The organism is Streptomyces sp. NPDC086023, assembly GCF_044540325.1.
GTDB lineage: Bacteria > Actinomycetota > Actinomycetes > Streptomycetales > Streptomycetaceae > Streptomyces.
On the sequence record NZ_JBITRX010000002.1, the window covers coordinates 567565 to 623439 of the forward strand.

Consider the following 55875-nt stretch of genomic DNA (forward strand, 5'->3'; position numbering starts at 1 on the left):
CCGTCAGGCCGGCGCATCAGCCTTCCGGTCGCCGCCCGGACCGCGTGGGTGCCGGCGCCTCCGCAGCCGGGCGAGCAGTGCCGCGGCGGTCGCGCACCCCGCCACGACCGCCAGCACCAGCAGCAGGTTGCGCGCGTACGGCAGCGGCAGCGCCGACGGGTTCGGCGGCGCCCCCGGCCGCAGCAGCAGCGGGAGGGTGACCAGCACCAGCGCCCCGGCCGTGACCAGCGCCGCGCGCACCACGGGACGCGCCGGCAGGGCGGCCACCAGCAGCCCGACGGCCAGCACCAGCGGCGCCACCACCCCGTCGTGCAGCACCAACGCCCCGCCCAGCCACACCAGTACGGCGTACGGATCGGGCAGGGAGGAGAGGTGCCGCCCCCCGATCCCGATCAGCAGCACCCCGAGCAGACCGAGCCCCCAGCGCGCGAGCGACACGGGGGAGGAGGAACCGGCGCCCCCGGGCACGTCGCCGGCTCCCGGCACCGATCCGTCTGCGGTCGCGGGCACGTCCCCGGCCCCGGGCACCGGTGCGTGCCCGGTCTCCTCCAGCCCGTCTTCCGTATCCGCCGCGTCCGGGCCTCCCGCCGCGTCCGAGCCTCCCGGCGCAGGACCGGCACCCCGCCCCGGCACGTTCTCCGCCTCACGGCTGCCCTCTGCCGCCCGGCGGCCCTCCGCCTCCCCGCTCTCCTCCGGCTCCGCCATCACACAACCTCCAGCCGCGTGACCCACTTCGTCTGCAGCACGCCGGGACGGTTCGGCGCGATGATGCGGGCCGGATGTCCGTGGTCGGCCGACAGCACCTCCCCGTTGAGCCGCAGCGCGAGCAGCGTCAGCGGGTCGTCCGCGTACTCCCGGCCCATGTCCATGACCTGGTACGCGCCCGCCACCTCCAGCGACACCACCCGCAGCCCCGACCCGGGCGGCGCCCCGGCGCGGGCCAGCAGGTCCCGGATCCGTACGCCGGTCCAGTTCGCGTCCTTGCTCCAGCCCTCCACGCAGGCGATCGGCAGCCGGACCCGGTGCTGCGGCAGTGCCGCGAGCTCCGCGAGCGTCAGGGCGTACGGCTCGGGGCCCAGCACCTCCAGCCGCCACCCCCGTACGGCGGCCGCCGTCACGCCCGCCGCCCTGGCCGTACGGTTCACCGGCAGCCCCTGCTGCCCGTACCCGGGATGCCGCGGGGCCAGCAGGTCCAGCGCCCCCAGCGGGGTGAAGGACTGTCCGACCGTCGTGACCGTGACGGCCCCCACCGCCGCCCCCACGCCGAGCAGCAGGGCCCGACGGTCCGGCCCGTCCCGCTCCTCGTCCGGCAGGGCGAGCGTGCCGGGGGACCGCCTGCTCCAATGGGCCCGGATCTCGGGCGCCTTGACCGCGACGTGCAGCAGTACGGCCCCGGCAACCACCCACGCCACCGCGTAGTGGACCGGCACGAACGAGAACGGCCACGGGTACCACTCGGCGATGTTCAGCAGCCCGGCCAGCACCTCGAACACCCCCGCCGCCACCAGCACCGCCACGGACAGCCGCTCCAGCGCATGGCGCACCGAACGCAACGGGGGCCAGACGAAGAGCCGCGGGTAGACCGCCCACAGCTTGGCGAACAGCAGCACGATCGCGGCCAGGCCGACGGCGACGTGCAGCCCCTGCGTCAGCCGGTAGCCCCAGGAGGGGCGCGACGGGAGGTGGGGCAGCAGCCAGGGGGGCGGCTGCTGGAGGAAGTGGCTGACCAGCCCCGTCAGGAAGCACACGGCCAGCGCGACGCCCAGCCAGCGCCCGAGCGCGGTCGCCGTACGCGCGTCGTGCAACCGCCCGGCGAAGGCCGGCGGCCGGAGGGCGGACAGACCTCGCGAGGCCGGCACCCGGAAGGCCGGACGCCCCCCGGCCGAGCCGCCACCGTCGGTCCGGCTCGCAACGTCCCCGGTTGCGCGCGGCCGACGCCCATCCGTCCCGCGCCCACACGGCTCGTGCGCCCCGGGACCGAGCTTCGCCGGCTCGTGCGCCCCGGCACCGCGGTTCGCCGGCTCGTGCGCCCCGGGACCGCGCACCGTCAGCTCACGCGCGTCCGCCCCGGGCCGGTGCGGCTCGGGCGCGTGGGAACCGTGCTGGTGCGGCTCGCGGGCATCCGCCCCGCGCTCGCTGGGCGCGACCCCGTCGGGACCGCGTTCGCACGGCTCGCGGGCGTCGGGACCCCGCTCGCAGGGCCCGTGCGCAACCGCCCCGGGCGCGTACGGCAAGCCCCCATCGGGACCGCGTTGGTCGGGGCGGCGCAGGTCGGGCCGGCGGAAGGGTGGACGGGCGGGGCGCCATCGGCCGATCGGTGTGTCCATCCCCCCATGCAACCGCCGGGTGCCGCCCCGCAGCGGGTTCCGACACCTTACGGAACGCGAACGGCCCGCCGCGCCCATGCCCCCGGCGGCACCCCCGCTGCCAGGGTGGTCGAGTGACCCGCCCCCGCCCGCCCCACCCCGTCCGGCAGCCGCCCGTGCCCCCGAGCACACCAGTCGGCACCCCCCAGCCCGACGCCCCCACAGCAGTCGCGGCCGCCACGAGGACCGCGAGTCCCGTGGCCGCCACGGCCGCCACCGCCCTCCTCCTGGCCGCCCTGACCGCCGGACTCGTCCTCACCCTCCGCCTGGGCGCGCCCTCGCCGGACCCGTCCTTCCCCGACGCCGCCGGACTCGCCTGGCGTTACGCAGCCTGCTGGGCGCTGTTCGGCGCGGCCGCCTGGACCCTGCGCCGGGTGCCGACCCGGCACGTCACCGCCCTCGTCCTCGCAGGCGGCATCGCCGTCGCCGTGGCCGGCCTGGTCGCCCCACCCCGGACCAGCACCGATTCCTTCCGCTACGCATGGGACGGCCGGGTGCAGGCCGCCGGCATCTCCCCGTACGACCACGCCCCCGCCGACCGCGCCCTCACGGGACTCCGCGACACCTGGCTCTTCCCGCCGCGCGCGGCCTGCCGCGGCGCGGCGGTGCCTGCGCCCGGTCCGGCATCGGGCCCCCCGCCCGAACCCGCGCCCGGTCGAGCGCCCGCCCCCGGTTCCGTGTCCGGCCCTCCACCCGCGCCCGCTCCCACCCCCGCTCCCACCCCCGCCCCCGCTCCCACCCCCGCCCCCGGCCTCGCGCCCCTCCCGGACGGCGGCTGCACCCGCATCAACCGCCCCACCGTGCACACGATCTACCCACCGGCCGGTGAGGCGTACTTCCTCCTCGTCGACGCGGTCTCCCCGGCCGGCGCACGCCACAAGCCGCTCCAGGCCGCCGGCGCGCTCCTCGCCTCCGTCACCACCCTCGTGCTCCTCCGCATCCTGCGGCGCCGCGGCGACCCGCGTGACGCCGCCTGGTGGGCCTGGTGCCCAGCCGTGGCCGTCGAGGCGGTCAACAACGCGCACGCCGACGTGCTCGCCGTACTCCTCTCCGTCACCGCACTCGCCCTGACGGTCCGTCACCGCGTCGCCGGGGGCGCGGTGCTGGGCCTGGCCACCGCCGTGAAACTGCTGCCCGCGGTCCTGCTCCCCGGCGCCCTCTCGGGCGTCAGGCACCCCCGGGAAGTGCTCGCCACCCTGCTCCCCGCCGTCGCCGTGCCGGCCGCGCTCTACCTCCCGTACGTCCTGCTCTCCGACTCGTCCGTCCTGGGCTACCTCGGCGGCTACGCCCGGGAAGAGGGCTACCAGGACGCCTCCTCCGGCGGTCGCTACGCACTCCTGCGCCTCCTGCTCCCCGACTCCTGGGCCGTACCCGCCGTACTCGCCGGCACCGCCGCGGTCAGCCTGTACGTCATCCTCCGCGGCGACCCGGACCGCCCCTGGTCCGGCGCACTCCTCGTCACCGGAACCGCCTTCCTCCTGACCACCCCGGGCTACTCCTGGTACGCGCTGCTCCTGGTCGCCCTCGTGGCCCTGGACGGCCGCTGGGAGTGGCTCGGTGTGGCCTTCGCGGGCGCGGCCGCCTACCTGGTCACCCCGCTGCACCCCGCCGCCGGCACCGTGGCCTACGGCGCCGCCCTGCTCCTCGTCCTGGCCGGGCACGCGCTCCGCGCCCGCCGCCACCGCACGCGCCCGTCCTACTCCGCCCGCAGCTTCGACACGGCGTAGGCGACGAGGGCGGCGACGAGCAGCGCCCACACCAGCCCCTCGGCACCGGCCCGCAGCCACCCCACGACCGCCAGCGGAACCGCCACGAACGCACCGGTACGCAGGGTCCGCGCGTCCCGCAGCAGGGACCACCGCACCACCGCACTGCCCGGGTGCCGCATCTCGACGACGGCAGCCCGCACGACGAAGACCGCGACGACGACGGCCGCGGTGAGCAGAACCGGTCCCATGGCCGCTCCGATCGCCACCCGAAGAGCGAAGCCGGGGCACGCACACCCCCGCCCACCCACGGTAGACCGCCCCCGACCCCCCTGCCAGGACGAGCCTGCCCAGCCCCCCGTGCGGCCGGGTTCGGGCACGGGCGGGCTCCTCGGAGGGATGGCCGGTCGCGGACTACGGGAGGTGGTGGGCGGTGTGGAGGCGGCGCAGGGTGCGGTGGCCGCGTTCGGCGACCTCCGGGTCGCCGTGGCCGGTGCCGTACGCGATGCCGGAGACGGCGTCGAAGGCCGCCTCGCAGTCCAGGCGGAGTTCCTCGGCGGGGGTGAGCGGCCTGCCGTAGCCGTCGAGGAACGCGTCCCGCAGGTCCGGCCGCCCCGTCCAGGTGTCGCACAGCCGGACCATGTCCCGGGTGGCGGTGCCGTACTCCGACCGCTCGAAGTCCAACAGCCGCGGCTCGCCGCCGTCGGCGAGCAGGACGTTGCGGTACTGCAGGTCCCCGTGGGTGGGGACGAGGACGGGCCGCGGCAGGTCCGCGTGGGCCCGCGCCAGGGCGAGGACCAGGTCCTCGTCGCCGTCGGCCAGGTGCGGGCGGGCCGCCTCCAGGTGGCGCCCGACCTTGCCGGCGGCCGTCGGCGTCCCGGAGTCCCGTTCGGGGGCGCTGCCGTGGAGGGTTCGGGCGAGCCGGCCCAGGCCGTGCTGGACGCGCGCCTCGGCGGCGGGGCCGAGGACCATGCCGTGCAGCGGACGCCCCGCCAGCGCGGTGACGACCACGGCCCGCGCCGCGGTGTCGGCCGCGACGAGGCGGGGCGCACCCGGCCCGAGCACCGGCACCCACGACCGGTACGCGGCCACCTCCCGGTCGTGGAACCGCGCCCCGCGGTGCCGCTTCAGGAACCACGTGCCGCCCCCGGGCCCGGTGAGCCGCCACACCCGGCTGCCGGTGCGGACCCAGGACACCTCCGCCGCCCACCCGATCCTGCCCACGGCCTGTTCGGCGAACTCCCGGAGCGCGTACGGGAGTTCCGCCGCGCGGTCCGACGAGCCGGCCAGCAGCCGCGTACGGCCCGGCCCCTCCGGCATGTGCCCGACTGCGTCGCCGGGCCGCTGGAAGTGCACCGCGCCCGGCACACCGGCGCGATAGGCGTCCAGCCCGGCCCGGCAGTACGCCACCATCGGCTCCGGAAGGGCGTCCAGCGCGTACCAGCCCATGCCGTCACACCGGTCCGGCTCCCTGATCCCGGGCCGCCCCGACCACCGCCGCACCTCGAAGAAGACGCCGATCCGGGAGCGGGAGCCCGTCGGGGGACGGTGGTGGACGGTCACGGCCAGAGTGACGTCCTCCGGCGCGAACAGCACACCCGTCTCCTCGCGGGCCTCCCGGACCACCGCCTCCACCATGTCCTCACCCGGGTCGAGGTGCCCGGACGGCAGGTGCCACATCCCCGCCGCGTAGACGGGCCCCGCCCGCCGCGACAGCAGCACCTCCGCCCCGCCGTCCTCGCCGTCCCGCCGCAGTACGAGGTGCACGTCGACCGGCACCGCGTACCGCACCGGCCCGCTCGTACCGGCCCCCGTCCCCGCCCCGCCGCTCATCGCCGGCCACCGAACCGCAGAGCCACCCTCACCACCCCATCTCCGTGTACAGGCGGCCCGCCCGGATGCCCTCGATCGCGGCGCGGGCGTACGGGACGACCCTGTCGGGGAGGGCCTCGGCAGGCCACCAGTCCCACGACACGCAGCGGTCCGGCTCGCGCACCTCGGGCGTGCCGGTCCACTGCCGGGCGCGGAAGACCAGCTGCATGCGGGGCCGGTCGCCGGGACCGTCCACCACGTGCACGACGTGCACCAGTTCCACGTCGGCCGGGTCGACGGCGATCCCGGCCTCCTCCTCCGCCTCGCGCACCACGCAGGCGACGGCAGACTCCTGCTCGCAGTGCCCGGCGAGGAAGTGGTGGGTGGCCCCCGCGTACGCCGAGTCCGGGTGCCGGAGCCCGAGCAGCACCCGGCCCTCCCGCTCCAGATAGAGGTGCGCGCCCACCACGTTCAGCCGGGCCCGGCCCCCGGAGGAGGCCTGCGCCGGCCCCGGCACGGGGGCTCCCCTGGCCTGGTGGAGGTCGATGACCTCCTTCACCCACGGGCACATCGTCAGGTACGGGACGGTGCCGACGTCGAAGTGGCGGAACATGATGCCCTCCGGGCACGGCAGGTCGTCGGCATCCCCGTCCCAGGCGCCCAGGTAGACCCGGGCCCGCCCCCTGACCCCCTCGGGGCCCACGGTGTCCACCACCGTGAACTCCTCCAGGGGGACCGCCAGGCCGGTCTCCTCCAGCAGTTCCCGTTCCACCGCCTCCCGCGAGGTTTCCGCTCCCTCGCGGTCGCCGCCGGGGATGCTCCAGGTCCCCGGATCGCAGATCCGCTTGTTGGCGTCCCGGAGGTGCAGCAGGTAGCGGCCCCGGGAGTCCACCAGCAGCGCGGCGGCGCCGCGGGGGTCGTCGTCGGGTGCGGCCTGTTCGATTGCGGCGGGTTCCGCAGGGCTGAACGGCTGGGCGTCCACGGGTCCTCCGAATGGGTGCGCGGTGGGTACTGGTGCTCCGGGAACGGCTCCCGTTCGGGCGCGTCACGGCCGGAACGGGGGCGAAACGGTGAACGGATGTTCCCATCGGTCCTGTTGGTCCTGGCGGGCCTGCGCCGGCGCCGTTGAAACTCGCTCGAACAGGGACGTGTCCCCCGACGGGGGGATTGTCGGCCACGGCCCGGCCGCCGTGCCAGAGCGCCTCCGACTGCCCCTGCGGTACGACCCGCGGGACGCACTGCGGTACGACCCGCGGCGGATGACGGGCGCCCCCGCGGGGCGCCGTAAGGGTTTCGTCACCGGGCCCGGCCTCCCGGACCGGACTCCGACCCCGTTGAATGGCGGCGGAGGAAGAAGCGACACGTGAGGAGGGCCGTCGTGAGGCGCGCCGGGAGCAGGAGCAGGCAGTGGTGGGCCGCGGCCGTCGTGGCGGGGCTGGCGGTCCTGGCGGCCGGGCTGGTGTGGTTCAAGCCCTGGGCGCTGTGGGTCGACGAGTCGGTGCACGAGGCCCTGCCCTCCGCGAAGGCGGCACCGCCCGGTACGCGGGGAACCGCGTCGGCGGCTCCCCCCTCGGGACCGGTCACCGTCGCGCAGGGCGCCTTCATCAGCCACGAGCACGCCACCACCGGCACCGTGAAGATCATCCGGCTGGAGGACGGCACCCACACGCTCCGCCTCGAAGGCCTGGACACCAGCAGCGGCCCCGACGTGCGCGTCTGGCTGAGCGATGCGCCGGTCAAGGAGGGCAAGGCCGGCTGGCGCGTCTTCGACGACGGGCGGTACGTGAACCTCGCCCCCCTGAAGGGCAACAAGGGAGACCAGAACTATCCGCTGCCCGCGAACGTCGACTGGGCGGCGTACCCCAGCGTCAGCATCTGGTGCGACCGCTTCGACGTCTCCTTCGGCGCCGCGGCCCTCGCCCGCACCTGACCCCGGGCAACCGCCCCACCCCACGAGGCCCCACCCCACGGGGCCCCGGCCCGCCCACCCCCGTCACGCCGGCCGTCGGCCCCCCGTACCCCGGTGCCCGGAGGAGCCCGCCAGGAGCGCGAGTTCGGCCGGGGTGAACGGAGGACGGTCGAGCTGCGGGCGGGACGGACCCCGCAGGGCGGTCAGCAGTACGCCGGGCCTGACGAGGGACGCGGGCGGCGCCTGGAGGGCCAGTACGTCGGTCAGGGCCGTGGCCGCGCGGAAGGATCCCGTCGCCGTACGGGACAGGCGGCCGACGTACCGGTGCAGCAGGCGGTCGGCCGGGTTCGGGCGCCTGCCCTCGGTGGTGGGGAAGTGCATGTCCTGCCCGACGGCGAGGGCCCAGGCGGCGTCGATGGGCCGGCCGACGGCGCGCTGCGCACGACGCGACCGGCCCCGTGCGGGGCCCGCGGAGAACGCGTCGCGCAGGGCGAGGGCGCCCAGCGCGGCCACCGACATCCCCTGTGCGTACACGGGGTTGAAGGTGGCGACCGAATCCCCGAGCGCCACCAGGCCCTCGGGCCACGCGCGCAGCCGCTCGTAGTGGTTGCGCCGGTTCGCGGTGCTGCGGGCGACGCTGACCCCGGTCAGGGGTTCGGCGTACTCGAGCAGCTCGGCCAGGACGGGGTGGCGCAGCCTCCGGGCGAAGGGGAGGAAGTCCTCCGCGTCCCGCGTGGGCCGTCCACCGGGGGCGCCCATCAGGCTGACGTGCCAATGGCCGCCCTCGACCGGCAGGATGGCCCCCGCATTGGCGGGCCCCGGCAGGCGCGGGTCCGCCTGCACGCCGACGACCGGCCAGCCGCGGGTGGGGACCGGCGCACGGTAGAACCGGCTGGCGTAGGCCAGGCCGGAGTCGACCCGGTCCTGCACGAGGCCGTGGACACCCAGCTCGCGGAGCCACTCCGGCAGCCGCGAGCCCCGTCCGGAGGCGTCGACGACCAGATCGGCGCGCAGTTCCGTCTCCGCGCCGTCGGCGCCACGCACCCGGACCCCCGTCACCGTGCCGTCCCCGCCGGTCAGGCCGATGACCCGGGTCCGCGCACGGACCCGGACCCGGGAGTCCGACAGGACCTGTCCCCGGATGACGGAGTCGGTCAGGTCGCGGCTCGCGCTGATCACGAAGTGGGTGGCGGGCTCCCAGCGGCGGTACCAGCCCTCGGGGGAGTGGATGACCATGTCGGTGGTCACGGGTATGCGACGGGCGCCGGCGGCCGTCAGCCGGTCGATGCTGCCCGGCAGCAGGGACTCGACCGCCTCCGCCCCACCGCTCTGCAGCCAGTGGATGTGGGCGGCCTGCGGGACGCCGGCCCGCGGCTCGGCCCCGGCGGGCAGCGCATGCGCCTCGACGACCTCGACCGACTCGACGTGCTCCACGACGGCTGCGGCCGCGAGCATGCCCGCGATGCTGCCCCCGACGACGACGACGTGCCCGGCGGTCCGGCGGGCTCTCCTGCTCATTACTGCCTGCTCTCTGTTGGGGTGCGGAGCGCGCACGGGCGTTCAGAGCCCGTGCCGGTCGAGGACGGTCATCAGTTTCCGCTTGCGCTTCTGGTCGGCGCGCAGGGCGGCCAGGTAGGTGGCGAACTCGGCTTCGGTGCCCAGGGCCCGATGGCAGGCGCGGGCGCTGAGCAGCAGCTCGGCGAGGTGTTCGTACGTCCCGTCACCGGTCTGCCGGCGCAGTGGTTCGATCCAGCGGAGGTACACGGCCAGGGCGTCGGCCGGCCGCCGGTCACGGATCCGGTCCGCCAGGGCGAGCCACTGCCGCTGGTCGGCGCAGCCGTCGGCGGCCGCCTGCCAGGCCGCCGGGAGGTCGTTGTCGTCGAGGAGCGCGTCGACGAGCAGGGAGCCGCCGTACCGGTGGCCCTGCCGGGGCCGGGAGACGGCCTTCAACACCTCCAGGGCGGCCGGGCGTTCGTCGCTCTCCCACGTGCCGGCCGCGCCCGCCGCCGTACGCAGGTGCTGGTACGCGGCGAGTGAGGGACGGGCGCGCAGCACGTCCCGGCGGACCGCGACCGCGTCGGCCGGGCGACCGGCCCGCTGATGGCGCTCGCAGACGAAGGCGACCAGAGCGCCGTCGGGGCCCCACTCGGCTGCGGTCTCGCGCAGGCCGCGTTCCGCCCACTCCATGGCTTCGTGCGGACGCCCCGCCGCCTCCAGCTCCCTCGCGATCACCAGATGGGTGTGGCCGTTCGGGGCGAGGTCCGCCGCGTGGACCTCCACCAGCGCGTCCACGGCGTCACCGTCGGCCTTCAGCAGGCGCTCCATGAGGCATTTCTCCGCCCACCCCTTGGGGTTGGCCCGCCAAGCGGCCACGACCAGCGTGCGCGCCCGGGCCAGGCCCGGGTCACCGAGCACGTCCCGGTAGTCGAAGAGGTCGATGCCGGTGGCGTCGTTCGCTGCGTCCAGCAGATGTGCCACCAGCCACTCGGCGGTCTCCGCCGGGTCGGGTCGGGCAGTCAGGCAGGCTTCGAGATGGGCTTCGGCCAAGTCGGCGGTCACGTCCCCGATCAGGCCGTCCGAGTCGTCGATCTCCCCGTACGCGCGCCCCAGAGAGCGGAGTGCCTCGCGCGCCACCTCGACCGCGTCCGCCGCCCGGCCGCTCGCCGTCAGTGCTCGCAGTGCGGTGACGGCCTCGGCCGCCTGCCTGCCGTAGGCGTGGGCGTCGGCGTACTCCACGTAGCCGTAGCGGGCGAAGGGGCGGGTGTCGAGGAGGTGCAGGACGCGCTCCCGGACGATGCCGGTGTCCTCACCGGCGGCGGCCGCGCGCAGCTCCAGGCGGCGCCGCAGGTCACGGTCGTCGGCGAGCTGCTCGCGGACCAGGCCGAGGAGTTCCTCCCGGGTGCGGGACTCCAGCCAGCCGTCCAGCAGCCGGGTGCGCGAGGCGGCGGCCGACCGGTGCCGCGGCACGGAACCGGCCTGCCCCAGGACCGTCAGGCCGACCGCCACACCGTGCTTGCAGAAGTTGCCCTCCCTTCCGTAGGGGCAGTCGCACCGGCCGGTGAGCCCGCCGTCCTCGTCCTCGGTCAGCTGCACCTCGTAGGCCTCGGTGCCGTCGACGGTGGCGGTGATCGCCGTCTCCCCGATCTCCAGCCGCGCGACCGCGGACAGGTAGCCGAGCCCCCGCTCGAAGGAGCGCGGCCCGGCCAGCCGGCGCAGGTCCTTCTCGGTGAATCGCAGAGCATGTGTCACGGCACCCACTCAACCGGACGCGAAGCCCCTCCACCATGCCTCGCGGAGGGACGGTGCTCCTTTCGCCCTCGGCCGCGGCGGGCGGGCGGTTCACGGTGTGGACCCGCCGGCCCGGCTGCCGTCCCGGCGATGCATTCTTGATCGGTGTCGAATCCTTCTCGCTCTCAACTTCCCTCGTCCAGCGGCTGGATGGTCGTCTGCGGCGATGACGGGCTGGCCAGGAGGCTGGCCGGCGAGCTTCGCGACGTGTATCGGGAGCGCGTGACGCTCGTGGTGCCCGAGGCCCGCGCCCCGCAGCCGGCGGTGGGCCGGCGGTCCGCGCGCGCTCTCGGACTGCTCAGCCGCGTTCCGGTGGCCAGGAGCTCCCGCGTGCCGGGGGCCGGGCAGGCGGACCCGCACCTGCGGGTCGTGGAAGGGGCCGAGCCGGACGAAGCGCTGCTGGCCTCGGCCGGAGTGGAGAGGGCCGCCGCGCTGGCGCTGGTCTACGAGGACGACGAGACCAACGTGCGGGCGGCGCTGGTGGCCCGTCGGCTCAACCCCAGGCTCCGGCTGGTGATCAGGCTCTACAACCGCAAGCTGGGACAGCACCTGGAGGAGCTGCTCGACCAGGCGGCGATCATCGCCGAGCCCGGACTGGACCTGCGGGAACTGGACGCGTCCACCACGGTCCTGTCCGACGCGGACACCGCGGCGCCGGCCCTCGCCGCGTCCGCCGTCGCCGGCACCAGCAAGATCGTGCAGGCCGACGGGCTGCTGCTGCGTGCGGTGGAACGCACGCCGCCGAACCGGGGAGAAGTCGCCGACCCGGGGCTGTGCACCTTGGCGCTGCTCTCGGCCACCACCGGCGACCCGGCCGGAGCCGAGGGTTCGGAGCACAGCGGCGAGCGCGGACCTCAGCTGCTGCCGGACGACCGGGCGGTCGCCGCCGCGACCGGCCGCGGCATCGTCGCGCTGGAAGCGGTGTCCCACCTGGGCCCCGCCGTGTCCACGGGCCGCCTTGCCGGGGCCGCCTTCCCGGTCGCCTCGCTGTTCTCCCGCCGCCTGCGGTGGTCCCTGGCCGGGATCGCCGGGGCCGTCGCCGCACTGGCGGTGGCCTCCTGGATCACCACCGGGGACCACCCGCTGCACGCGGCGTACATCACCCTCCTCGACATCTTCGCGATCAACGATCCCGCGGTGGAGGAGCCGGCCGAGCGCAAGACACTGCAGATCCTCGCCGGCTTCGTGGGGCTGCTCCTGCTGCCGGTCCTCGTGGCCGCGGCACTGGAGGGACTGGGCGCCTTCCGGACCGCGACCACGCTGCGCCGCCCGCCCCGCAGGACCTCGGGCCATGTCGTCCTGCTCGGCCTCGGCAAGATCGGAGCACGGGTTCTGCCCCGGCTGCGGGAGCTGGAGATCCCCGTCGTGTGCGTGGAATCGGATCCGGAGGCGCGGGGCATCGAACTCGCCCGGCGCCTGCACGTACCCGTCGTCCTCGGCGACGTGACCGAGGAGGGCGTGCTGGAGGCGGCGCAGGTGAGCCGGGCCCATGCCCTGCTCGCCCTGACCAGTGCGGACATCACGAACCTGGAGGCCGCCCTGTACGCGCGGGCCGTCCGGCCCGACCTGCGGGTCGTGATGCGGCTCTACGAGGACGACTTCGCGACGGCCGTCTACCGCACCCTGCGCGCCGCCCACCCCGGCGCGCTCACCCGTAGCCGCAGCGTCACCCACCTGGCGGCTCCGGCGTTCGCCGGAGCGATGATGGGCCGGCAGGTCCTCGGTGCCGTACCGGTCGAGCGCCGTGTGCTGCTGTTCGCCGCGCTCGTGGTGGCCGGCCATCCGCAGTTGGAGGGACGGACCATCGCGGAATCGTTCCGGCCCGGCGCCTGGCGCGTGATCGCCCTGGACACCAGTGCCCCCGAGGACCGGCGCGCCGACCTGGCCGCCACACCCGAGGAAACCCGCGTCCCCGAGGCGGGCCTGGTCTGGGACCTGCACCCCGGGTACGTCCTGAAGCCGCAGGACCGGGTGGTTCTGGCGGCCACCCGCCGAGGCCTTGCCGAGCTGCTCGGCCGGGGCGCCGTCTCCGCCGCCGGGACCTGACGGGGCCCTACCCGGCCGAGGCGCGAGCCGTGCCGCGGGGCCGCCGTCAGGCCGAGTCGAAGCGGCGGCGGGCCGACTCGATCGCGGCCAGGTGGCGCTGGGTCCAGTCGCACATGGCGTCGACCGTCGCGCGCAGCGCCCGGCCCGGCTCCGTCAGGGTGTACTCGACGCGTGGCGGCACGGTGGGGTGCACCGTGCGCACGACGAGGCCGTTGCGTTCCAGCAGGCGCAGGTTCTGGGTGAGCATCTTGTGGCTGATGCCCTCGATCTCGCCGCGCAGCTCGGTGAAGCGCAGCGTGCGGTCGCCCACCGCCTCGATGATGAGCAGCGCCCACTTGTTGGCGATGTCCGCGAAGATCTCCCGGGCCAGGGAGTCGGCTCGCGTCACGTCGGCCTCGTCCTCTGCCGAGCCCTTGACCTGCTTGGTCACCATGGGGTTCCCCAGTCACCGAAAAGTGCGTTCTTCCACGTCAGCGGTCACTCTCCTACGGTTTCTGAGTAACCACAAGAGAGCACAAGGAGCGGACGACCATGGCCATCACCCTGATCAACCCGGACGGGCTGCCCCGGATCGACGTCTACCGGCAGGTGGCGATCGCGTCCGGCACGAGGATGGTCTTCATCGCCGGACAGGTCGCATGGGACGCCGGCCACGCCACCGTGGGCCAGGGCGATCTCGCCGCTCAGGTGGAGCAGTGCTACCTCAACGTCGGCACCGCCCTGGCAGGGGCAGGCGGCTCCTTCGACGACGTCGCGAGGCTTACCGTCTACGTCGTCGACTGGACGCCCGACAAGATGCCCCTGCTCCTGGACGGGATCTCCCGGGCGGCCGCGAAGCTCGGTGTCACTCCCGTGCCGCCCGCCACCCTGATCGGCGTCGCGGCGCTGGACGTGCCCGAGCACCTGGTCGAGATCGAGGCCACCGCGGTCCTCGACTGACGCACGCCGCCGGCGGAGCGAGGACCGGGTCCGAGGCGAGGGCGTTCCCGACGAAGCCGCCCGTGCAGACGGCGAACCGCCGGCCCCCGGCGCCGAGCCGAGGTAGATCCGAAGCTTTCCGCGTCCCATGATCCGATTGGCTGATGAGACGGCCGGGTCTCCAGCAGGCCCGGGCTCCCGCTGACGCCGTCCGGCGGATCAGCTCCGGGCCGTGAGGGCCTTGAGCGCGGTGTTGAGCCCCAGGACGTTGACCCTGGGCTCGCCCATGAAGCCGAACGTGCGGCCCTCGGTGTTCTCCTCGACGAGCTTCTTCACCTGCTCGACCGTGAGGCCGTTCCGCTCCGCGACGCGGGGGACCTGGAGTGCGGCGTAGGCGGGGGAGATGTGCGGGTCGAGACCGGATCCGGAGGACGTCACGGCGTCGGCCGGCACGTCCGACGGCTCGACCTTGTGGTCGGCGGTGGAGTTGTCCGCGACGACCGCGGCCCTGGCTTCCTCGACCGCGTTCACCAGGTCCTCGTTGTCGGCGGCCTTGTTGGTGGCACCGGACACGATCAGCGAGTACTGCGTGTTCACGCTGTTGCTGCCGAGGCCGCCCGAGGGGCGGGGCTGGAACCACTTCAGGTCCGGCCGGGCGGCCTCCTCGGCGTCGGTCGGATCCTTCTTCGGGAGGTTGTACGACTGCCCGATGAGGGAGGAGCCGACGACCTGTCCGCTCTTGTCCTTGATCTCGGAGCCGTTGGCCTTGTCGTGGAACAGGGCCTGGGCGATCCCCGTGACGGCGAGCGGGTAGAGCACACCGCAGATCACGGTCAGGACGAGCAGGGCTCGCAGACCGGCGCCGATCAGTCGTGCCGTGCTGCCTACGGAAGTGTTCATGGCGGTCACGCGATCCCGGGGATGAGGGAGATGAGCAGGTCGATGAGCTTGATGCCGACGAACGGGGCGATGAGGCCGCCCAGTCCGTAGACACCGAGGTTGCGGCGGAGCATCCTGTCGGCGCTGGTCGGCTTGTACCGCACGCCCTTCAGGGCCAGTGGCACGAGCGCGATGATGATCAGCGCGTTGAAGACGACCGCGGAGAGGATCGCGGACTCCGGCGAGGCCAGGCCCATGATGTTGAGCTTGTCCAGGCCCGGGTAGACCACCGCGAACATCGCGGGGATGATCGCGAAGTACTTCGCGACGTCGTTGGCGATGGAGAACGTGGTCAGCGCGCCCCGGGTGATCAGCAGCTGCTTGCCGATCTCCACGATCTCGATGAGCTTGGTCGGGTTGGAGTCCAGGTCCACCATGTTCCCGGCCTCCTTGGCGGCCGAGGTGCCCGTGTTCATCGCCACGCCGACGTCGGCCTGGGCGAGGGCCGGTGCGTCGTTCGTACCGTCACCGGTCATCGCCACGAGCTTGCCGCCGGCCTGCTCCCGCTTGATGAGGGCCATCTTGTCCTCGGGCGTGGCCTCGGCGAGGAAGTCGTCGACGCCCGCCTCCTCGGCGATGGCCTTCGCCGTCAGCGGGTTGTCCCCCGTGATCATGACGGTCTTGATGCCCATGCGGCGCAGCTCCTCGAACCGCTCCCGCATACCGGGCTTGACCACGTCCTTGAGGTGGACGACTCCCAGGACACGGGCGCCCTTGTCGTCCTCGACCGCGACGAGGAGCGGCGTACCGCCCGCCTCGGAGATGCGGTCGGCCAGCGCACTCGCCTCCTCGGTGACCTGACCGCCCCGTTCCCCGACCCAGGTGAGGATGGAGCCGGCCGCGCCCTTGCGGACCTTCCTGCCGTCCACGTCCACGCCCGACATGCGGGTCTGGGCGGTGAACGCGATCCACTCGGCGTGCGCGAGCTCGCCCTGGTGCCGCTCGCGCAGCCCGTACCGCTCCTTCGCGAGGACCACGACGGAGCGGCCCTCGGGCGTCTCGTCGGCAAGCGACGAGAGCTGGGCGGCGTCGGCGACCTCGGCCTCGGTGGTGCCCTTCACCGGCACGAACTCGGCGGCCTGGCGGTTGCCCAGGGTGATGGTGCCGGTCTTGTCGAGCAGCAGGGTGGAGACGTCGCCGGCGGCCTCCACCGCGCGGCCGGACATCGCGAGCACGTTGCGCTGCACGAGCCGGTCCATGCCGGCGATGCCGATGGCGGACAGCAGCGCACCGATGGTGGTGGGGATCAGGCAGACCAGCAGCGCGGCCAGCACGATCATCGACTGCTCGGCCCCCGCGTAGACCGCGAACGGCTGGAGCGTGACGACGGCCAGCAGGAAGACGATCGTGAGCGACGCCAGCAGGATGTTCAGCGCGATCTCGTTCGGCGTCTTCTGCCGGGCCGCGCCCTCGACGAGGTTGATCATCCGGTCGATGAAGGTCTCACCGGGCTTGGTGGTGATCTTGACGACGATCCGGTCGGACAGCACCTTCGTACCGCCGGTCACGGCCGAACGGTCGCCGCCGGACTCCCGGATCACCGGCGCGGACTCACCGGTGATGGCCGACTCGTCCACCGAGGCGACGCCTTCGACGACGTCACCGTCGCCGGGGATGATGTCCCCGGCCTCGCAGACCACCAGGTCGCCGATGCGCAGATCGGTACCGGGGACCTGCTGCTCCGTCGTGCCGTCGGAGGCGAGCCGGCGGGCGACGGTGTCCGTCTTGGCCTTGCGCAGGGTGTCGGCCTGCGCCTTGCCGCGGCCCTCGGCCACGGCCTCGGCGAGGTTGGCGAAGATCGTGGTCAGCCACAGCCAGGCCGTGATCGCCCAGCCGAACCAGTCCGTCGGGTCCTTGACCGCCAGCACGGTGGTGACCACCGAGCCGATCAGTACGACGAACATGACCGGGGACTTGATCATCACGCGCGGGTCGAGCTTGCGCACCGCGTCCGGGAAGGACTTCAGCAGGGCCTTCGGGTCGAAGAGCCCTCCGCCGACGCGACCCTCGCCCGGCTTGTGACCGGTGGGCACGTCCTGGTGCGGGGCGCGGGTGGGTGTGGCAGTGGCTGTGTCATCGGCCGGAGGCATGGCGTCCTGCTTCTTTACGTCCGTGGTCATGACGCCAGCCCTTCGGCGAGCGGACCCAGCGCGAGGGCCGGGAAGTAGGTCAGACCGGTGATGATCATGATGGAGCCGACGAGGAGGCCGGTGAACAGCGGCTTCTCGGTGCGCAGGGTGCCCGCGGTGGCGGGTACGGGCTGCTGCTCGGCGAGCGAGCCGGCCAGCGCGAGGACGAAGACCATGGGCAGGAAGCGGCCCAGGAGCATCGCGATGCCGATCGTGCTGTTGTACCACTGGGTGTCGGCGTTCAGGCCGCCGAAGGCGGAGCCGTTGTTGTTGGCGCCCGAGGTGTAGGCGTACAGGACCTCGGAGAAGCCGTGCGCGCCGGAGTTGAGCATGGAGTGCGGCGGGGTGGGCAGTGCCATGGCCGCGGCGGTGAAGCACAGCACCAGCGCCGGGGTGACCAGGATGTAGCAGGCCGCGAACTTGATCTCGCGCGTGCCGATCTTCTTGCCCAGGTACTCGGGTGTCCGGCCCACCATCAGGCCGGCGATGAACACGGCGATGATCGCCATGACCAGCATGCCGTACAGGCCGGAGCCGACGCCGCCGGGTGCGATCTCGCCGAGCTGCATGCCCAGCAGCTGGATGCCGCCGCCGAAGCCGGTGTAGGAGGAGTGGAAGGAGTTGACCGCGCCGGTGGACGTCAGCGTGGTGGCGACCGAGAAGATCGCGGAGGCGCCGATGCCGAAGCGCATCTCCTTGCCCTCCATCGCACCGCCGGCCGCGTCGAGCGCGGGACCGTGGTGGGCGAACTCGGTCCACATCATCAGCGCGGTGAAGCCGAGCCAGATGACGGCCATCGTGGCCAGGATCGCGTAGCCCTGCCTGACCGAGCCGACCATCCTGCCGAAGGTGCGGGTCAGGGCGAAGGGGATGACGAGGATCAGGAAGATCTCGAAGAGGTTGGAGAACGGGTTGGGGTTCTCGAAGGGGTGGGCGGAGTTGGCGTTGAAGTAGCCGCCGCCGTTGGTGCCCAGCTCCTTGATGACCTCCTGCGAGGCCACCGCCCCGCCGTTCCACTGCTGGCTGCCGCCCGTGAACTGGCCGACCTCGTGGATGCCGGCGAAGTTCTGGATCGCGCCGCAGGCGACCAGGACGAGGGCGCCGATCACGGCCAGGGGCAGCAGGATGCGGAAGACACCCCGCACCAGGTCGGCCCAGAAGTTGCCCAGCTCACCGGTCCGCGATCTGGCGAAGCCCCGTACGAGGGCGACCGCGACGGCCATGCCGACGGCCGCGGAGACGAAGTTCTGCACCGCGAGGCCGCCGGTCTGCACGACGTGGCCCATGGCCTGCTCGCCCGCGTACGACTGCCAGTTGGTGTTGGCCACGAACGAGGCGGCGGTGTTGAAGGCCTGGTCCGGGTCGATGGCCTGGAAGCCGAGCGAGCCGGGCAGGACGCCCTGCAGGCGCTGGAGCGCGTAGAGGAAGAGGACGCTCACGGCGGAGAAGGCGAGGACGCCGCGCAGGTAGGCGGGCCAGCGCATCTCGGCGTTCGGGTTGGCCCCGATGGCCTTGTAGATCCACTTCTCCGGGGCGTAGTGCCGCTCGGACGAGTAGACCTTGGCCATGTAGTCGCCCAGTGGGCGGTAGGCCAGGGCCAGGGCGGCGATCAGGGCGAGGAGCTGGAGCACGCCAGCCATCTGGGAACTCATGGGGGGGCTCAGAACCTCTCCGGCTTGACGAGGGCGAGGACGAGGTACCCCAGCAGGGCGACGGCCACGACGAGGCCGACGATGTTCTCGGCGGTCACAGCTTGGTCACCCCCTTGGCGACGAGACCCACCAGCGCGAAAACCGCGACCGTGGTGAGGACGAAGGCCAGATCGGCCATCGCGAGCTCCTGAAGACGAAGTGATGAGAATCTTTTCGGCCGCACTGGCCAGGACAGATCTCACCCCATGCGCAGGGGGGTGCTGAGACACCTTGACGCCCTCCATACGGGGCGGTGGGAACCTTTGACGCGGCCCATACGCGGAGCGCACGTCCCGGCCCGCCGGAGCCGGGCGGTGGCCCGCAGCCGTTCGAGAGGATGACCGGCATCGGCTGGCCGCGCTCCGGGGCCCGGCCGCCCTGTCGCTCGACGCGACGGCCTCGGTGGCCCAGGGACCCGAGGCGATCGTCCTCGCCCTGCCGCTGCTCGTGCTCGCCTTCGGGAAGCTGCACCGGACGTACGGTGCGATCGGCGCCGGCTGGAGCCGGGCCGGATCCCGGAGCCCCCGCGCCGCGCCCGCTCCCTCGTCGTGGTCCCCGTGTCCGGGCCGTCGAAGCCGACCTGCCGGGCCCTGACCGCCGCGTCCGCCGCGACACGGACGCGGTGATCCGCGGGCTCCGGCTCCGCTTCCGCATCACCCCGTGAGCGTGCCGCCGCCCGCCCGCGTACGCGCCCCCGCACGCAACGAGTCTCCGCATACGGAACGCTGACGGCCTGTTGACGGCATTCCCGGCACCCGCGTCAAGGCGGCGGCAATTCCTCCTCCCGGACCGGCTCCGTGGGCGTCCGGTCCGATAGCTTCCTGCCGTTCCCGCTGCCGGGGGCCCGGACACAGTGCGTGCGACGGCTGAGGGGCCCATGCCATCAGGGCCCGGGCAGCGGCGCCTTCCCGTACGGCCGGCCCGCGCCGTGCACCCGGCCGACCCGACCAGCCGGCCGTCTCCTGCTTCACGTCAGAAGGTCTACTTCGCATGCATTCCGCCGCCACCGCGCAGCACACCCCTCCGGGCCTGGGGAGCCCGCCACCGCCGCCCGTCACCAGACCGCCCCGTCGCCGCCCGGGCCGGCCGGCCCGGCTGCTGGAGCCGGGGCAGCTCACGGAGGCGGCCGGTGAGGCGGTGCGCAAGCTGCACCCGCGCGCTGGTGCGGAAGCCGGTGCTGCTGGTCGTCGCGGTCGGTTCGGTCCTGACCACCCTGTCGGCCGTGGTCAATCCCTCGGTCTTCACATGGCTGATCAGCGGCTGGCTGTGGCTGACGGTGCTGTTCGCGAACCTCGCCGAGGCAGTGGCCGAGGGGCGCGGACGCGCCCAGGCCGCCTCCCTGCGCAACGCGCGCACCGATACCGTCGCGCTGCGGATCAAGCACTGGTCCTACGGTACGAACGCGCACCGGGCCGAGACCGAGGCCGTCACCCCGGCCGAACTCCACCCCATGGACTTCGTCCTGGTCGAGGCAGGGGAGCTGATCCCCGCCGACGGCGACATCGTGGACGGGGCGGCGATGGTCGACGAGTCGGCCGTCACGGGCGAATCCGCGCCCGTCCTGCGCGAGTCGGGCGGCGACAGGTCCGGCGTCACCGGCGGCACGACGGTCCTGTCGGACTCCATCGTCGTCCGCGTCACCTCCCGCCCGGGCAACAGTTTCCTCGACCGCATGATCGCCCTGGTCGAGGGCGCCGCCCGGCAGCGGACCCCGAACGAGATCGCCCTCAACATCCTGCTCGCCGCCCTCACGATCGTCTTCATCCTGGTGGTGATCACCCTCCAGCCGATGGCCGAGTACGCCGGTGCCGCACAGAGCACCGCCGTCCTCGTGGCCCTGCTGGTCACCCTCATCCCCACCACCATCGCCGCCCTGCTGTCCGCGATCGGCATCGCGGGCATGGACCGCCTGGTCCAGCGCAACGTCCTCGCCATGTCCGGCCGGGCGGTGGAAGCGGCCGGTGACGTCGGCACCCTGCTCCTAAACAAGACCGGCACCATCACCCTGGGCAACCGTGAGGCGCCGCCTTCATCCCGCTGCCGGGCCAGGACCCGGGCAGGCTCGCGGAGGCGGCCCAGCTGTCCTCGCTCGCCGACGAGACGCCCGAGGGCCGCTCCGTCGTCGCCCTGGCGCATCAGTACGGCGTGCAGCCCCCGGTCGAGGGCGAGTTGAGCAATCCGCGCTTCGTGGAGTTCAGCGCGAAGACCCGGATGAGCGGGCTCAACCTGAGCTGGCCGAACGGCGCGGGCGTCGCCATCCGCAAGGGCGCGGCGGCCGAGGTCGCCGACTGGGTGGCGCTGCGCGGCGGCACCGTACCGGCCGAGGCCGTCGGCTGGGCGGACTCGGTCTCCGCCTCCGGCGGCACCCCGCTGCTGGTGGCCGTACACGACTGGGACGGCCCCCGCGTAATCGACCTGCTGGTCTCCCTCATCCCGGGCATCGGATGAACGTCGTGTGCCTCAGGCGTTCGACTTGGCGTCGATCTCGGCGATCAGGCCCTCGACGAGGCCCTTGATCTCGTCGCGGATGGGCCGGACGGCCTCGACGCCCTGGCCGGCCGGGTCCTCGAGCTGCCAGTCGAGGTAGGTCTTGCCGGGGAAGTACGGGCAGGCGTCGCCGCAGCCCATGGTGATGATGTAGTCGGACGCCTGGGCGGCCTCGGGGGTGAGGACCTTCGGCTTCTGGTCGGAGATGTCGATGCCCAGCTCGGCCATCGCGGCCACGGCCGAGGGGTTGATCCGGTCGCCGGGCACGGAGCCGGCGGAGCGGACCTCGACGCGGTCGCCTGCGAGGTGGCGCAGGAACCCGGCCGCCATCTGGGAGCGGCCCGCGTTGTGGATGCAGACGAACAGGACGGAGGCGGCAGGAGCGGAGGACATCTGTTCTTCCTTGGGATGTGGGCGTCGAGGGCGTCGCGGATGCCGGCCCCGGCGGCCGGGCGTTCGTCCGGCAGGGAGGGGCGAGGAAGGCGGGGGCATGGCGATCCCGTTCAAAGGAGCCAACAGGATCAGCTCGGGCTGGTGTCAGCCCCAACTGATGTGACAGTATCAGTCCATGATGACGTCAGTCGACACTGATCTGATCCGGGTTCTGGCCGACCCGCTCAGGCTCCGGATCGTGACCCTGCTCGCCCGCGAGACGCTCTGCACCACCCACCTGGTGGAGGAGACGGGCGCGAAGCAGACGAACCTCTCCAACCACATGAAGGTGCTGCGGGAGGCCGGGGTCGTGGAGACGGAGCCCTGCGGGAGGTACATCTACTACCGCCTGCGCCCGGAAGTCATCGAAGCACTCGCCGGTCAGTTCGCCGACCTCGCCCGGACCGCGCGAGCCACCGCCGAAGCGAACCTCAAGCGGTCCTGCCCGTAGGCCCTCGCGGCCTCGTCCACCCTGCCTCACCTGTCCGAGGAGAACCAGTCTTGACCGCCACCGAGCCCGCCGCGAGCGACGCCATAGCCGCCGACACGGCGCCGCAGCCCGCACCCGGCGCGACTCCGCCCCGTACCCCGCTGATCGCCCGCGCGGCCGCCGAGCTGGTCGGCACCGCCGCCCTGGTCGCGATCGTGGTCGGCTCCGGCATCCAGGCCACCGAGCTCACCGACGACGTGGCCCTGCAGCTGCTGGCCAACTCCACGGCCACCGTCTTCGGCCTCGGCGTCCTGATCGCCCTCCTCGGCCCGGTTTCCGGTGCCCACTTCAACCCCGCCGTCACCCTTGCTGAGTGGTGGACCGCCCGCCGCGGCGGCGCCGGCGTGAACGCCCGCGAGCTTGCCGTCTACCTGCCCTCGCAGATCGTCGGCGCGATCGCGGGGGCGATCCTCGCCGACGCGATGTTCGGCGAGCCGCTGGTCAAGTGGTCGCAGCACGACCGCTCTGCCGGCAACCTCCTCCTCGGCGAGGTGGTGGCCACCGCGGGCCTGATCCTGCTGGTCTTCGGCCTGGCGAAGTCGGACCGGCTGCGCTTCGCGCCGGTCGCCGTGGCCTCGTACATCGGCGCCGCGTACTGGTTCACCTCCTCCACCTCCTTCGCCAACCCGGCCGTCACGGTGGGACGCGCCTTCACCGACACCTTCGCGGGCATCGCCCCGTCCTCGGTGCCCGGGTTCGTCGCCATGCAGCTGGTCGGGGCAGTGGTGGGTCTGGCGTTGGCGGCGGTCATCTTCATGCGCGGCAGGACCGGGTCCGGGACGCCCGCAGCCTGACGCGGCGCACCGACGTGGTGGTGATCGGCGGCGGCCAGTCCGGGCTCGCCGCCGGCTACCACCTGCGCCGTCTGGGCATCGAGCACGTCATCCTCGACGCCCGGGCGGCGCCCGGCAGGGCCTGGCAGCACGCCTGGGACTCCCTGCGCCTGTTCTCCCCGGCGGAGTACTCGTCGCTGCCCGGGCGGCTCATGCCGGTCCAGCCCGGCCAGACCTACCCCGACGCGCGCCATGTCGTCGACTACCTCGACGACCACATCGACGGCCGTGCCCTCTTCGACCACGCCACCGCCCGTCGCCGCGCCCTGGACGAAGGCCGCACCGACACCGGCGGCGTCGCCTCCCTCGGCGACATCGTCGCCGTCCCACCCGTACGCGCCGCCCGCGACGCCGGACTCGTGACCGCGACGCCGATGTTCAGTCGGCTGACCACGACCGGCGTGGAGAGGGCGGACGGCACCGCCGCAGACGCCGACGCGATCATCTGGTGCACGGGGTTCCGCCCCGCAATCGCCCCCTTCTCGGCCCTGCGTCTGCGCGGCACCCGCGGGCATGTCGCCACGGCCGGTACCCAGGCCGTGGACGAATCTCGCCTGCACCTCGTCGGCTACGGCGACTGGACCGGCCCCGCCTCCGCCACCCTCATCGGCGTCGGCCGCCCCGCCCGCGACGCCGCGCGGCAGATCCGCGACGTGCTGACCTGACCGAAGGTCCGGTGAAGTCAGTCGTGCCGGGCCAGCTTGTGCGCGGAGACGAGCAGGATCACGGCCAGCGCGGGGATCAGGACCAGGTCGGGGAAGACCCCGAGAAGCACTCCGCCCAGGACGGCGCCGGCGATGGAGCCTGAGGCCATGACGGTGGTGAAGCGGAGGTTGTCGCCCAGGACGGCGAAGCTGCCGTCGCGGCTGTAGCGGGCGAAGGCGACGAGCATGGTCGGCAGCGACACCAGCAGGGACAGGCTGCCGGCGGTCCTGATGTCCTCGCCGAAGAGCAGCACGATCGTCGGGATCAGCAGTTCCCCTCCGGCGACGCCCATGATCGCTGCGACCACGCCGATGCCGAATCCGGCCGCTGTCCCGGCGGGAATTCGCGCCCACAGTGGCAGGTCGAGCGTGCCCGGTGCGGTGGTGTGCGTGAGGACCAAGGCGGCCGCCATGAGCACCATGAGGGCGGACAGGACCCGGTAGAGCGTGGCAGAGCGCATGCGCACGGCCCAGGAAGCGCCGGCCCACGCACCGAGCAGGCTGCCGGCCAGGAGGTTGGCGGCGACGGGCCAGCGAGCGGCCACGTCGGCTGCCGGGACCGCGGCCAGCCGGGCGGGGAGCGCGACCAGGACCACGACCAGGCTCATCGCCTTGTTGAGGATGACGGCCGAGAGCGCGGCGAAGCCGAAGAGGCCGATCAGCAGCGGGAGGCGGAACTCCGCACCGCCCAGCCCGATCATCCCGCCCAGCACTCCGATCGCGGCACCCGCGGCGAAGACCACGGGTGCTGTGTGTGTGGGGCGGAGACCGGCAAGGTTCGGGTCGGTACGCATCACGGCATCCTTGCCAATCACCGGCCCTCCCGCCACGGCCAGGTTGCAGCTTCGGGGAATGCCACCGGCTCGCGGCCCCGGGACTCGTCGAGACCTCCGACCCGCGGATCCCCGTCCTGCCCGGCACCCGCCGTGCTCGGCGCTGCCTGACCCACTTGACCCACCTGACCCACCTGAGCCGCAGTGAACCGCTTTACGTGAGGACGGGGCTGCGGCGCTCCAGCAGGATCACGTCCCGCCAGACCCCCTGGTGGCGGCCGATCCGTTCGCGGGTGCCGATGATCCGGAACCCGGCCCGCGCATGCAGGGCGAGGCTGGCGCTGTTCTCGGGGAAGATCCCGGACTGGATCGTCCAGATCCCCGCCGCCTCCGTGGAAGCGATCAGCGCTTCCAGGAGTGCTCGGGCGACGCCGCGGCCGCGGGCGTCGGGGTGGACGTACACGGAGTGCTCGACCACACCCGCGTACGCGCACCGGTCGGAGACCGCGCTCGCCGCGACCCAGCCCAGCACCCGGCCGCCGTTGTCATCGAGGGCGACGAAGCGGTGGCCGGGCAGCTTGGCCTTGTCGAACGAGGCCCAGTCCGGGGCCTCCGTTTCGAAGGTCGCGTTGCCTTCGTCGATCCCTGCCTGGTAAATGCCCAGCACCTGTTCGGCATGCTCCGGGAGAAGTTCCTCGACCCGCACGTCGGTCACGCCGCCTTCGCGGCGCCGGCCAGCAGCGCGCCCATGGCGGCGAGCACGGACGGCTCGACCCGGTAGTAGACCCACGTGCCGCGGCGCTCCGAGGACAGCAGCCCGGCCTCCTTGAGCTTCTTGAGGTGGTGGGAGACGGTGGGCTGGGAGACGCCGACGTCGGAGATGTCGCACACGCACGCCTCGCCGCCCTCGTGGGAGGCGACGGCGGAGAACAGGCGCAGGCGCACGGGGTCACCGAGGGCCTTGAACATCTTCGCCGCGGCCTCCGCCTCGTCCGCGGACATGGGGCGTTCGGTCAGCGGGGGGCAGCAGGGCGCGACGGTTTCGGGCTCCAGGAGTGGCAGCACCTTCGCATTCGACATACGTCTATGTTGACACATGTCGAACCAGCCCGACAGGGGTGGCGGGTCCGAGCGGTGCGGGCGGTGCGGGCGGCCGAACCTGCCCGGGGCGGCGACCACCGCCCGGCCCGACAGTGGTGCGCCGCCCTCCAACTCGACGACGAACCCCGCCCTCGGCCCGGCCTGCGGCCATGCGCCGCCCGGTGCCGGTGAATTAGATGAACGTCTATGTTGACGCCTGTCGATGCAGATGCCATGCTGATCACGCAAGTCATAGACAAACGTCGAAACACGAGGGAGTCGTCATGAACGAGACCACCACCGAGCTGCCCGTCGTCGTCATCGGAGCCGGCCCCGCCGGCCTCGCGGCCGCCGCCCACCTCGTCGGCCGAGGCCTCGAACCCCTCGTCCTGGAAGCCGGGACCACCGCCGGATCCGCCGTCCGCGAGTGGGCCCACGTGCGGCTGTTCTCCCGCTGGGGCGAGGTCGTCGACCCGGCCGCCGAGAATCTCCTGGCACCCACCGGCTGGGTCAAGCCTGCCGAGGGCACCTACCCCTCCGGCGGGGACTGGGCCGAGCGGTACCTCCAGCCGCTGGCCGACGTGCTCGGCGAGCGGGTCCGCTACGACGCCCGCGTCACCGGCGTCTCCCGTACCGGCCGCGACCGCATCGTCGACGCCGACCGCGAGGCCCAGCCCTTCGTCGTCCACTACGAGAACGCCGACGGCCGCGAGCAGCGGGTCCTGGCCCGCGCGGTCATCGACGCCTCCGGCACCTGGTCCACCCCCGGCCCCGCCGGCGGCAGCGGACTCGCCGCCCTCGGCGAGAAGGCCGCCGAGGACCGCATCACCCACCGCGTCCCGGACCTGAAGGACCCTGCCGTCCGTGCCCGTTACGCGGGCAAGCGCACCGCGGTCATCGGCTCCGGCGCCTCCGCCTTCACCGCCCTCGCCTACCTCGCCGATCTCGCCAAGGCCGACGGCGGCACTGGCACCCACACCACCTGGATCCTGCGCCGCGGCATCTCCGGTTCCACCTTCGGCGGCGGGGAAGCCGACCAGCTCCCCGCCCGCGGCGCCCTGGGCCTGGCGGCGAAGGCTGCGGTCGACGGCGGGTACGCGGACGCGGTCACCGGCTTCCGGACCGACGCCTTCGAGCGTGACGGGGACGGCCGCGTGGTCCTCGTCGGGGAGGACGGCCGCCGTCTGGACCCGGTGGACGAGGTCATCGTCCTCACCGGCTTCCGCCCCGACCTGTCCTTCCTGAACGAGCTTCGTCTCGGCCTGGACGAGCGCCTGCAGGCCCCGGTGGAGCTGGCGCCGCTGATCGACCCCAACCAGCACTCCTGCGGCACCGTCTACCCGCACGGCGTGAACGAGCTCTCCCACCCGGAGAAGGACGTCTACCTCGTCGGCATGAAGTCCTACGGTCGCGCCCCCACCTTCCTCGCCATGACCGGCTACGAGCAGGTCCGCTCCATCGCCGCCCACCTCGCCGGCGACCACGAAGCCGCCGAGCGCGTCGAACTCACCCTCCCCGAGACCGGGGTGTGCGGCGGCGCGGGCCTCTTCGACGAACCCGCAGCCACCGAGGAGGCCGGCGGCGGGTGCTGCGCGGCCCCGGCCACCCTCACCATCGGCGCCGCTCCCGTTCCCGCCTCCTCCGGCGGCTGCTGAGGTGAGCGGCCTTCAAAGCGGCGTGGCCGCGACCGGGACGGGGGTCCGGTCGCGGCCACGCGCCGTCCTGCCCGCCCTCTGCCTCACCCAGATCACCAGCTGGGGCATCGTGTACTACGCCTTCATCGTCCTCAACCCGGCCATCACCGCCGACACCGGCTGGAGCGCGGGCGCGACCACCGCAGCGTTCTCCGCCGCCCTCGTCGTCTCCGCCATCGCCGGGATCCACGTCGGCCGTGTCCTCGACCGTCGCGGGCCCCGCACCGTCATGACGACCGGCTCCATCCTGGGTTCGCTGAGCCTCCTCGTGATAGCCGCGGCCCCCAACCAGCCAGCCTTCTTCGCCGGATGGCTGCTTGCCGGAGCGGCGATGGCCGCCATCCTCTACCAGCCCGCCTTCGCCGCCCTCACCCGCTGGTGGGCCCCGGACCACATCCGCGCGCTCACCATCGTCACCGTCGCCGGCGGACTCGCCTCCACCGTCTTCGCACCCCTGACCGCGACCCTCGCCGACCACCTGTCCTGGCGCGCCACCTACACGGTCCTGGCCGGCATTCTCGCCGTGCTGACCGTCCCCGCCCACGCGTTCGCGTTGCGAGCCCCGTGGCCACCGGCTCCGCCGAGCCCGCCGCACGTCACCGGCGGCCACGAAGCCGTGGTGCGCAGCCGGGCGTTCTGGATGCTGGCCGTCACCTTCACCCTGTCCGCGTTCGCCATGTACGCGGTCGTCATCGGCCTCGTCCCCCTCCTGATCGAACGCGGCTACACCACCACCCAGGCCGCGTGGGCCCTCGGACTCGGCGGCGCCGGCCAGACCCTCGGCCGCACTCTGTACGCCTCCCTCGCCCGCTCCTTGGGCGTCACCGCCCGCACCGTCACCCTGATCGCCCTCGGTGCCCTCACCACCGCGGCTCTTGCGACTGCGGCAGGCCCCTACGCCCTACTCGTCGCCGTCTCCGTCCTCGCCGGGGTGATCCGAGGGAACCTCACTCTCCTCCAGGCCACCGCAATCACCGACCGCTGGGGCACCACCCACTACGGCCGCCTCTCCGGACTCCTCGGCGCACCCGCCCACGCAGCCGCCGCCCTCGCCCCCTTCGCCGGGGCCCTCCTGGCCGGCCCCCTCGGCGGCTACCCCGCCCTGTTCGCCCTGCTTGCCGCGCTGGCGGTCACCGCCGCCGTCACGGCTTTCGGAGCCCGCACGCGCCACCCCGAGGGCGAGGTGAGAATCTCCGCCGGCAACAGCTGAGACCGCCCCCCTGGGCCACCACAGGCGGCCTGGTGCGCGCTGAAGTGCAGGCAGGGAGCCTTCTCGCCAGGAGGGGAACGACGTTCTTTCCACCCTCCGATCCGACGTGCGCCAGTGTAGGGTGAGGACCGCCCTTGACCTGCAGAAAGCAGGCAGGGAGCCGTCTTACAGGAGACCAACATGCTGCGCACCATGTTCAGGTCCAACATCTGACATCTGGACGTTTCCGCAGGTCAGCGGCCTGACAGCAGGGCTTTGGTCAGCAATCGGTCAGCATCAGCCCCTGGTGCTGATCACGCAAGCGCCGTCGCCGGCAGTCGCGCATGTCGCCGGCGCAGGGGCCGTGTCGGTGCTTCGTGACGGCCTCTGCCACGTGGAGCCCGACGTCGTTGGGGCCGCGCCCGGCCGTCCTCGCTGGCGCCACGGGTGCAGTCATCCACCCGACGACGAACGCAGCAACAGCCTCGTCTCCTTCGTTCAGGCGAAGCGATCGCTATTTCGGCAGCGGTTCGATCTCAGGGTTTCTAGCGTCGGCAGCAGTGTTTCGCTGGGCGAGAGGATTCGGACATGACCGACCCTGCCGCAGGTGTGCGCCCACACGCTGTAGCGCGCCGGCTTCCCGGCGGTTGCGTCCTGGGGAGTGGTGTACGGGTTCGACCTGATCCGGGGGTTTGCTCCGGCATCGGGCTGATGCCCGCGTAGACGAACGGCCACCGGCTGATCTTCGAAGTGTCGAAGCCTCGAAGGAGATCAGCACGATGACCGCACCAGACAGTCTGCCCCTGCACGCCCTCGCCGAGAACAACCTTGCCGCGGCGAGTCCCGATCTGCTGCGCGTGATGGTCAAGACGTTCGCCGATGCGCTCATGTCGGCGGAGGCCGACGCCCTCTGCGGCGCCGAGTACGGGCAGGTCAGCGACGAGCGGGTCAACCACCGCAACGGATATCGCCCGCGCGAGTGGGATACCCGCGCCGGCACCGTCGAGCTGGCCGTGCCCAAGTTGCGTCAGGGCAGTTACTTCCCGCACTGGCTCCTGGAACGCCGCCGCCGGGCCGAGCAGGCCCTGATCTCGGTGGTCGCCACCGCCTACCTGCTCGGTGTCTCCACCCGCCGGGTCGAGAAGCTCGCCGAGTCTCTCGGCGTCACCCAGTTGTCGAAGTCACAGGTCAGCGCGATGGCCAAGCACCTGGACGAGCAGGTCGCAGCCTTCCGTAACCGGCCGCTGGACGCCGGCCCGTACTCGTTCGTCTGGGTCGACGCGCTCACGCAGAAACTCCGTGAAGGCGGCCGGATCATCAACGTCCACGCGCTGATCGCAGTCGGCGTCAACGCCGACGGACACCGCGAGATCCTCGGCATCGACGTGGCCACCGCCGAGGACGGCGCCGGCTGGCTGGCCTTCCTCCGCTCCCTGATCGCCCGCGGCCTCACCGGCGTCCAGCTCGTCATCTCCGACGCCCACACCGGCCTGGTGAACGCGATCGGCGCGGTCCTGCCCGGAGCATCGTGGCAGCGATGCCGCACCCACTACGCCCGCAACCTGCTCTGTCAGGTCCCCAAGTCCGCCCAGCCCTGGGTCGCCACACTGCTGCGGACCGTGTTCGAACAGCCCGACACCGATGCCGTGCAGGCCCAGATGCGACACGTCCTCGATGCCCTGGAGGCCAAGTTCCCCAGGGCCGCCGAGCACCTCGACGCCGCCCAGCACGAGCTGTTGGCCTTCGCCGCCTTCCCGCGCGAGATCTGGAAGCAGATCTGGTCGAACAACCCGCAGGAACGGCTGAACAAGGAGATCCGCCGCCGCACCGACGTGGTCGGGATCTTCCCCGACCGCACCGCCGTGATCCGCCTGGTCGGCGCGGTCCTGGTCGAGCAGAACGACGAATGGACCGAAGCCCGCCGCTACATGGGCCGCGAACTCCTCGCCAAGGCCCGCCTCCACCCGATCGAGTCAGAAACCGACGAACCCGCCATCCCGACCGAACTCACCGCATAACCTCAAAACCGAGATCACCGAGTGGCCGTCGATACACCACTCCAGCGGACGTGACCGTGACCTGACAGGCCGGCCCGCACCCACCTCACGGAGGGTGCGGGCCGGTCCCCTCCTGCAGGTGAGTACCCGCACGGATAGACCCCACCCGACGCCGGCACCAAAGATGGCCCCATGACCCTCTTACGCGCTCACGCCGACCGTGCCGGTAAAGCGGCCGCCGCCGCGGGCCTCACCCTGCTCATCGCGTGGCTCGCCCGCCAGGTGCACAGCGACATGGCTGACGTACTCGCACCACCCATCGCCTTATGGGCACTCATGCGCTTAGCAGGAGAGAAGGGCAACTACGCCCTCCCCTACGTAGGCGGGCTCAGCCTTCCCCACAGCACGGTCACCAACAGCTGGCCCTGGGCAGCGGAGTACGCCGCCTTCCTGACCGCGTGCGCAGTCCTCGGCTGGTACGACGGCTGGCTACAGAGCAGGCCGTCAGGCAGCCCGCCACGAGCGCGCACGCTGGTGCGGATCGCCAAAGCCACCGCCGCAGGAACCGCCTCACTCACACTGCTCAACATGACCGACGCACTCGGGCTGTTCTGGATCCTCATCCCCTACAACCTGCTGATAACGCTCCCCTTGACCCTGTGGGCTGCAATGCGCCTGGCCGGCTGTCGGAAGAACTGCGCCCTGGTATGCGTGGCAGGCATCGCATTCCCTCTCGGCTTCGCACCGCTCTTCCTGAATCTCATCTGGTATCAGCAACTGATCCCCAGCCTCGGCTTTTTGGCTCTGTGTGCACTCGCGGGCTGGTACGACAACCAAGCCGCCCGTGTAGCACCTGATCCCGCCGCTGAGCGGTATCCGTTTCCGGTCCTCGGAGGGAGCCGCAGTGACGGGCTGGCCCGGTAGCCCGGAATTCACATGTCCGCCAAGCCGACGCTGAATGGCTTCCCTCCTCCGCATTGAGCGGCGAGTGCGCGCCGGGCGAGGGCCAGGGCGAAGCCGATGCCGAGCTCGCTCGACTGTGCGGCCGCGTAGTGGCGCCTGGGGTTACGGCCCTCGGTGGACAGAGCGATGTGGCGGCCGTCGTTGCCGGTGAGGGCCTGGCAGTACTTCAGGCTGGCCCAGTGCTGGGCAAGTCCTCGCCCCGCGCCCTGGCGGGCGAGGACGTTGGCCCGGCCCAGAGCGTGGAGTACGTCCCAGGGAGTCAGTTGGAGCGACAGACCGAGTGGCTTCATAGGGAGGGGACGAAGCTCTGGTTTGCGGCGCAGAGGGGCCTGGTTCTTTTCCCGCTTGGCCTTCTCGTCCGCGGTCGCAGCCTTGGCAACGCTGCCCGCGAGGTCCGATGTCGAGTGAACGGCGACGTTCCACGGCTGGGCTTGCTTCGCTTTGACGGACATCGGAGATCAGGGGCTCCCGCCCCGGAAGGATGATGTTCATCATGGAGAGCATGGGGAAGAGGAAGCCGCGTCCTCGGCGCTCGTTCACGCCGGATTTCAAGGCCGAGATCGTCGAGCTGTGCCGACGTGGTGACCGCTCGGTCGGTCAGGTTGCCAAGGACTTCGATCTGACCGAGACCGCGGTGCGGGACTGGGTGAAGCGGGCCGAGGTCGACGCGGGCGAACGCGACGGCCTGACCAGCAGCGAACGCGAGGAACTGGCCGCTTTGCGGCGGGAGAACCGCAGACTGCGGGAGGACGCGGAGGTCCTCAAGCGTGCGACGGCTTTCTTCGCGAAGGAGACCCGGTGACGGTGCACCCGTTCATCGAGGCGGAGAAAACCGCAGGCCACAGCGTCAAACGGGCGTGTGAACTGCTCCAGGTCTCCCGGACCGCCTACTACGCCTGCCGAACCGGCAGCCCCGGCCCTCGCGCACTGCGCGACATCGAGCTGACCGAACAGATCACTGCCGTGCACGAACAGTCCCGCGGAACCTACGGGGCCCCACGTGTTCATGCCGTCCTCCAGCGCGAAGGCGCCGACTGCGGGCGCCGGCGGGTGGCACGACTCATGCGGGAGGCTGGCCTGGCCGGCAGGAACCGTCAACGACGACACCGCACCACGATCCCCGACCCTCACGCCGCCACCCGGCCTGACCTGGTGCTTCGTGACTTCCGGCCCGACTGGTCGGCCATCGACACCCGCTGGTGCGGCGACATCACCTACATCGCGACCGACGAGGGCTGGCTCTACCTGGCGACCGTCATCGACATCGCCTCCCGCCGCGTCGTCGGCTGGGCCACTGCCGACCACCTGCGAACCGAACTCGTCGCCGACGCCCTGGCGGCTGCTTGCCGAGGCCGTAGGCCAGTCGGCCCGGTGATCTTCCACTCCGATCGCGGCTGCCAGTACACCGGTCACGAATTCGCCGTTCTGGCAGCCAAGTTCAACGTCCGGTTGTCCGTCGGCCGCACCGGTCAGTGCTGGGACAACGCTCTCGCGGAGTCGTTCTTCTCCACCCTGAAGAACGAGCTGGGCACCCAGCCCTGGCCCCCCCGGGCAGCCGCCCGCACCGCGATCTTCGAGTGGATCGAGAGCTGGTACAACTTGCACCGGCTCCACAGCAGCCTCGGCTACCGCAGCCCCGCCGACTACGAGGCCGCACTCGCAGCCTGACCACCACACCAAAGGTGTCCGCCAAAGCGGAACAAGCTCAGGCTGCGCGAGATCCCTCAGTACGTCTGCTCGCTTCAAGCTGCTTTTCCCTACGTTCGTACGGGTGTTACAGGCCGACGTCGCAAGTTACGTGGGGGAGCAGGGGTGCATGAAGGGAGTGAGCGCGCACATCGGCGGCGTCGCCCCCACCCCGGGGTGAGGGCCAGCCAGTCAGGCGTTGACCTGCGCCATGCAGACGTCCGTGCTGCTGTGGCTCATGGCGGCGAGGCAGCGCTCGGTGTCCAGGGCCGCTGCCCAGCCCGAACCGGCTGCGGCGATGGCTTGGCCGTAGGTGTGGTCGACGACGTCGCCCGCGGCGAAGACGCCAGGGATGTTCGTACGGGTTGAGCGGGGAGGCAGGCCACAGGGGCCGGTCCTGGAGGCCCTGGCGGTCGGCCGCTGGGGGGATCGGCACATTTATATGATGTACCGTCAGGTGAGTCGGCATCTGGTCAGCATCAGTGCCCCCACGTTCCGAAGAGGCTGGCCGATGCGAAGCCTGGTCGGCAGCGTCACAACGGCCTGATGCCCACGGAAGTGCAGGCCAGGAGCCTTCTCGTCCGAGGCAGTGGATTTCCCTTTAGATCTCCGACCAGACGCCTTCCGGTGTAGAGTGCAGACCGCCCTTGACCTGCAGAAAGCAGGCAGGGAGCCGTCTTACAGGAGACCAACATGCTGCGCACCATGTTCAAGTCCAAGATCCATCGGGCCACGGTCACGCAGGCCGACCTGCACTACGTGGGGTCCGTGACCGTCGACGCCGAGCTGATGGAGGCGGCGGATCTGCTGCCCGGCGAGCTCGTGCACATCGTCGACATCGACAACGGCGCCCGCCTGGAGACGTACGTCATCGAGGGCGAGCGGGGCTCCGGCGTGATCGGGATCAACGGTGCCGCCGCGCACCTGGTGCACCCCGGCGACCTGGTCATCCTGATCAGCTACGCCCAGGTCGACGACGCCGAGGCACGGGCGCTGCGGCCGAAGGTCGTGCACGTCGACGCCGACAACCGGATCGTGGAGCTGGGCGAGGACGCGTCGGCGCCGGTGCCGGGGACGGACCAGCGGCGCAGCCCGCACGCCGTCGGCGCGTAGCCGGCAGCAGCGGACGCAGGGGACGGCGTGGCGGCAACCGCCGCCGCGCCTTCGTGCTCACAGGGGGGACCGGGTGACCGGCATGGCCGTCGAGATCAAGGACTACCGGGACGCGGGGCGGCTGCGCGCCGTCGAGAACGGCCACGTCGTGGGCCGCATCGTGTACTTCGTGCTGGACGGCCCCGTGGGCGCGCTCGTCCCCGTCCACACCGTCGTCGAGCCCGGCCACGAGGGCCGCGGCATCGGCGGCGACCTGGTGCGGCGGTTCTACGAGATCGCGGCCGAGGAGGGCGTGCCGGTGGTCCCGCTCTGCCCGTACGCCGCCAAGTGGGCCTCCCGGCACCCGGAGCTGGCCCCCGAGCCCGCGCCGGAACTCGTGGCCGCCGCCGAGGCGCAGCAGGCTGCGAACCCCGTCTGATGCCGGCCCTCGCCCTGCTCCACACCTCCCCGGCCCACGTGCCGGTCTTCGACGCGCTCCGCGACCGGTACCACCCCGGCCTGGAGCTGCGCCACGTGGTGGCCCCCGAGCTGCTCGACGGCGCCCGCGAGCACGGGCCCGGGGCGATGGCCGGCGAGGTGGCCCGCCTGGTCCGGGAGGCGGCGGACGGCGGCGCCGCGGCGGTGCTGTGCACCTGCTCCTCCATCGGCGCCGTCGCCGAGGCCGTGCCGCTCGCGGTTCCCGTACTGCGCCTGGACCGCCCGATGGCCGCCGAGGCCGTACGGCTCGGCGGCAGGGTCGTGGTCCTCGGAACCGTGGCCAGCACCCTGGAACCGACGCTGGCGCTGCTCGCCGAGGAGGCTGCGGGCGACCGGCCCGCCGCCCCGGGCGGCGACCGGCCCGCCGCCGTGCGCCTGGAGGGCCGGCTGGTCGAGGGTGCCTGGGAACGCTGGGAGGCGGGTGACACGGACGGTTATCTGGCCGCCGTGGCCGCTGCCGCCGACGCCCTCACCGCGTCCGGCGCCGCCGACGTGATCGTGCTGGCCCAGGCCTCGATGGCCCCGGCCGCCGACCTCGTACGCCCCGGCACGCCCGTCCTGTCGAGCCCGGCCCCGGGCCTGGCCGCCGCCGCGACCGCCGCGGGCGCGCATTCCGCGGGCGCGGGGACGGCGTAGGGCCCTCCCGCGTGGTCCCACCGGGCCACTCCGGTGGGCAGTGCCGGGCGTCGCGAGGGACCCTTGGAGGCATGGCAACCACCCCCGAGCTGACGCGTCCGCCCGACCCGGAGCCCACCCCCGTGCCGGAGCCCACCCCCGTGCCGAACCCGCCGCCGATGCCGCCGCCCCCGACGCCGGGCCCGGTTCCGGAGCCGGATCCGATCCCGCCGCCCCCCGGACCCGCCCCGATCCCGCCGCCGGGACCGCTCGGCTGATCCCCGGCACACCACCGGGCGCCGAGCCGGGGCCGGCTCAGGCCGGCGCGCCCGTCAGCGCCGGGTCGGAGAAGAACTCCGACGGACGGGTCACGCCCGCGAGGACTCGGGCGAAGCCGTCCATCAGCTCCTGGCGCTGCGCGATGGCGCCGAACACCTGCTGCATCGCCGGCGTCGGCGGTTCGATCCTCGCGAAGTCGGCCGTGAACCCGTACATCTCCCGGACCCGCCCGTCGCGCGCCTCCTGGTAGACCCCCATGGCCTCCTCGAATGGACGCTGCCCGGTCAGGGCCTCGTGCAGGGCGCGGGCGCAGAGTTCGGCGTCCTGGAACGCGTCCTGGATGCCCTGCGCCGTGATGAAGTCCCTGAGGTAGCCGGCGTCCCCGACCAGGGCCCAGCCCGGCCCGTAGGGCGTGCGGAAGTGGTTCGGTACGGCGGTCCCGATGATCCGCCCCACCCGGGTGGCGCCGGCGGCGCGCTCCGCCAGGCCGGGAGCCAGGGCGATGGCGGCCAGGTACTCGGCCTCGACGTCGGCCCGGTTGGCCTCGAACTCGCTCATCGGCCAGCTGCAGACGACCAGGCTCAGCCCGTCGTGGGTGGGCCAGCCCGCGAAGGCGCGCTCGGCCCGCAGGTACGCCTCGAACTGCTCCAGCCCGAGCCCGTCCCAGTACGTGTAGTAGCCCGCCTGAAGCTTCGGGATCTCGTCGTACGTGTCGGCTCCGACGGTCCGGGCGACGAAGGAGTGCGCACCGTCCGCCCCGACCACCACCCGGGCGTGCTCCGTCACCTGCGCGCCGGCGTGCTCGCGGCCCCGGATCCCCGTCACCGTTCCCTCCCCGTCGCCCACCAGTTCCTCGACGGAGAACCCCTCGCGCACCTCGGCGCCGGCCTCCGCCGCCGCGTCCACGAGGATCTTGTCGAGCACGGTGCGGCGCGGCGCGTACGAGCCGGCGAAGCCGAAGCCGGCCGGGGAACCGGCGAAGGTGAGCGGTCCGAGGTCGAAGGAGTACCGGGTGATCTCGGGCAGGCCGCCGGCCGTCACCCGCTCCAGCAGCCCCCAGCGGTCCAGCGCTGCCACGCCCGGCGGGTGGATCAGGTGGGTGGAGACGGTGTCGCTGGGGAAGACGGCGCGGTCCGTCAGCAGGACCCGATGGCCCTGGCGGGCCAGCAGCATGGCCGTCGGAGCGCCCGCGCAGCGGGCCCCGACGACGATCGCGTCGTACGTCGTGTGCGTCATGGCAACACCTGCCGATCGCTCTGCTTCCACGCTAGCCGCAGACCCCGCCTCCCGGCGCGCCGGAAGGCGGCAGGGGCCCCCGGCGCGGGCCCCGGCGCGCGACCCCGCCCGTACGTCGCCCAGGGCCCGCCCCGCGGAGGCTGGCCCTGGGCCACGCCCCGGACCTCAGTCCGTCCGGACGTCAGTCCGTCCGGACCTCGGTCCGGTCGCCGCTCCACAGCGTGTGGTACGCCCCCTCGCGGTCCACGCGGCGGTACGTGTGCGCGCCGAAGTAGTCGCGCTGGCCCTGCGTCAGGGCCGCCGGGAGGCGTTCCGCGCGCAGCGCGTCGTAGTACGCGAGCGAGGCCGAGAAGGCCGGCACCGGCACCCCCTGCGCCACCGCCGTGGCGATCACCGCCCGCCAGTCGTCCTGCGCCGCCGCCGTCTCCGCCGCGAAGCCCTCGTCCGCCAGCAGGCTCGGCAGCTCGGGCCGCGCCGCGTACGCCGCCCTGATCCGGTCCAGGAAGGCGGCCCGGATGATGCAGCCGCCCCGCCACAGGGCCGCCACGGAACCCAGGTCCACGCCCCAGCCGTACTCCCCGCTGCCGGCCCGGATCTGGTCGAAGCCCTGCGTGTACGAGACCACCTTGGACGCGTACAGGGCCTGCTCCACCCGCGCCGCGAACGCCTCCGCCGCCTCTCCTGCGAGCGGCACCGGCACCGGCCCGGCCAGCTCCCGCGAGGCGGCCCGCAGCGCCGTGTGCCCCGAGACGGCCCGCGCGAACACGGCCTCGGCGATGCCGGACACCGGCACCCCGAGGTCCAGTGCGATCTGCACGGTCCAGCGGCCGGTGCCCTTCTGCTCGGCGCGGTCCGCCACCACGTCCACGAACGGGCGGCCCGTCGCCGCGTCCACGTGCGCCAGCACCTCGGCGGTGATCTCGATCAGGTACGAGTCCAGGCGGCCCCGGTTCCAGGCGCGGAAGGTCTCCGCGATCCGCTCGGGGGAGAACCCGGCCACCTCGCGCAGCAGGTGGTACGCCTCCGCGATCAGCTGCATGTCCGCGTACTCGATGCCGTTGTGCACCATCTTCACGAAGTGCCCGGCGCCGTCCGGCCCGACGTGCGAGGTGCACGGGGTCCCGTCGGCGGCCTTCGCCGAGATCCGCTCCAGCAGCGGGCCCAGTGCCTCGTACGACTCCTTCGACCCGCCCGGCATGATGCTCGGCCCGAGCAGTGCGCCCTCCTCGCCGCCGGAGATGCCCACGCCCGCGAAGTGGATGCCCAGCTCCCGCAGTTCGCGCTCCCGGCGCCGGGTGTCCTCGAAGTGCGCGTTGCCGCCGTCGACCACGACGTCGCCCGGCTCCAGGAGCGGCGCGAACTCGCGGATCACCGCGTCCGTCGGCTCACCCGCCTTCACCATGACGACCAGTCGGCGCGGCCGTTCCAGCGCCGCGACGAACTCCTTCGCGCTCTCCGCGGCCACGAAGGCGCCCTCGTGGCCGAACTCCTCGACCAGGGCACGGGTCTTGGCGGCGGTGCGGTTGTGCACGGCCACCGTGAAGCCGTTCCGGGCGAGGTTGCGGGCCAGGTTGGAGCCCATCACGGCCAGGCCGGTGACCCCGATGTGGGCGGTGCCCTGCTGAGACGTACTGTCCATCGTTCTGCGCTCCTGAGTGCCGGCGGTGTGCGGGAGGGCCGACGCTACCCGCCTCCCCTCGCGACAGGCGTCCCCCCGGCTCGCTGGAATGTCAACTTCCTCTTGAGCGCGAGCCGTTGCGCCCTCCGAGCCCCCTTGTCACGATCCGGAGACCGACGTTAGGTTGTGCGACTCCTGATGTCTTCAAGGGGGCACTCATGGCCGTACGCGGCCGGCACCGCCGGTACCAGCCGAGCAGCATCAACCGCGCCTCGCTGACGGTCACGGCGGGCGGTGCGGGCATCGTCCTGCCGCTCATCGGCGCGGGCGACGCCCACGCGGCGAGCGTCGACACCTGGAACAAGGTCGCCGCCTGCGAGTCCAGCGGCAACTGGCACATCAACACCGGCAACGGCTACTACGGCGGGCTCCAGTTCAGCCAGAGCACCTGGCGCGCCTTCGGCGGCACCGTGCACGCCCCCCGCGCCGACCTCGCCACCAAGGCCCAGCAGATCGCGGTCGCCGAGAAGGTCCTCGACGGCCAGGGCCCCAACGCCTGGCCCGTCTGCGGCCGCCAGGCGAACCTCGCCCGGGGCGGCCCCGCGCCCGACGCCGCGCCGCGCGTGCAGACCCGTACGGTCAAGGCCGTGCCGAAGCAGCAGCAGGGCGCCGCCGGCACCCCGGCCAAGGCCGCCGTCCCGCGCGCCCAGGCCGGCAAGGGCTCCCCGTACACCGTCGCGCCCGGCGACTCGCTCTCCGCCATCGCCCAGGACCACCGGGTACGCGGCGGCTGGCACGCCCTGTACCAGGCCAACCGGCAGGTCGTCGGCGACGACCCGAACCTCATCCACCCCGGCCAGCGCCTCTCGCTGCGCGTCGGCACCCCGCGCGCCGTGCCCGCGCCCTCACCGGAGAAGCCCCCGCGCACGGCGAAGCCCGTACCCGCCAAGCCCGAGGCGAAGACCCCCGCGAAGCAGGCCCCGGAGAAGAAGCCCGCGGCCCGGCAGGCCGGCACCAAGAAGCAGGGCGGCTTCACCGCCCCGGTCAGCGGTGCCGTCGGCACCCCGTACCACGCCTCCGGCTCGCACTGGTCCAGCGGCCACCACACCGGCGTCGACTTCCTGGTCTCCACGGGCACCTCGGTCCGGGCCGTCGGCTCCGGCCAGGTGGTCTCCGCGGGCTGGGCCGGCGCGTACGGCTACGAGATCGTCATCCGGCACGCCGACGGCAGGTACTCGCAGTACGCGCACCTGTCGGCGCTGAACGTCCGGGCGGGACAGAGCGTCAACACCGGCCAGCGCATAGGACGGTCCGGCTCCACCGGCAACGTCACCGGACCGCACCTGCACTTCGAGGTGCGCACCGGCCCCGGCTACGGCTCAGACATCGACCCGCTCGCGTACCTGCGCAACCGCGGCGTCTCCATCTGACGCCACCGCCACCGCCGCAGCCGGGCGCGCAGCCGAGGCCGAAGCAGCGACCCGCGCTGCCGAGGCCGACGCGGCCCCCCGCGCCGCCGACGCCATTGCCGCTGCCGACACCGGCGGCGGAGCGGACTCCCGCCGGGCGCCCGAGGACGCCACCACGCGCCCGGTGGGAGCGGGAGACGGCATGCCGTCTCCCGCCCGGCCCGATGAGATCGACTCGGACTCCGCCACCTCGGCGGCGTGCCGCTCGGTCATCAGCAGCACCACACCCGCCGCCGTGAGCATCGCGAACACCACCGCACCGGCCGCCCCCGCCGGGCCGCCGCGGAACGACTCGCCGAACAGGGTCAGCCCCACCACGGCCGCCACCACGGGATTGACCACCGTGACCGTGGCCAGCGGCGCGGTCAGCCCCGCGCCCCGGTACGACGCCTGGGACAGCAGCAGCCCGGAGGTCGCCAGCCCCGCGATCACCAGCATCTCCCCGTACTGGGCCAGCGGCGCCGAGGCGGTCCACCCGGTGGCCACCGACTTGGTGAACACCGAGGCGATGCCGAAGGCCGTGCCCGCGGCCGCTGCCAGCAGCACACTGCGCTGGGCGGGCCGCCGCACCAGGTGCGAGGCGGCCCACAGCACCGCCACCGCAGCCGCCGTCACCGGCACCAGCAGCCCCCGCTCACCGGCGTCCAGCGGATCCGCGTGCACGGCCCGCCCGGTCAGCGCGAGCAGCCCCGCGAGCCCCGCAGTGGCCATCAACGCCCCGCGCCAGGCGGTCCGCCCGGCGCGGCGGTGCACGAAGAGCGCGGCCAGCGGCAGCGCGAAGACGATCGTCAGCGCGCCCAGCGGCTGGACCAGGGAGAGCGGGCCGTACGCGAGGGCCGCTACGTGCAGCAGGGCGCCGAGTCCGTTCAGGCCCACCGCCGTCCACCACGCGGGCCGCCGCAGCGGCGCATAGGGGCGGTCCGGGGTGCTCACGGCCACCCGCTCCTGGACTATCGCGCCCCCCGCGTACGCGAGGGCCGATATCAGACAGAGGAGCACCGACAGCGCCAGCGCGCTCATCGGGACCCCGGCAGCGTCAGGTCCATGTCTTCCAGAATGCCCCCGTCCACTCGACTATTCCTCGAACCTGAGCAGGTCATCGCCCTACCGCGGCTGGAGTACGGCGTACTGCGGGCGGCGCACGACACCCGGAAGCGTGCCCTCCGGCGGACGCGGCGTGACCGTGAGGTCGCACACCGTGACCGGGTTTGGAGGGCGGGCGGGGGGCTCCGTAAAGTTCTCCTTTCGGTACGGGACGCGCGCGCGAGACGCGTACGCGGGCCACGGACGGCATCACCGACGACGCGCGCGCGGCAGTGCACGGGCGGCGGCCGGTGCACGGGCGACGACCCGACGAGCAGACCACGAGCAACGAGGAACGGCAGCGGCCATGACGGTGACTGAAGACATCCAGGAGTACGGCCCGGGCATCGACCCCGAGCGCCTGGCCGTCTGCCTGAGCGTGCTCGAGGAGCTCGACAAGCTGGAGGTCGACCACCCCGACGCGATCACCGTGCGCCGGGCCACCGCGGGCATCTACCGCACGGTCAAGCAGCGTCGCCGCTCCGAGCGCCGCGCCGCCAAGACCGCCAACGACAAGGCCGTCACCGAGGCCACCGCCACCGGCTCCGCGCAGCGCATCGACGACGAGACCGAGGGCATCCTGCCCTCCTCGGCCACCGAGGCCGGGCGGATCGCCGGCATACTCCAGCGCCCGCGCTCCTGCTACGTCTGCAAGACCCGGTACGTCGAGGTCGACTACTTCTACCACCAGCTCTGCGCGGCCTGCGCCGCCCAGAACCGGGCCAAGCGCGAGGCCCGCGCCGACCTCACCGGCAAGCGCGCCCTGCTCACCGGGGGCCGCGCCAAGATCGGCATGTACATCGCGCTGCGGCTGCTCCGCGACGGCGCGCACACCACGATCACCACCCGCTTCCCGAAGGACGCCATCCGCCGCTTCAAGGCGATGGAGGACTCGGCGGACTGGATGCACCGCCTGGAGGTCGTGGGCATCGACCTGCGCGACCCGGCCCAGTCCGTGGCGCTCGCCGACCAGCTGGCCGAGGCCGGCCGGCTGGACATCCTGATCAACAACGCGACGCAGACCGTGCGCCGCCTGCCCAGCGCGTACGCGGCGCTGGTCGAGGGGGAGAGCGCCCCGCTGCCCGCGGGCGAGCTGCCCGCCCACCACGTCATCGGCGCCTTCGGCTCCGGCGCGGTCGACGGGCTGGCGGCCCTGCCGCTCGGCACGAGCGGGCTGGACGCCCAGAAGGTCGCCGACCTGGCGCTCGTCGCGGGCAACGCCAGCATCGAGCGGCACCTCGACGGCACCGCCATCGACGCGGGCGGCCTGCTGCCGGACGTCGTCGAGACCAACACCTGGGTGCAGACCATCGACCAGATCTCCCCGGTCGAGCTGCTGGAGACCCAGCTCTGCAACTACACGTCGCCGTTCATCCTGATCAGCAAGCTGCGGCCGGTCATGGCCGCGGCCGCCCGGCAGTCGGCCAGCGGCCGCGCGTACGTCGTCAACGTCTCGGCGATGGAGGGCGTCTTCAGCCGCGGCTACAAGGGCGCGGGCCACCCGAACACCAACGCGGCCAAGGCCGCGATGAACATGGTGACGCGGACCAGCGCCCAGGAGATGTTCCAGGCCGACGGGATCCTCATGACCTCGGTCGACACGGGCTGGATCACCGACGAGCGCCCGCACTACGACAAGCTGCGCCTGGCGGAGGAGGGCTTCCACGCGCCCCTCGACCTCGTCGACGGCGCGGCCCGCGTCTACGACCCGGTCGTCCGCGGCGAGGCCGGCGAGGACCTGTACGGCGTCTTCCTGAAGGACTACTCGCCCGCCAACTGGTAGGAGGCCGGGCCCCCGGAGGCCTCCGCCGGGCCCCCGGCCGTCCCCGCCGGGCCCCCGGCCGTCCCCGCGTGGCGCACGCGCGCCCGCCACGCGGGGCCCGGCGCCCCCGCCCTCCGGGCGTACGCCCGGTCCGCGGCCAGCTCCAGGACCGGGCGCCAGTCCTCCATCACCCCCGCGTCGAGACCGGGGGTCTTCCCCGCGTCGTCGGCCTGGCGGAGGATCACCGCCGCCCCCGCGTCCGGACCGGCCGCGAACGCCGCCGCCTCCTCGCGGCCCATCACCCCGCCCTGCGCGGCGAGGGTCAGCGCGCTCTGCGCCGACAGCGGCCGCCCCGGCTCGACCGCCGCCAGGTACCGCTTCGCCGGTACGTGCAGCCGCACCAGCCGCGCCACGCGCTCGCCCAGCAGCCCCCGCACCGCGTCCGCCGCGGTGTCCGCGTGACCCGCGTCGTCACCCGGACGGAGCAGATGGCCGAGGTCGTGCACGAGCCCCGCCACCTGAAGTTCCTTGTCCGCAGGGTGGGAACGGCGCAACAGATGTGCGGTCTGCAGGGCGTGATCGTGCAGATCCACCGGATCCCCGCTGCGGTCGGGCGAGTCCCACGCCCCGCGGCAGGCGTGCAGCAGCTCCATGAGTTCCGCGACACTGCCCACACGGGGCACGTCCGCCTCGCCGGTCTCGTCCGCCACCACGATTGCCTCCGCTCGCGCCGAGCCTTCCCCGTCCGACGGGGCGAGCAGACCACGGTCCGGTGAACACGACCGGGGACGCGGTGCTGAACGGGCGTGGTCGGGAAGGAGACAGGCCGGAATTCATCCCCCTATCGAGCGGGACCCCGCTCATATGTGTAACCTTAGGCGCACGGAAAGCCCCACCAAGGCCACCACCGTGTGAACACGAGACGGCGCCACCGCGACCGAACTGCCCTTTTCACAGCCCCGACGGACGATTGGGACCGGTCGGAGGCGACCGAGCGCGGGAGCCCGACGGGTTACGCGACGCAAAGGAGTGCGCGGTGACACCAGAGTTGACGCAGCATGATCAAGGCCTGAAGGAACGAGCCACCGAGCGGCGCGGCCGCCGCCGTTCCGACGAGCTGGGCAGCCTTGAGGTGTGGGCCCGGTCGGCGCCCATCCGGCTCGCCGGCTACGAGGACGACCTCGCGGAGCCGCACATCCTGCCCGGCATCGACTGACAGCCGGCCACGACGCGCCCCCGTGCCCCCTTCGGCACGGGGGCCCGCCATGTGCCGAGCGTCGCCGACCACGGCCACCCCTCCGGAATCCATCCCTCCGTCCGCCCCCGGCGAACGCCCGTCCGCCGTGGGCGAGCGGGCGTTCCGTCCGTGCCGCCCGCCGGGCAGGCTGGCGCCATGAGACTGCTGATGCTGGGCGGGACCGAGTTCGTGGGCCGCGCCGTCACCGAGGACGCCCTCGCCCGCGGCTGGGAGGTCACGGTCTTCCACCGCGGCCGCCACGCGCCGCCTCCCGGCGCCGCCGCGCTGCACGGCGACCGCACCACCCCGGAGGGCCTGGCCGCGCTGGCCGCGGGGGAGTGGGACGTGGTGGTGGACACCTGGTCCGGTGCCCCCGCCGCGGTGCGGGACAGCGCCCGCCTGCTGGCGCCGCGCGCCGGCCGCTACGTGTACGTGTCCAGCCGTTCCGTCTACGCCCACCCCGCGGCGCCGGGCCTGGCCGAGGACGGGCCGGTCGTCGACTCCTCGCCGGACCTCACCGAAGCCCCGTACGCCGAGGCCAAGCGCGGGGGCGAACTCGCCGCGGAAGCCGCCTTCGGCGCCGGCCGCACCCTGTTCGTCCGCGCCGGCCTGGTCATCGGCCCGTACGAGAACATCGGCCGCCTCCCCTGGTGGCTGACCCGCATCGCACGCGGCGGCCCGGTCCTCGCCCCCGGCCCGCACGACCAGGCGGTCCAGTACGTCGACGTGCGCGACCTCGCGCGGTGGACCCTGGACGCGGCCGCGGCCGGCCTCTCGGGCCCGTACGACCTGGTCTCCCCGCCCGGCCACGCCACCCTGGGCGACCTGCTCGACGCCTGCGTCACCGCCACCGGCGGCACCGCCGCACTGCACTGGACCGACCCGGCGGTCCTGCTCGACGCCGGCATCGAACCCTGGACCGAACTCCCCGTCTGGCTCCCCGAAGGCCCCGACCGCCAGGCCGTGCACGGCGCCGACGTCACCCGAGCCCTGGCCGCGGGCCTGCGCTGCCGCCCGGTCGCCGAGACAGTGGCCGACACCTGGGCCTGGCTCACCTCCCTGAACGGCCCGGCCCCGCACCGCCCCGACCGCCCCCCGGTGGGCCTGGCCCCCCACAAGGAATCAGCCCTCCTCCGCTCCCTCGGCGTTCCGGGCGCTCAAGTGCCCTAGCCGGTGTCGTGCGAGAAGAACGGGTGGGGGCAGTCGGCGCAGTTGCCGTCATCGCCGCTCTCCCACCCCTCGCACACGACGCAGCTCTGGCAGTTGAGGCCGTCCCAGGCCGGTCGCCGGCCCCGCGCCCTCCAGGCGTCTGGTCCGGTCGGCTGCCATGCGATAAATTCGGCCGGCCCGCCCCGCCCCCCCTTCCAGCCCCCCTAGGGAGACACGCCTCACCATGAGCGATATCGTCAACGGACTTGGCCGGACCAGCGCCTACGGAGCGCTCGGCCTGGTGCTGCTGATCCTCGGCATCGTGTTGGTGGACGTGCTGACCCCCGGCAAGCTGCCCAAGCAGATCTGGGAGGAGCGCAACCGCAACGCCGCCCTCATGCTCAGCTCCGCGCTCCTCGGCATCGGCGGCATCGTCTTCACCTCGATCTGGACCACGTACGACGACTTCGGCAAGGGCCTCGCGTCGACCGCCGCCTTCGGAGTGCTCGGCCTGGTCCTCATGGCGGTCGCGTTCCTCGTGCTCGACCTGGTCACCCCCGGGAAGCTCGGCGCCATAGTCGTCGACCCGGAGCCACACCCCGCCGTATGGGTCACCGCGTCCTGCAACCTGGCCGTGGCGGCCATCGTCTCGGCGTCCATCGCCTGACCGGCACCCGACACCACGCGAAGGCGCCGCTCCCGCAGGGGGGCGGCGCCTTCGCGTCGTCACCGGGCAGGTCGTCTGCCGGCACCGCCCGTCCGGTCGACACGCCGAACCGGGCAGGGGACGATGGAGCCACTACGGCCCGCCCGCGCGCGGCAGGACCGCGCGCCCCGAGGCCGACGGCCGTTCCGTACGGCCCGCGCCGGCCGGAGCCGGGAGACCGCCCGCCCGGACCGCGCGTGCGCCCGGCCGCGCCCGAGGGCCCGGATGTGACCCGGTCGCGCCAAACCCGACGAGGCACCGAGGAGAAGCACCATGCACCGACCCGCGCGCACCATCGCCGCGGCCGCCGTGATCGCGCTGGGCGCCTCGGCGCTCGCGGCGGCACCGGCGTCGTCCGCCCAGCCGCCCGCCGCCGCACCGGCGGCCACCTGCACCGTCTCGGACCCGAACCAGGTGGAGCGGGTCACGATCGAGGGCAAGGGATTCACGCCGGGGGAGGCGCAGCTGTCCTCGCCGGGCTCCGCCACCACCGTGTTCAACGTGCCGGACGGCGGCTCCTTCCGCATCGCCAACAAGGCCGACGGCCGCTACGCCGTGACGCAGGGCGGCACCACCACCGTGTGCACCGGAGGCCCGGAACCCACCGTCGGACCGGGCACCACGTACAAGGCCGGGGTCACGGCAGGCTGGGACGCCGTCAGCGAGGACTGCGCGGCCAAGCCGCCGGCGTCCGCGAACGAGGCCTTCAGGGACGGCTGGAACGAGGGCGCGTCCGCGGCACGCGAAGTCTTCTGCACCTGACCGCACCGCCGCCGGGCGTTCGGAGCCCTTGCGGCTGCGGGGTCACCGCCCGGACCCGGTGCCGGGCCTGGTCCTACTCGTCCGGCTCGTCGTACGTCTCGTACGCGTCGTACTCGCCACCCCGGTCCCGGGCGGTGGCCAGGCGGGTCGGGGGGAGGAAGTCGCGGAGGAGGCGGCGGTGCCACCAGGCGCGGGTGGCGCGGAGTTCGGGCCAGGTGGTGAAGCGGTAGCGGTAGAGGCGGGCCCGGACGTAGACCGGCGGCGCGTCGGGGAACGGGTTGTGCCGCAGCAGCCGGAGGGTGTCCCGGTCGTTCTCCAGCAGCCGGGTCACGAACGGCCCGAACCAGTCGCGCGCGTAGCCCGGGTTCAGCGCGGCGAACCACATCAGCCAGTCCAGCCGCAGGTGGTACGGGGCGAACTGGCGCGGCATCCGCTTCACGTCGCCGGGCTTGCCCTTGAACTCGTACGGCAGCCACTCGCTCCCGCGCGTCGGCACCGGGTCGGCGGTGCCCTCGACGACCACCTCGTCGCGGATCCGGCCGACGGTACCGAAGGCCCCGTACGCGTTCACCAGGTGCAGGGAGTCGAACGAGCGGTTCATCACCTGCCGCCGGGAGAGCAGGTTGCGGGCCGGGTGGTAGCTGAGCACCAGGACCAGGGCCGTCAGCGCGCAGACCAGGACGGTGTACCAGAGCGGGGTCGCCCCGAAGTCCGCCTCGGTCCGCTCCGGGGCGCCGAAGAGGGTGAAGTCCACCGCGGACAGGGCGAGGACGATGGTGATCCAGTTCAGCCAGGCGAAGTTCCCCGAGAACACCAGCCACAGCTGGGTCACCACCATCACGGCCGCCGCGACCGTGGCCACCGGCTGCGGGGTGAACAGCAGCACCGGCACCAGCAGTTGCGTCACGTGGTTGGCCCCGCACTCCACCCGGTGCAGCGGCCGGGGCAGCCGGTGGAAGAACCAGCTCAGCGGCCCCGGCATCGGCTGGGTCTCGTGGTGGTAGTAGAGGCAGGTCAGCCGTCGCCAGCACGGGTCGCCCCGCATCTTGATCAGCCCCGCGCCGAACTCCACCCGGAACAGCACCCAGCGCACCAGCCAGAGCACCAGCACCGGCGGGCCGACCGAGGCGTTGCCGAGGAACACGGCCAGGAAGCCGGCCTCCAGCAGCAGGGACTCCCAGCCGAACGCGTACCAGGTCTGCCCGACGTTGACGATCGACAGGTACAGGGCCCACAGCACGAGCCACATGGCCATCGCCGCACCCAGCGGCACCGCGTCGGCCGCGCCGAAGGCCACCGCGGCGGCCAGCAGCACGCCCGTCCAGGCGCAGCCCGCGAAGAGCCGGTCGGAGTAGCGCAGTTGGAAGAGGCTGGGGGCGCGGGAGAAGGGCACCAGGCGCACGTAGCGCGGTACGGGCAGCATCCCCTTCTCGCCGATCAGCGCGCGGAACTGGTGCGCGGCGGCGAGGAAGGCCACGGCGTACAGCCCGGCGAGACCCCGCTGGAAGACCAGCCGGCTCAGCCAGTAGCCGGGCTCGGTGAACCAGTCCATCCCCTCCAGTATCCGCCCGGGGGCCGCCCGGGCGCCTCAGGCCGCCGCGAGCCGCCGCAGCCGGCGGCCGCAGAGGCGGGCGAAGCGCAGCTGAAGGAACGGCACGACGGGCCCGGCCAGGCGGGTGTACCAGGTGGCGGGCCGGCTGAACGCCGTCACCGTGAACCACACCGCCCCGTCCTCGGCCAGCTCCACCACGAAGGACTCCTCGCCCTGCTCGGGGTGGCCGTGCCGGGTGCCGTACGCGAAGCCGGCGAGGTCCCGTTCGTACGCGGCCCAGACCACCTCGCAGGGCACGGACAGCTCCAGCCGGCCGATGCCGAGCCCGTTGTCCAGCCGTACGCCGGGCTCCGCGCGCTCCCGGTCGGCCCGCACCCGCAGGCCGACGGCCCGGTGCATCGCGAAGGTGGTGACGGCCCGGCCGGCGGCCTCGAAGGCGTCCCGGCCGGTGCCGACCCGGGTGCGGTGGCGCAGGTGGTGGTAGCCGGCGGGCAGCGGGCCGCGCAGCGTGGCGCCCGCCTCGGGGTAGCTCAGGGCGCCGGGGTCGAGCAGCGGGTTCATGCCGGTGTCTCCTTCAGACGGTGCCAGGCCAGCACCGAGCACAGTGCGAAGCCGAGGGCGTTGCCGAGGCCGTGGGTGGCCGCGGTCCAGGTCAGGCTGAGGTGGGGGAGTCCGGTGGCCTCGCCCAGGGCCCAGCTGAGCGCGAGCAGCATGGTGGCCGGCAGGACCACCGCGGAGGTGGCGAGCAGGGCGCGGGTCAGACGGTCGGCGGTGCGGCCGCGGATGTCCTGCCAGGTGAGCAGCGAGACGGTCCACATGCCCGCGGTCAGCACGAGTGCGCCGGCCAGTTCCAGCCAATCGTCGACGAAGTACCCGGCGAGGACGAGCAGCGTCCCGGCCGGAACGCTGTACGCCGCGAAGCGCGCCCGGGGCCCGGCCCCGGCCGCCCGGCAGACCAGCCCCGCCACCAGCGCCGCGGTGAAGCCGGCGAAGTGGAAGTGGGGCACGGTCAGGGCCAGGATGTCGAGGTCGAAGCCGAAGAGGTGCCGGCCGGCGCGCTCGGCGACCAGCGCGGTCGCGGCCACCGAAGGCGATACCAGGGCGGTGAGCAGGGCCACCTCTTCGGCCGGGAGCCGGGGACGGAGCCGGAGCCGGGGCCGAGGCCGGCGCGCGCCGCCCCCCGCCCGGTCCGCCCGCCCTGCCGCGTCCCCCCGCCCCGCCCGGACCAGCCGGGCTCCGGCCAGGGCCGCGAGGGCGAGGGCGGCCAGCGCGTACACGGCCGCCAGGGCCGTGGACGTGGCGCCCCTCGGCAGCCAGAGGGAGACCGCTCCCGGCAGCGCTGCCACCGGCCACCAGCGCGCCGCGACCGTGAGGACCCCCGTCCCCCGCGGTCCGGCGGAGCCGGCCAGCCGGAGGCCCGCCGGGACGACGGCCAGCATGCCCAGGGCCACCACCGGATCGACCAGCAGCTTCAACGCGGACATGGCACACCCCCCTTGAACGTGTTCAACTCGCAGGTGCAGCCTACGCAGATTCTTGAACATGTTCAAGAAGGTCTCGGTGCGCGACGCCCTCCGCCATTGGTGCACGCAGCGTCACCCCCCGGCCCCGCTCCGCTTGCGACCCGGTGCGCCGCCCCGCAGACAATGAGGTCATTCCAGGCTGAAGAGGAGATTCCGTGCGAACAACGGTCCGCAGCTACCCCCTCGCCGCCTGCGTGGCCGCCCTCGGCCTCCTCACCGCGGCCTGCTCCGACGGCGGCGGCGCCCGCGCCGCCACCCGCGGCCAGGAGGTCCACCTCCAGCCCGTGGCGGCGGCCGGCCCCGACCCGTTCACCGCGTCCACGGCGACCTCCTCCGTCGCCCTCCCCTCCGGCACGGGCGGTACGTCGGGCACGGCCGACGTCGAACCGACCGACAGCGGCGGCGCACCCACCCTGCGCACCATCAACGGCGCCGTCCCCGGCCTCTACGGCGGCACCCACAAACTGGGCAGCTGCGACGTCGAGCAGCAGGTCGCCTTCCTCGCCGCCGAACAGGCCAGGGCCCGCGCCTTCTCCCGGGCCGCGGGCGTCGCCCAGGCCGAACTCCCCGACTTCCTGCGCGGCCTCACCCCGGTCGTCCTGCGGGCCGACACCCGGGTCACCAACCACGGCTTCCGCGACGGCCGGGCGACCAGCTTCCAGTCCGTGCTCCAGGCCGGCACCGCCGTCCTCGTCGACGAGCGCGGCCTGCCCCGCGTGCGCTGCGCCTGCGGCAACCCGCTGATGCCGCCCGCCGCCGTCGAGGGCAAACAGCTGCACCGGGGCGCGCCCTGGCCCGGCTACCAGCCCCACCAGGTGGTCGTGATCAAGCCGACCACGCAGGCGGTCACCAACCTGGTGATCGTCAACATCACCGACAACACCTGGATCGAACGCACCACCGGCGACGACGGCGCCCAGGACCGCCGCCCCGCGGTCCCGCCGGCCCACGACCCGACCGGCCCGATCCCCTCCGACGCGCCCACCGGCCCGGACACCGGCTCCGGCGACCCCTGCGCCACCCCGACCCCGCCCCTGAGCGCCACCCCGAGAGCGGACGACGGCACCACAACGGAGCCCCCCGCCGCACGGGCCACCGACTGCCCGCCGCTCACCCCGCCGCCCGCGGACGTGTCGCCCGACACCACCGCCCCGGACCGCAGCAGCCCCGCGGAACCGCTGCCCACCCTCCCCGACACCGGGACCGGCACCACGCCCGGTGAACTCCCCGGCGACGTCCCGTCCGACCTGCCCGTGGAGACCCCGCCCGGGGACCCGCTCACCGGCGAGGTCCCGGTACTGCCGGACGGCTCGACCGGGGACCCGTACGCCCCCTACAGCCCCGACCCCTACGACCCGTACGGCGGCACCGGCGACACCCAGGCCCCCGATCCCGACGCCTACCTGGAGAACGCCTGAGCCGAGCACACCGCGCGGCGGCCTCCTGTCGAGGAATCGGCCGAAGAGTGTCATGGTGGATCGGTGCCGACCACCGTATCGCTGCCGGACGACTGGCCCGCACACCCGGACCAGAGCCTGGCGCTCAACCGGATGGGCAGCTTCGACTGGGACCTGGTCACCGGACTCATGCACATGGATCCGGCCGCACACGAGGTCTTCGACGTCCTGCCGGACGAATACGACGGACACCCCGAGTCCCTCGCCCCCCGGGTGCCGCCCGCCGAGGCGGTCCGGCTCGACGCGCTGGTCTCCAGCGCGCTCAAGAGCGGCTCCGACAGCTACGGCGCCTACTTCCGCATCCGCTGCCGCGACGGCCGGCACCGCTGGACCCACACCCAGGGCCGGGTCATGCGGGACGCCGACGGCCGCCCGTACCGCATCATCGGCATCGTCCGCGACGCCACCGAGGAGCTGAGCCACTCCGCCGAGCGCCTCGGGCTCGACGAGGAGCGCCGCCGCCAGACCTCGGTGGTCGAGGGCACCACGGCGGCGCTCGCGCACGCCCGCACCGTCCAGGACGTCATCGACGCGCTCAGCGACAGCCAGGGCCTGGAGCGCCTGGGCACCATGGGCATGGTGATGGGCCTGGTCGAGTCCGGCAGCCGGATCCACCTGGTCGCCGAGGGCCCCGAGGGCAGCTTCGTGCCCGGCACCCGCTACACCCGGATCGACGAGGGCTACCCGATGAGCGAGGTGGTCCGGTCGCTCCAGCCGCGGTTCATCGAGTCCGCCGAGGAGTTCGCCGAGGGCTACCCGATCCTCTGGGACAAGATCGCGTACATGGAGATCTCGGCCGCCGCCTACCTGCCGCTGATCGCCCAGGCCCGGCCGATAGGCGCCATCGGCCTGCTCTACCAGGACAAGGACGGCTTCACCCAGGACGAGCGGAACCTGCTGGTCGCGCTCGGCAGCAGCATCGCGCAGAGCCTCCAGCGGGCCATGCTGCTGGAGCAGGAGCACGAACTGGCCGAGGGGCTCCAGCAGGCGATGCTGCCCCGCCGCATCCCCACCGTCCCGGGCGCCCAGATCGCCGTCCGCTACCGGTCCGCCCGCATGGGCCGCGACATCGGCGGCGACTGGTACGACGTCATCCCCCTGCCCGGCGGCCGGGTCGGCGCGGTCATCGGCGACGTCCAGGGCCACGACACCCACGCCGCCGCCGTGATGGGCCAGCTCAGGATCGTGCTGCGCGCCTACGCCTCCGAGGGCCACGCGCCCGCGACCGTGATGGCCCGCGCCTCCGGCTTCCTCCACGAACTCGACACCGACCGCTTCGCCACCTGCACCTATGCCGAGGCAGACCTGACCACCGGCGTGGTCCAGCTGGTCCGCGCCGGGCACATCGACCCGCTGCTGCGCTCCCGCGGGGGCGACGTGCGGCGGGTGCCGGTCGAGGGCGGCATGCCGCTCGGCCTCTCCGCCGAGTTCGGCCGCCTGGAGTACCCCGTCACCACCGTCGAACTCGACCCCGGCGAGACCCTGCTGATGTGCACCGACGGCCTGGTCGAGCAGCCGGGTGCCGACCTCGACGACGGCATCCGGGCGCTCACCTCCCAGATCGAGCGGGGCCCCGTCGAACTCCAGAGCCTCGCCGACCGGCTCTGCGAGATCGTCGACGAGCGGGGCGGCGACGACGACATGGCGCTGCTGCTGCTCCGCCGCCGCGTCGAGGAGACCCCGCGCGGGGGCGGCCGCCTCCAGCAGCACGTGGCCCAGAACGACCCCGAGGCGCTGATCTCCGCCCGGCACATGATCGGCGCGGCGGTGCGGACGTGGGGTGCGGGGGAGCGGACCGACGAGATCGAGCTGGTCGCCGACGAGCTGATCGTCAACGCCCTGATGCACACCGAGGGGCCGGCGATCGTCACCCTCCGCGTCCTCACCGGCCCGGAACGCCGCCTCCGCGTCGAGGTCGAGGACCGCTCCAGCGCCCTGCCGCGCCGGCGCGAGGCCGGCGAATCCGGTGTCTCGGGCCGCGGGCTGATGCTGGTGGACCGCCTCGCGGACGTCTGGGGCGTGGAGTCCCGCGGCAGCGGCAAGTGCGTGTGGTGCGAGTTCATCATGGACTGACGGGCGGCGGCGTCGCCGCCCGCGCCGCCGGACGGCGCCCGGCGCGCCACACGCGGCTCTGTGCGGCAGGCTGGGATACATGCCGGAACTGCCGGAGGTCGAGGCCCTGAGGGACTTCCTCGACGAGCACCTCGCCGGCCGGGTCGTCGAGCGCGTCTGGCCCGCCGCCGTCAGTGTGCTCAAGACGTACGACCCGCCGCTGACCGCCCTGCACGGACGGACCGCCGGGCCCACCGCCCGGTACGGCAAGTTCCTCGCGCTCTCCTTCGGCGACCTGCACCTGGTCACCCACCTCGCCCGGGCCGGCTGGCTGCGCTGGCAGGACACCCTGCCCGCCACCCCGCCCCGCCCCGGCAAGGGACCCCTCGCGCTGCGCCTCGCCCTGGAGGGCGGCGGCGGCTTCGACCTCACCGAGGCCGGCACCCAGAAACGCCTCGCCGTGTACGTGGTCCACGACCCGGCCGAGGTGCCCGGCATCGCCCGCCTCGGACCCGACCCGCTCGCCGAGGGCTTCGACCGGGCCGCGTTCGCCGCGCTCCTCACGGGTGAACGCCGCCAGATCAAGGGCGTGCTGCGCGACCAGAGCGTCATCGCCGGCATCGGGAACGCGTACAGCGACGAGATCCTCCACGCCGCCCGCACGTCCCCCTTCAAACTCGCCGCGAAGCTCGGCGAGGACGAGGTGACCCGCCTCTACGAGGCCCTGGAGACCACCCTCGCCGAGGCCGTCGAGCGCTCCCGGGGCGTCGCCGCCGGGCGGCTGAAGGCGGAGAAGAAGAGCGGACTGCGCGTGCACGGCCGCGCCGGGGAGGCCTGCCCGGTGTGCGGGGACACCATCCGCGAGGTCTCCTTCGCCGACTCCGCCCTCCAGTACTGTCCCACCTGCCAGACCGGCGGGAAGCCGCTGGCCGACAGACGCCTCTCCCGCCTGCTGAAATAGGCCGTTTACACTGCGCGGCATGCTGCGCGCGCTGGCCGTCGACGACGAGAAACCCGCCCTTGAGGAACTGCTGTACCTGCTGCGGGCCGACCCGCGCGTGCGCAGCGCCGAGGGCGCCAACGACGCGACCGGCGCGCTGCGGCGGATCGGCCGCGCCCTGGAGGCCGGGCCCGACAGCCCCGACGCCGTCGACGTGGTCTTCCTCGACATCCACATGGCCGGGCTCACCGGCCTGGACGTGGCCCGCCTGCTGTCCGGCTTCGCCCGCCCCCCGCACCTGGTGTTCGTCACCGCCCACGAGGGCTTCGCCGTCCAGGCCTTCGACCTCAAGGCGGTGGACTACGTGCTCAAGCCGGTACGCCGCGAACGCCTCGCGGAAGCGGTACGGCGGGTCTGCGACCAGCACCTCCAGCAGGCCCAGCAAGCCCAGCAGGCCCACCGGCCCCAGCAGGTCCAGCAGGTCCAGCAGGTCCCGGGCCCCGGCACCGCCGGCGAGCCGGCCGGTCCGCCGGCCCCCGGGGCCGCCTGGATCCCCGCGCAGCCGCCGGCCGACGGGCAGATAGCCGTCGAACTCGGCGGCGTCACCCGCTTCGTGCCGGTCGACGACATCGCGTACGCGGAGGCGCAGGGCGACTACGCCCGCCTGCACACCGCCACCGGCAGCCACCTCGTCCGCATCCCGCTGTCCACCCTGGAGGAGCGCTGGGCCGCCCGCGGCTTCGTGCGCATCCACCGCCGCCACCTGGTCGCCCTGGCCCGCATCGACGAACTCCGGGTGGACGCCGGGGCCACCACCGTCCGCGTCGGGGCCGCGGAACTGGCCGTCAGCCGCCGCCACGCCCGCGAACTGCGCGACCTCCTGATGCGCCGGGCCCGGGGCTGACCGGTGGCCGCCGACAGCCCGGACCGGCCGCCGGTCCCGTACGGGGACCACCCCGACGCCCACGCCCCGCAGGCCGGAGCCTCTGCGCCGCATGCCGGGGCTCCCGCCCCGCGCGGCGAAGCGCACGTACCGCGCCGCGAGACCGTCACCGGCGTGCCCCTGCCCGCCCGCCGCCGGGCCCCCGTGCCCACCCCGGCCCGCTCCGAGATCACCGAGCAGACCTCCCTCGGCGCCACCTACGTACGGGCCCTGATGCGCAGCCAGCTCCGCACCGCCCTCGCCGCCCTGGCCGCCCTCGTCCTCCTCGTCGGCGGCCTCCCGCTGCTGTTCGCCCTCCCGCACACGTCCAGCGGCACCGCGCCCGCCCCGCTGGTCTGGGCCGTGCTCGGGGTCGCCGTGCACCCGGTGATGTGGCTGACGGCCCGCTGGTACGTGCGCCGCGCCGAGCGCAACGAACGCGACTTCACCACCCTGGTCACCGAGCCGGCCGACCGGAACGAGGGCCGCCCGTGAACCAGGCCCACGCCGTCGCCGCCGTCACCGCCGTGGTCCTCGGCACCCTCCTCATCGGCGGCCTCGGGCTGCGCATCTCCCGCACCACCTCCGACTTCTACGTCGCCTCGCGCACCGTCGGCCCCCGCCTCAACGCCGCCGCCATCAGCGGCGAGTACCTCTCCGCCGCCTCGTTCCTCGGCATCGCCGGCCTGGTCCTGCTCCAGGGGCCCGAGATGCTCTGGTACCCCGTCGGATACACCGCCGGCTACCTCGTGCTGCTGGTGCTGGTCGCCGCGCCGCTGCGCCGCTCCGGG

Annotated in this window: 52 protein-coding genes and 3 pseudogenes (1 of these 55 only partly in view); 30 read left to right on the forward strand and 25 right to left on the reverse strand. The window is 73.4% G+C overall.

The annotated features are described in order from the left end of the window. Positions 1–3 precede the first annotated feature (3 nt). Both ACIF6F_RS05850 and ACIF6F_RS05855 read right to left on the reverse strand, forming a co-directional pair. Entirely contained in the window at positions 4–705 is a 702-nt protein-coding gene (locus tag ACIF6F_RS05850; protein WP_399941725.1) for a hypothetical protein, read from the reverse strand. Further along, complete coding sequence (locus ACIF6F_RS05855; RefSeq protein ID WP_399941728.1) at positions 705–1805, reverse strand: molybdopterin-dependent oxidoreductase; 1101 nt, start codon at positions 1803–1805, stop codon at positions 705–707. The genes ACIF6F_RS05850 and ACIF6F_RS05855 overlap by 1 nt, the downstream gene beginning before the upstream one ends. An 827-nt stretch (positions 1806–2632) precedes the next feature. Between ACIF6F_RS05855 and ACIF6F_RS05860 the strand changes: the two genes are divergently transcribed. Next, positions 2633–4093 carry a glycosyltransferase 87 family protein gene (locus ACIF6F_RS05860; protein ID WP_399942194.1) on the forward strand — a complete coding sequence of 487 codons (1461 nt, stop codon included), beginning with the start codon at positions 2633–2635 and terminating at the stop codon, positions 4091–4093. On the opposite strand, the gene ACIF6F_RS05865 is transcribed toward ACIF6F_RS05860, so the two are convergent. From ACIF6F_RS05865 to ACIF6F_RS05875, 3 genes are all read right to left on the reverse strand, one after another. Further along, the gene (locus ACIF6F_RS05865; RefSeq protein ID WP_399941730.1) at positions 4063–4323 is read right to left on the reverse strand and encodes a hypothetical protein; all 261 of its coding nucleotides are present in this window, start codon (positions 4321–4323) and stop codon (positions 4063–4065) included. The genes ACIF6F_RS05860 and ACIF6F_RS05865 overlap by 31 nt on opposite strands. A gap of 163 nt (positions 4324–4486) precedes the next feature. After that, positions 4487–5905 carry an NUDIX domain-containing protein gene (locus ACIF6F_RS05870; protein ID WP_399941732.1) on the reverse strand — a complete coding sequence of 473 codons (1419 nt, stop codon included), beginning with the start codon at positions 5903–5905 and terminating at the stop codon, positions 4487–4489. Positions 5906–5933: 28 nt separating this feature from the next. Continuing rightward, the gene (locus ACIF6F_RS05875) at positions 5934–6866 is read right to left on the reverse strand and encodes an NUDIX domain-containing protein (protein WP_399941734.1); all 933 of its coding nucleotides are present in this window, start codon (positions 6864–6866) and stop codon (positions 5934–5936) included. Between the two features lie 396 nt (positions 6867–7262). Here ACIF6F_RS05875 and ACIF6F_RS05880 point away from each other — a divergent pair, with 396 nt between their 5' ends. After that, positions 7263–7814, forward strand: coding sequence for a DM13 domain-containing protein (locus tag ACIF6F_RS05880; RefSeq protein WP_399941736.1), 552 nt, complete (start codon positions 7263–7265; stop codon positions 7812–7814). A 63-nt stretch (positions 7815–7877) separates the two neighbouring features. Here ACIF6F_RS05880 and ACIF6F_RS05885 read toward each other — a convergent pair whose 3' ends face one another. Continuing rightward, complete coding sequence (locus ACIF6F_RS05885; protein WP_399941738.1) at positions 7878–9311, reverse strand: NAD(P)/FAD-dependent oxidoreductase; 1434 nt, start codon at positions 9309–9311, stop codon at positions 7878–7880. A gap of 42 nt (positions 9312–9353) precedes the next feature. Further along, positions 9354–11042: an SWIM zinc finger domain-containing protein gene (locus ACIF6F_RS05890; protein ID WP_399941740.1), complete on the reverse strand. Its 1689-nt coding sequence runs from the start codon at positions 11040–11042 to the stop codon at positions 9354–9356. Between the two features lie 189 nt (positions 11043–11231). Here ACIF6F_RS05890 and ACIF6F_RS05895 point away from each other — a divergent pair, with 189 nt between their 5' ends. Then, positions 11232–13127 carry an NAD-binding protein gene (locus ACIF6F_RS05895; protein ID WP_399942196.1) on the forward strand — a complete coding sequence of 632 codons (1896 nt, stop codon included), beginning with the start codon at positions 11232–11234 and terminating at the stop codon, positions 13125–13127. A 46-nt stretch (positions 13128–13173) separates the two neighbouring features. On the opposite strand, the gene ACIF6F_RS05900 is transcribed toward ACIF6F_RS05895, so the two are convergent. Next, entirely contained in the window at positions 13174–13560 is a 387-nt protein-coding gene (locus ACIF6F_RS05900) for a winged helix-turn-helix transcriptional regulator (RefSeq protein ID WP_399941742.1), read from the reverse strand. Positions 13561–13658: 98 nt separating this feature from the next. Between ACIF6F_RS05900 and ACIF6F_RS05905 the strand changes: the two genes are divergently transcribed. Then, positions 13659–14066 carry a RidA family protein gene (locus ACIF6F_RS05905; protein ID WP_399941744.1) on the forward strand — a complete coding sequence of 136 codons (408 nt, stop codon included), beginning with the start codon at positions 13659–13661 and terminating at the stop codon, positions 14064–14066. Positions 14067–14264: 198 nt separating this feature from the next. On the opposite strand, the gene ACIF6F_RS05910 is transcribed toward ACIF6F_RS05905, so the two are convergent. Genes ACIF6F_RS05910 through kdpF form a run of 4 tightly spaced genes read right to left on the reverse strand, consistent with a single transcriptional unit; the run spans position 14265 to position 18863 of the window. After that, positions 14265–14945 carry a potassium-transporting ATPase subunit C gene (locus ACIF6F_RS05910; protein ID WP_399941746.1) on the reverse strand — a complete coding sequence of 227 codons (681 nt, stop codon included), beginning with the start codon at positions 14943–14945 and terminating at the stop codon, positions 14265–14267. A gap of 5 nt (positions 14946–14950) precedes the next feature. Next, positions 14951–17104 (reverse strand): potassium-transporting ATPase subunit KdpB, encoded by a 2154-nt coding sequence (gene kdpB, locus ACIF6F_RS05915; protein WP_399941747.1) that lies wholly within the window; start codon positions 17102–17104, stop codon positions 14951–14953. Beyond that, positions 17101–18765: a potassium-transporting ATPase subunit KdpA gene (kdpA, locus tag ACIF6F_RS05920; RefSeq protein WP_399941750.1), complete on the reverse strand. Its 1665-nt coding sequence runs from the start codon at positions 18763–18765 to the stop codon at positions 17101–17103. The genes kdpB and kdpA overlap by 4 nt, the downstream gene beginning before the upstream one ends. A gap of 8 nt (positions 18766–18773) precedes the next feature. Continuing rightward, on the reverse strand, positions 18774–18863 hold the full coding sequence (gene kdpF, locus ACIF6F_RS05925) for a K(+)-transporting ATPase subunit F (RefSeq protein WP_018845955.1): 90 nt from the start codon (positions 18861–18863) through the stop codon (positions 18774–18776). A gap of 931 nt (positions 18864–19794) precedes the next feature. Here kdpF and ACIF6F_RS05930 point away from each other — a divergent pair. Further along, a pseudogene (locus ACIF6F_RS05930) lies at positions 19795–21225 on the forward strand (HAD-IC family P-type ATPase); the annotation flags it as partial. Between the two features lie 39 nt (positions 21226–21264). Here the strand turns inward: ACIF6F_RS05930 and ACIF6F_RS05935 are convergent. Then, a complete protein-coding gene (locus ACIF6F_RS05935) occupies positions 21265–21684 on the reverse strand; it encodes an arsenate reductase ArsC (RefSeq protein WP_399941753.1) in 420 nt (139 codons plus the stop codon). A 175-nt stretch (positions 21685–21859) separates the two neighbouring features. Here ACIF6F_RS05935 and ACIF6F_RS05940 point away from each other — a divergent pair, with 175 nt between their 5' ends. Genes ACIF6F_RS05940 through ACIF6F_RS05950 form a run of 3 tightly spaced genes read left to right on the forward strand, consistent with a single transcriptional unit; the run spans position 21860 to position 23711 of the window. Beyond that, positions 21860–22174, forward strand: a complete 315-nt coding sequence (locus ACIF6F_RS05940) for an ArsR/SmtB family transcription factor (RefSeq protein ID WP_399941756.1) — start codon at positions 21860–21862, stop codon at positions 22172–22174. A gap of 50 nt (positions 22175–22224) precedes the next feature. Beyond that, positions 22225–23007 carry an aquaporin gene (locus ACIF6F_RS05945; protein ID WP_399941759.1) on the forward strand — a complete coding sequence of 261 codons (783 nt, stop codon included), beginning with the start codon at positions 22225–22227 and terminating at the stop codon, positions 23005–23007. Then, the gene (locus ACIF6F_RS05950) at positions 23004–23711 is read left to right on the forward strand and encodes an FAD-dependent oxidoreductase (protein WP_399942199.1); all 708 of its coding nucleotides are present in this window, start codon (positions 23004–23006) and stop codon (positions 23709–23711) included. The genes ACIF6F_RS05945 and ACIF6F_RS05950 overlap by 4 nt, the downstream gene beginning before the upstream one ends. A 17-nt stretch (positions 23712–23728) precedes the next feature. On the opposite strand, the gene ACIF6F_RS05955 is transcribed toward ACIF6F_RS05950, so the two are convergent. The 3 genes from ACIF6F_RS05955 to ACIF6F_RS05965 all read right to left on the reverse strand — a co-directional run bounded on the left by ACIF6F_RS05955 (position 23729) and on the right by ACIF6F_RS05965 (position 25603). Next, on the reverse strand, positions 23729–24544 hold the full coding sequence (locus tag ACIF6F_RS05955; RefSeq protein ID WP_399941762.1) for a sulfite exporter TauE/SafE family protein: 816 nt from the start codon (positions 24542–24544) through the stop codon (positions 23729–23731). A 193-nt stretch (positions 24545–24737) separates the two neighbouring features. Then, positions 24738–25238 (reverse strand): GNAT family N-acetyltransferase, encoded by a 501-nt coding sequence (locus ACIF6F_RS05960; RefSeq protein ID WP_399941764.1) that lies wholly within the window; start codon positions 25236–25238, stop codon positions 24738–24740. Further along, on the reverse strand, positions 25235–25603 hold the full coding sequence (locus ACIF6F_RS05965) for an ArsR/SmtB family transcription factor (RefSeq protein ID WP_399941767.1): 369 nt from the start codon (positions 25601–25603) through the stop codon (positions 25235–25237). Before ACIF6F_RS05965 ends, ACIF6F_RS05960 begins: the two co-directional genes overlap by 4 nt. A gap of 284 nt (positions 25604–25887) precedes the next feature. Here ACIF6F_RS05965 and ACIF6F_RS05970 point away from each other — a divergent pair, with 284 nt between their 5' ends. From ACIF6F_RS05970 to ACIF6F_RS05985, 4 genes are all read left to right on the forward strand, one after another. Further along, positions 25888–27258: an NAD(P)-binding domain-containing protein gene (locus ACIF6F_RS05970; protein ID WP_399941770.1), complete on the forward strand. Its 1371-nt coding sequence runs from the start codon at positions 25888–25890 to the stop codon at positions 27256–27258. 22 nt (positions 27259–27280) lie between these two features. Beyond that, a complete protein-coding gene (locus tag ACIF6F_RS05975; protein WP_399941772.1) occupies positions 27281–28507 on the forward strand; it encodes an MFS transporter in 1227 nt (408 codons plus the stop codon). A gap of 758 nt (positions 28508–29265) precedes the next feature. After that, positions 29266–30504 (forward strand): IS256 family transposase, encoded by a 1239-nt coding sequence (locus tag ACIF6F_RS05980; protein WP_399941774.1) that lies wholly within the window; start codon positions 29266–29268, stop codon positions 30502–30504. 171 nt (positions 30505–30675) lie between these two features. After that, complete coding sequence (locus ACIF6F_RS05985; RefSeq protein WP_399941776.1) at positions 30676–31407, forward strand: hypothetical protein; 732 nt, start codon at positions 30676–30678, stop codon at positions 31405–31407. An 8-nt stretch (positions 31408–31415) separates the two neighbouring features. Here ACIF6F_RS05985 and ACIF6F_RS05990 read toward each other — a convergent pair whose 3' ends face one another. Beyond that, positions 31416–31736, reverse strand: coding sequence for a hypothetical protein (locus ACIF6F_RS05990; protein ID WP_399941779.1), 321 nt, complete (start codon positions 31734–31736; stop codon positions 31416–31418). A gap of 203 nt (positions 31737–31939) precedes the next feature. Between ACIF6F_RS05990 and ACIF6F_RS05995 the strand changes: the two genes are divergently transcribed. Then, positions 31940–32248 (forward strand): transposase, encoded by a 309-nt coding sequence (locus ACIF6F_RS05995; protein WP_399941782.1) that lies wholly within the window; start codon positions 31940–31942, stop codon positions 32246–32248. Continuing rightward, positions 32245–33114, forward strand: coding sequence for an IS3 family transposase (locus tag ACIF6F_RS06000; protein WP_399941785.1), 870 nt, complete (start codon positions 32245–32247; stop codon positions 33112–33114). Before ACIF6F_RS05995 ends, ACIF6F_RS06000 begins: the two co-directional genes overlap by 4 nt. Before the next feature lie 210 nt (positions 33115–33324). Here the strand turns inward: ACIF6F_RS06000 and ACIF6F_RS06005 are convergent. Further along, positions 33325–33501: pseudogene (locus tag ACIF6F_RS06005) on the reverse strand (thioredoxin-disulfide reductase); the annotation flags it as partial. Positions 33502–33825: 324 nt separating this feature from the next. On the opposite strand from ACIF6F_RS06005, the gene panD reads away from it, so the two are divergent. From panD to ACIF6F_RS06025, 4 genes are all read left to right on the forward strand, one after another. Further along, positions 33826–34245: an aspartate 1-decarboxylase gene (gene panD, locus ACIF6F_RS06010; RefSeq protein ID WP_399941788.1), complete on the forward strand. Its 420-nt coding sequence runs from the start codon at positions 33826–33828 to the stop codon at positions 34243–34245. Between the two features lie 82 nt (positions 34246–34327). Further along, entirely contained in the window at positions 34328–34663 is a 336-nt protein-coding gene (locus ACIF6F_RS06015) for a GNAT family N-acetyltransferase (RefSeq protein ID WP_399941791.1), read from the forward strand. Further along, positions 34663–35358, forward strand: a complete 696-nt coding sequence (locus ACIF6F_RS06020) for an aspartate/glutamate racemase family protein (protein WP_399941793.1) — start codon at positions 34663–34665, stop codon at positions 35356–35358. Before ACIF6F_RS06015 ends, ACIF6F_RS06020 begins: the two co-directional genes overlap by 1 nt. Positions 35359–35429: 71 nt before the next feature. Beyond that, positions 35430–35615: a hypothetical protein gene (locus ACIF6F_RS06025; protein WP_399941796.1), complete on the forward strand. Its 186-nt coding sequence runs from the start codon at positions 35430–35432 to the stop codon at positions 35613–35615. A gap of 37 nt (positions 35616–35652) precedes the next feature. Here the strand turns inward: ACIF6F_RS06025 and ACIF6F_RS06030 are convergent, their stop codons facing one another. Together ACIF6F_RS06030 and gndA are read right to left on the reverse strand one after the other, a co-directional pair. Next, positions 35653–36852, reverse strand: a complete 1200-nt coding sequence (locus ACIF6F_RS06030) for an NAD(P)/FAD-dependent oxidoreductase (RefSeq protein WP_399941799.1) — start codon at positions 36850–36852, stop codon at positions 35653–35655. 181 nt (positions 36853–37033) lie between these two features. Then, positions 37034–38491, reverse strand: coding sequence for an NADP-dependent phosphogluconate dehydrogenase (gene gndA / locus ACIF6F_RS06035; protein ID WP_399941802.1), 1458 nt, complete (start codon positions 38489–38491; stop codon positions 37034–37036). Positions 38492–38688: 197 nt separating this feature from the next. Here gndA and ACIF6F_RS06040 point away from each other — a divergent pair, with 197 nt between their 5' ends. Next, positions 38689–39900, forward strand: a complete 1212-nt coding sequence (locus ACIF6F_RS06040; RefSeq protein WP_399941805.1) for a transglycosylase family protein — start codon at positions 38689–38691, stop codon at positions 39898–39900. Here ACIF6F_RS06040 and ACIF6F_RS06045 read toward each other — a convergent pair. Beyond that, positions 39850–40959: a DMT family transporter gene (locus ACIF6F_RS06045; protein WP_399941807.1), complete on the reverse strand. Its 1110-nt coding sequence runs from the start codon at positions 40957–40959 to the stop codon at positions 39850–39852. The two genes, ACIF6F_RS06040 and ACIF6F_RS06045, sit on opposite strands and share 51 nt — an antisense overlap. Before the next feature lie 370 nt (positions 40960–41329). Between ACIF6F_RS06045 and ACIF6F_RS06050 the strand changes: the two genes are divergently transcribed. Continuing rightward, positions 41330–42805, forward strand: a complete 1476-nt coding sequence (locus ACIF6F_RS06050) for an SDR family NAD(P)-dependent oxidoreductase (RefSeq protein WP_399941810.1) — start codon at positions 41330–41332, stop codon at positions 42803–42805. Positions 42806–42930: 125 nt separating this feature from the next. Here the strand turns inward: ACIF6F_RS06050 and ACIF6F_RS06055 are convergent. Beyond that, positions 42931–43437 (reverse strand): annotated as a pseudogene (locus ACIF6F_RS06055) (inositol oxygenase family protein); the annotation flags it as partial. Positions 43438–43820: 383 nt separating this feature from the next. Between ACIF6F_RS06055 and ACIF6F_RS06060 the strand changes: the two are divergent. The 4 genes from ACIF6F_RS06060 (at position 43821) to ACIF6F_RS06075 (ending at position 46638) form a co-directional block, all read left to right on the forward strand. After that, positions 43821–44000, forward strand: coding sequence for a hypothetical protein (locus tag ACIF6F_RS06060; RefSeq protein ID WP_399941812.1), 180 nt, complete (start codon positions 43821–43823; stop codon positions 43998–44000). Positions 44001–44177: 177 nt separating this feature from the next. Beyond that, a complete protein-coding gene (locus ACIF6F_RS06065; protein ID WP_399941814.1) occupies positions 44178–45191 on the forward strand; it encodes an NAD-dependent epimerase/dehydratase family protein in 1014 nt (337 codons plus the stop codon). A 223-nt stretch (positions 45192–45414) separates the two neighbouring features. After that, complete coding sequence (locus ACIF6F_RS06070) at positions 45415–45837, forward strand: DUF350 domain-containing protein (RefSeq protein WP_399941816.1); 423 nt, start codon at positions 45415–45417, stop codon at positions 45835–45837. A gap of 312 nt (positions 45838–46149) precedes the next feature. Further along, complete coding sequence (locus ACIF6F_RS06075) at positions 46150–46638, forward strand: hypothetical protein (protein WP_399941817.1); 489 nt, start codon at positions 46150–46152, stop codon at positions 46636–46638. Positions 46639–46711: 73 nt separating this feature from the next. On the opposite strand, the gene ACIF6F_RS06080 is transcribed toward ACIF6F_RS06075, so the two are convergent. The 3 genes from ACIF6F_RS06080 to ACIF6F_RS06090 are packed head-to-tail and all read right to left on the reverse strand — an operon-like array spanning position 46712 to position 49665. Beyond that, positions 46712–48190 carry a lipase maturation factor family protein gene (locus ACIF6F_RS06080; protein WP_399941819.1) on the reverse strand — a complete coding sequence of 493 codons (1479 nt, stop codon included), beginning with the start codon at positions 48188–48190 and terminating at the stop codon, positions 46712–46714. A 36-nt stretch (positions 48191–48226) separates the two neighbouring features. Further along, complete coding sequence (locus ACIF6F_RS06085) at positions 48227–48751, reverse strand: DUF1990 family protein (protein ID WP_399941822.1); 525 nt, start codon at positions 48749–48751, stop codon at positions 48227–48229. Further along, positions 48748–49665: a YndJ family protein gene (locus ACIF6F_RS06090; protein ID WP_399942201.1), complete on the reverse strand. Its 918-nt coding sequence runs from the start codon at positions 49663–49665 to the stop codon at positions 48748–48750. Before ACIF6F_RS06090 ends, ACIF6F_RS06085 begins: the two co-directional genes overlap by 4 nt. A gap of 203 nt (positions 49666–49868) precedes the next feature. On the opposite strand from ACIF6F_RS06090, the gene ACIF6F_RS06095 reads away from it, so the two are divergent. From ACIF6F_RS06095 to ACIF6F_RS06120, 6 genes are all read left to right on the forward strand, one after another. Next, positions 49869–51131, forward strand: coding sequence for a DUF6777 domain-containing protein (locus tag ACIF6F_RS06095; protein WP_399941824.1), 1263 nt, complete (start codon positions 49869–49871; stop codon positions 51129–51131). Positions 51132–51194: 63 nt separating this feature from the next. Then, entirely contained in the window at positions 51195–53243 is a 2049-nt protein-coding gene (locus tag ACIF6F_RS06100; RefSeq protein WP_399941827.1) for a SpoIIE family protein phosphatase, read from the forward strand. A gap of 79 nt (positions 53244–53322) precedes the next feature. Continuing rightward, positions 53323–54183, forward strand: a complete 861-nt coding sequence (locus tag ACIF6F_RS06105; protein ID WP_399941830.1) for an Fpg/Nei family DNA glycosylase — start codon at positions 53323–53325, stop codon at positions 54181–54183. A gap of 19 nt (positions 54184–54202) precedes the next feature. Beyond that, entirely contained in the window at positions 54203–55066 is an 864-nt protein-coding gene (locus tag ACIF6F_RS06110) for a LytR/AlgR family response regulator transcription factor (protein WP_399941833.1), read from the forward strand. Positions 55067–55219: 153 nt separating this feature from the next. Continuing rightward, positions 55220–55579 carry a hypothetical protein gene (locus ACIF6F_RS06115; RefSeq protein WP_399942203.1) on the forward strand — a complete coding sequence of 120 codons (360 nt, stop codon included), beginning with the start codon at positions 55220–55222 and terminating at the stop codon, positions 55577–55579. Beyond that, positions 55576–55875, forward strand: partial view of a cation acetate symporter gene (locus tag ACIF6F_RS06120; protein WP_399941836.1) — the beginning only. Its footprint extends 1455 nt past the window's final position; only the first 300 of its 1755 coding nucleotides appear in the window; its start codon is at positions 55576–55578; the stop codon falls past the right edge of the window. Before ACIF6F_RS06115 ends, ACIF6F_RS06120 begins: the two co-directional genes overlap by 4 nt.

Coding starts and splice junctions, on each gene's coding strand:
- ACIF6F_RS05850 (WP_399941725.1), bottom strand. CDS start 705: ATGGCGGAGCCGGAGGAGAGCGGGGAGGCGGAGGGCCGCCGGGCGGCA.
- ACIF6F_RS05865 (WP_399941730.1), bottom strand. CDS start 4,323: ATGGGACCGGTTCTGCTCACCGCGGCCGTCGTCGTCGCGGTCTTCGTC.
- ACIF6F_RS05870 (WP_399941732.1), bottom strand. CDS start 5,905: ATGAGCGGCGGGGCGGGGACGGGGGCCGGTACGAGCGGGCCGGTGCGG.
- ACIF6F_RS05885 (WP_399941738.1), bottom strand. CDS start 9,311: ATGAGCAGGAGAGCCCGCCGGACCGCCGGGCACGTCGTCGTCGTCGGG.
- ACIF6F_RS05895 (WP_399942196.1), top strand. CDS start 11,232: ATGGTCGTCTGCGGCGATGACGGGCTGGCCAGGAGGCTGGCCGGCGAG.
- ACIF6F_RS05900 (WP_399941742.1), bottom strand. CDS start 13,560: ATGGTGACCAAGCAGGTCAAGGGCTCGGCAGAGGACGAGGCCGACGTG.
- ACIF6F_RS05905 (WP_399941744.1), top strand. CDS start 13,659: ATGGCCATCACCCTGATCAACCCGGACGGGCTGCCCCGGATCGACGTC.
- ACIF6F_RS05910 (WP_399941746.1), bottom strand. CDS start 14,945: ATGAACACTTCCGTAGGCAGCACGGCACGACTGATCGGCGCCGGTCTG.
- kdpB (WP_399941747.1), bottom strand. CDS start 17,104: ATGACCACGGACGTAAAGAAGCAGGACGCCATGCCTCCGGCCGATGAC.
- kdpA (WP_399941750.1), bottom strand. CDS start 18,765: ATGAGTTCCCAGATGGCTGGCGTGCTCCAGCTCCTCGCCCTGATCGCC.
- ACIF6F_RS05935 (WP_399941753.1), bottom strand. CDS start 21,684: ATGTCCTCCGCTCCTGCCGCCTCCGTCCTGTTCGTCTGCATCCACAAC.
- ACIF6F_RS05940 (WP_399941756.1), top strand. CDS start 21,860: ATGATGACGTCAGTCGACACTGATCTGATCCGGGTTCTGGCCGACCCG.
- ACIF6F_RS05955 (WP_399941762.1), bottom strand. CDS start 24,544: ATGCGTACCGACCCGAACCTTGCCGGTCTCCGCCCCACACACACAGCA.
- ACIF6F_RS05965 (WP_399941767.1), bottom strand. CDS start 25,603: ATGTCGAATGCGAAGGTGCTGCCACTCCTGGAGCCCGAAACCGTCGCG.
- ACIF6F_RS05970 (WP_399941770.1), top strand. CDS start 25,888: ATGAACGAGACCACCACCGAGCTGCCCGTCGTCGTCATCGGAGCCGGC.
- ACIF6F_RS05980 (WP_399941774.1), top strand. CDS start 29,266: ATGACCGCACCAGACAGTCTGCCCCTGCACGCCCTCGCCGAGAACAAC.
- ACIF6F_RS05985 (WP_399941776.1), top strand. CDS start 30,676: ATGACCCTCTTACGCGCTCACGCCGACCGTGCCGGTAAAGCGGCCGCC.
- ACIF6F_RS05990 (WP_399941779.1), bottom strand. CDS start 31,736: ATGAAGCCACTCGGTCTGTCGCTCCAACTGACTCCCTGGGACGTACTC.
- ACIF6F_RS05995 (WP_399941782.1), top strand. CDS start 31,940: ATGGAGAGCATGGGGAAGAGGAAGCCGCGTCCTCGGCGCTCGTTCACG.
- panD (WP_399941788.1), top strand. CDS start 33,826: ATGCTGCGCACCATGTTCAAGTCCAAGATCCATCGGGCCACGGTCACG.
- ACIF6F_RS06015 (WP_399941791.1), top strand. CDS start 34,328: ATGGCCGTCGAGATCAAGGACTACCGGGACGCGGGGCGGCTGCGCGCC.
- ACIF6F_RS06020 (WP_399941793.1), top strand. CDS start 34,663: ATGCCGGCCCTCGCCCTGCTCCACACCTCCCCGGCCCACGTGCCGGTC.
- ACIF6F_RS06025 (WP_399941796.1), top strand. CDS start 35,430: ATGGCAACCACCCCCGAGCTGACGCGTCCGCCCGACCCGGAGCCCACC.
- ACIF6F_RS06030 (WP_399941799.1), bottom strand. CDS start 36,852: ATGACGCACACGACGTACGACGCGATCGTCGTCGGGGCCCGCTGCGCG.
- gndA (WP_399941802.1), bottom strand. CDS start 38,491: ATGGACAGTACGTCTCAGCAGGGCACCGCCCACATCGGGGTCACCGGC.
- ACIF6F_RS06040 (WP_399941805.1), top strand. CDS start 38,689: ATGGCCGTACGCGGCCGGCACCGCCGGTACCAGCCGAGCAGCATCAAC.
- ACIF6F_RS06045 (WP_399941807.1), bottom strand. CDS start 40,959: ATGAGCGCGCTGGCGCTGTCGGTGCTCCTCTGTCTGATATCGGCCCTC.
- ACIF6F_RS06050 (WP_399941810.1), top strand. CDS start 41,330: ATGACGGTGACTGAAGACATCCAGGAGTACGGCCCGGGCATCGACCCC.
- ACIF6F_RS06065 (WP_399941814.1), top strand. CDS start 44,178: ATGAGACTGCTGATGCTGGGCGGGACCGAGTTCGTGGGCCGCGCCGTC.
- ACIF6F_RS06070 (WP_399941816.1), top strand. CDS start 45,415: ATGAGCGATATCGTCAACGGACTTGGCCGGACCAGCGCCTACGGAGCG.
- ACIF6F_RS06075 (WP_399941817.1), top strand. CDS start 46,150: ATGCACCGACCCGCGCGCACCATCGCCGCGGCCGCCGTGATCGCGCTG.
- ACIF6F_RS06080 (WP_399941819.1), bottom strand. CDS start 48,190: ATGGACTGGTTCACCGAGCCCGGCTACTGGCTGAGCCGGCTGGTCTTC.
- ACIF6F_RS06085 (WP_399941822.1), bottom strand. CDS start 48,751: ATGAACCCGCTGCTCGACCCCGGCGCCCTGAGCTACCCCGAGGCGGGC.
- ACIF6F_RS06105 (WP_399941830.1), top strand. CDS start 53,323: ATGCCGGAACTGCCGGAGGTCGAGGCCCTGAGGGACTTCCTCGACGAG.
- ACIF6F_RS06110 (WP_399941833.1), top strand. CDS start 54,203: ATGCTGCGCGCGCTGGCCGTCGACGACGAGAAACCCGCCCTTGAGGAA.